At 43.1% G+C, this 57671-nt stretch carries 51 protein-coding genes and 1 pseudogene (1 of these 52 running past the window's edge); 47 read left to right on the forward strand and 5 right to left on the reverse strand.

The features are described 5' to 3' along the window. Positions 1–86: 86 nt before the first annotated feature. Positions 87–1052 (reverse strand): LacI family DNA-binding transcriptional regulator, encoded by a 966-nt coding sequence (locus ACESR9_RS08220; protein WP_049471835.1) that lies wholly within the window; start codon positions 1050–1052, stop codon positions 87–89. Then, positions 1033–2487 (reverse strand): sucrose-6-phosphate hydrolase, encoded by a 1455-nt coding sequence (locus tag ACESR9_RS08225; protein ID WP_373106268.1) that lies wholly within the window; start codon positions 2485–2487, stop codon positions 1033–1035. Before ACESR9_RS08225 ends, ACESR9_RS08220 begins: the two co-directional genes overlap by 20 nt. A 375-nt stretch (positions 2488–2862) precedes the next feature. On the opposite strand from ACESR9_RS08225, the gene ACESR9_RS08230 reads away from it, so the two are divergent. The 8 genes from ACESR9_RS08230 to ACESR9_RS08265 all read left to right on the forward strand — a co-directional run bounded on the left by ACESR9_RS08230 (position 2863) and on the right by ACESR9_RS08265 (position 12494). Next, complete coding sequence (locus ACESR9_RS08230) at positions 2863–4806, forward strand: sucrose-specific PTS transporter subunit IIBC (protein WP_373106269.1); 1944 nt, start codon at positions 2863–2865, stop codon at positions 4804–4806. A 160-nt stretch (positions 4807–4966) separates the two neighbouring features. Continuing rightward, entirely contained in the window at positions 4967–5866 is a 900-nt protein-coding gene (gene scrK / locus ACESR9_RS08235; protein WP_049471832.1) for a fructokinase ScrK, read from the forward strand. 247 nt (positions 5867–6113) lie between these two features. Next, a complete protein-coding gene (locus ACESR9_RS08240; protein ID WP_373106270.1) occupies positions 6114–6524 on the forward strand; it encodes a peptide deformylase in 411 nt (136 codons plus the stop codon). A 136-nt stretch (positions 6525–6660) separates the two neighbouring features. Then, positions 6661–7107, forward strand: a complete 447-nt coding sequence (locus ACESR9_RS08245; RefSeq protein ID WP_373106271.1) for a MarR family winged helix-turn-helix transcriptional regulator — start codon at positions 6661–6663, stop codon at positions 7105–7107. Beyond that, positions 7104–8906 (forward strand): ABC transporter ATP-binding protein, encoded by a 1803-nt coding sequence (locus tag ACESR9_RS08250; protein WP_373106272.1) that lies wholly within the window; start codon positions 7104–7106, stop codon positions 8904–8906. Before ACESR9_RS08245 ends, ACESR9_RS08250 begins: the two co-directional genes overlap by 4 nt. Beyond that, the gene (locus tag ACESR9_RS08255; RefSeq protein ID WP_156671822.1) at positions 8899–10659 is read left to right on the forward strand and encodes an ABC transporter transmembrane domain-containing protein; all 1761 of its coding nucleotides are present in this window, start codon (positions 8899–8901) and stop codon (positions 10657–10659) included. The genes ACESR9_RS08250 and ACESR9_RS08255 overlap by 8 nt, the downstream gene beginning before the upstream one ends. 609 nt (positions 10660–11268) lie before the next feature. After that, positions 11269–11784, forward strand: coding sequence for a phosphatase PAP2 family protein (locus tag ACESR9_RS08260; RefSeq protein ID WP_373106273.1), 516 nt, complete (start codon positions 11269–11271; stop codon positions 11782–11784). A gap of 83 nt (positions 11785–11867) precedes the next feature. Beyond that, positions 11868–12494, forward strand: a complete 627-nt coding sequence (locus ACESR9_RS08265; RefSeq protein WP_070449907.1) for a GNAT family N-acetyltransferase — start codon at positions 11868–11870, stop codon at positions 12492–12494. Between the two features lie 299 nt (positions 12495–12793). Here ACESR9_RS08265 and queG read toward each other — a convergent pair whose 3' ends face one another. Next, positions 12794–13933, reverse strand: a complete 1140-nt coding sequence (queG, locus tag ACESR9_RS08270; protein ID WP_227038615.1) for a tRNA epoxyqueuosine(34) reductase QueG — start codon at positions 13931–13933, stop codon at positions 12794–12796. 115 nt (positions 13934–14048) lie between these two features. Between queG and manA the strand changes: the two genes are divergently transcribed. From manA to recG, 8 genes are all read left to right on the forward strand, one after another. Continuing rightward, entirely contained in the window at positions 14049–14993 is a 945-nt protein-coding gene (gene manA, locus ACESR9_RS08275) for a mannose-6-phosphate isomerase, class I (RefSeq protein WP_134974217.1), read from the forward strand. 127 nt (positions 14994–15120) lie between these two features. After that, positions 15121–15861 (forward strand): MerR family transcriptional regulator, encoded by a 741-nt coding sequence (locus ACESR9_RS08280; RefSeq protein WP_342983261.1) that lies wholly within the window; start codon positions 15121–15123, stop codon positions 15859–15861. Between the two features lie 373 nt (positions 15862–16234). Then, a complete protein-coding gene (kimA, locus tag ACESR9_RS08285) occupies positions 16235–18079 on the forward strand; it encodes a potassium transporter KimA (protein WP_214259973.1) in 1845 nt (614 codons plus the stop codon). A 174-nt stretch (positions 18080–18253) separates the two neighbouring features. Then, entirely contained in the window at positions 18254–20773 is a 2520-nt protein-coding gene (secA, locus tag ACESR9_RS08290) for a preprotein translocase subunit SecA (protein WP_021153773.1), read from the forward strand. Positions 20774–20825: 52 nt separating this feature from the next. After that, positions 20826–21854 (forward strand): 3-deoxy-7-phosphoheptulonate synthase, encoded by a 1029-nt coding sequence (locus ACESR9_RS08295; RefSeq protein WP_021153772.1) that lies wholly within the window; start codon positions 20826–20828, stop codon positions 21852–21854. 86 nt (positions 21855–21940) lie between these two features. Continuing rightward, positions 21941–22306 carry a holo-ACP synthase gene (gene acpS, locus ACESR9_RS08300; RefSeq protein ID WP_003005615.1) on the forward strand — a complete coding sequence of 122 codons (366 nt, stop codon included), beginning with the start codon at positions 21941–21943 and terminating at the stop codon, positions 22304–22306. After that, entirely contained in the window at positions 22293–23405 is a 1113-nt protein-coding gene (gene alr / locus ACESR9_RS08305; protein WP_021153771.1) for an alanine racemase, read from the forward strand. Before acpS ends, alr begins: the two co-directional genes overlap by 14 nt. Positions 23406–23465: 60 nt before the next feature. Beyond that, positions 23466–25481 (forward strand): ATP-dependent DNA helicase RecG, encoded by a 2016-nt coding sequence (gene recG, locus ACESR9_RS08310; RefSeq protein ID WP_021153770.1) that lies wholly within the window; start codon positions 23466–23468, stop codon positions 25479–25481. A 198-nt stretch (positions 25482–25679) separates the two neighbouring features. Here recG and ACESR9_RS08315 read toward each other — a convergent pair whose 3' ends face one another. Then, the gene (locus ACESR9_RS08315) at positions 25680–26642 is read right to left on the reverse strand and encodes an asparaginase (RefSeq protein WP_021153769.1); all 963 of its coding nucleotides are present in this window, start codon (positions 26640–26642) and stop codon (positions 25680–25682) included. A 62-nt stretch (positions 26643–26704) separates the two neighbouring features. On the opposite strand from ACESR9_RS08315, the gene ACESR9_RS08320 reads away from it, so the two are divergent. Beyond that, positions 26705–28105, forward strand: a complete 1401-nt coding sequence (locus ACESR9_RS08320; RefSeq protein WP_373106274.1) for a Cof-type HAD-IIB family hydrolase — start codon at positions 26705–26707, stop codon at positions 28103–28105. A 286-nt stretch (positions 28106–28391) separates the two neighbouring features. Here ACESR9_RS08320 and ACESR9_RS08325 read toward each other — a convergent pair whose 3' ends face one another. Beyond that, entirely contained in the window at positions 28392–28844 is a 453-nt protein-coding gene (locus ACESR9_RS08325; RefSeq protein ID WP_021153767.1) for a universal stress protein, read from the reverse strand. A 208-nt stretch (positions 28845–29052) separates the two neighbouring features. Here ACESR9_RS08325 and ACESR9_RS08330 point away from each other — a divergent pair, with 208 nt between their 5' ends. The 30 genes and pseudogenes from ACESR9_RS08330 to ACESR9_RS08475 form a co-directional block, all read left to right on the forward strand. Next, entirely contained in the window at positions 29053–30267 is a 1215-nt protein-coding gene (locus tag ACESR9_RS08330; protein WP_021153766.1) for a pyridoxal phosphate-dependent aminotransferase, read from the forward strand. A gap of 187 nt (positions 30268–30454) precedes the next feature. Beyond that, positions 30455–31243: a GTP-sensing pleiotropic transcriptional regulator CodY gene (gene codY, locus ACESR9_RS08335; protein ID WP_021153765.1), complete on the forward strand. Its 789-nt coding sequence runs from the start codon at positions 30455–30457 to the stop codon at positions 31241–31243. Beyond that, positions 31243–31821 carry a cysteine hydrolase family protein gene (locus ACESR9_RS08340; RefSeq protein WP_371495525.1) on the forward strand — a complete coding sequence of 193 codons (579 nt, stop codon included), beginning with the start codon at positions 31243–31245 and terminating at the stop codon, positions 31819–31821. The genes codY and ACESR9_RS08340 overlap by 1 nt, the downstream gene beginning before the upstream one ends. 112 nt (positions 31822–31933) lie before the next feature. Further along, positions 31934–33157, forward strand: coding sequence for a glycosyltransferase (locus tag ACESR9_RS08345; RefSeq protein WP_371495523.1), 1224 nt, complete (start codon positions 31934–31936; stop codon positions 33155–33157). Then, complete coding sequence (locus ACESR9_RS08350) at positions 33144–34031, forward strand: glycosyltransferase family 2 protein (RefSeq protein WP_373106277.1); 888 nt, start codon at positions 33144–33146, stop codon at positions 34029–34031. Before ACESR9_RS08345 ends, ACESR9_RS08350 begins: the two co-directional genes overlap by 14 nt. Positions 34032–34057: 26 nt before the next feature. Continuing rightward, a complete protein-coding gene (locus tag ACESR9_RS08355) occupies positions 34058–35341 on the forward strand; it encodes a GftB--glycosyl transferase (protein WP_021153761.1) in 1284 nt (427 codons plus the stop codon). Further along, complete coding sequence (locus tag ACESR9_RS08360) at positions 35338–36831, forward strand: glycosyltransferase (protein ID WP_021153760.1); 1494 nt, start codon at positions 35338–35340, stop codon at positions 36829–36831. Before ACESR9_RS08355 ends, ACESR9_RS08360 begins: the two co-directional genes overlap by 4 nt. Positions 36832–36950: 119 nt before the next feature. Beyond that, positions 36951–37253 carry an Asp-tRNA(Asn)/Glu-tRNA(Gln) amidotransferase subunit GatC gene (gatC, locus tag ACESR9_RS08365; protein ID WP_002884769.1) on the forward strand — a complete coding sequence of 101 codons (303 nt, stop codon included), beginning with the start codon at positions 36951–36953 and terminating at the stop codon, positions 37251–37253. Then, the gene (gatA, locus tag ACESR9_RS08370; protein WP_021153759.1) at positions 37253–38719 is read left to right on the forward strand and encodes an Asp-tRNA(Asn)/Glu-tRNA(Gln) amidotransferase subunit GatA; all 1467 of its coding nucleotides are present in this window, start codon (positions 37253–37255) and stop codon (positions 38717–38719) included. The genes gatC and gatA overlap by 1 nt, the downstream gene beginning before the upstream one ends. After that, positions 38719–40161 (forward strand): Asp-tRNA(Asn)/Glu-tRNA(Gln) amidotransferase subunit GatB, encoded by a 1443-nt coding sequence (gene gatB / locus ACESR9_RS08375; RefSeq protein WP_014713787.1) that lies wholly within the window; start codon positions 38719–38721, stop codon positions 40159–40161. The genes gatA and gatB overlap by 1 nt, the downstream gene beginning before the upstream one ends. A 99-nt stretch (positions 40162–40260) precedes the next feature. After that, a complete protein-coding gene (locus tag ACESR9_RS08380; RefSeq protein ID WP_373106278.1) occupies positions 40261–40644 on the forward strand; it encodes a hypothetical protein in 384 nt (127 codons plus the stop codon). 137 nt (positions 40645–40781) lie between these two features. Further along, positions 40782–41825, forward strand: coding sequence for a 2,3-butanediol dehydrogenase (locus ACESR9_RS08385; RefSeq protein ID WP_070449886.1), 1044 nt, complete (start codon positions 40782–40784; stop codon positions 41823–41825). A 94-nt stretch (positions 41826–41919) separates the two neighbouring features. Next, positions 41920–42831: a DMT family transporter gene (locus ACESR9_RS08390; protein WP_003013343.1), complete on the forward strand. Its 912-nt coding sequence runs from the start codon at positions 41920–41922 to the stop codon at positions 42829–42831. Between the two features lie 143 nt (positions 42832–42974). Then, positions 42975–44063, forward strand: coding sequence for a DUF4352 domain-containing protein (locus ACESR9_RS08395; RefSeq protein ID WP_373106280.1), 1089 nt, complete (start codon positions 42975–42977; stop codon positions 44061–44063). Positions 44064–44208: 145 nt separating this feature from the next. Next, the gene (locus ACESR9_RS08400; RefSeq protein WP_373106282.1) at positions 44209–45348 is read left to right on the forward strand and encodes an amidohydrolase; all 1140 of its coding nucleotides are present in this window, start codon (positions 44209–44211) and stop codon (positions 45346–45348) included. A gap of 126 nt (positions 45349–45474) precedes the next feature. Continuing rightward, positions 45475–46302: an amino acid ABC transporter substrate-binding protein gene (locus ACESR9_RS08405; RefSeq protein WP_257738932.1), complete on the forward strand. Its 828-nt coding sequence runs from the start codon at positions 45475–45477 to the stop codon at positions 46300–46302. 24 nt (positions 46303–46326) lie between these two features. Beyond that, complete coding sequence (locus ACESR9_RS08410; protein WP_049492388.1) at positions 46327–47190, forward strand: MetQ/NlpA family ABC transporter substrate-binding protein; 864 nt, start codon at positions 46327–46329, stop codon at positions 47188–47190. 72 nt (positions 47191–47262) lie between these two features. Beyond that, positions 47263–48636: a M20/M25/M40 family metallo-hydrolase gene (locus tag ACESR9_RS08415; protein ID WP_049506013.1), complete on the forward strand. Its 1374-nt coding sequence runs from the start codon at positions 47263–47265 to the stop codon at positions 48634–48636. After that, positions 48629–49696: a methionine ABC transporter ATP-binding protein gene (locus ACESR9_RS08420; protein ID WP_155170129.1), complete on the forward strand. Its 1068-nt coding sequence runs from the start codon at positions 48629–48631 to the stop codon at positions 49694–49696. Before ACESR9_RS08415 ends, ACESR9_RS08420 begins: the two co-directional genes overlap by 8 nt. Next, positions 49693–50385 carry a methionine ABC transporter permease gene (locus ACESR9_RS08425; RefSeq protein ID WP_003008487.1) on the forward strand — a complete coding sequence of 231 codons (693 nt, stop codon included), beginning with the start codon at positions 49693–49695 and terminating at the stop codon, positions 50383–50385. Before ACESR9_RS08420 ends, ACESR9_RS08425 begins: the two co-directional genes overlap by 4 nt. A gap of 12 nt (positions 50386–50397) precedes the next feature. Next, positions 50398–50994 carry an MptD family putative ECF transporter S component gene (locus tag ACESR9_RS08430; protein ID WP_118095484.1) on the forward strand — a complete coding sequence of 199 codons (597 nt, stop codon included), beginning with the start codon at positions 50398–50400 and terminating at the stop codon, positions 50992–50994. Further along, positions 50984–51832: an SAM hydrolase/SAM-dependent halogenase family protein gene (locus tag ACESR9_RS08435; RefSeq protein WP_049498675.1), complete on the forward strand. Its 849-nt coding sequence runs from the start codon at positions 50984–50986 to the stop codon at positions 51830–51832. Before ACESR9_RS08430 ends, ACESR9_RS08435 begins: the two co-directional genes overlap by 11 nt. A gap of 14 nt (positions 51833–51846) precedes the next feature. Beyond that, complete coding sequence (locus ACESR9_RS08440) at positions 51847–52398, forward strand: ECF-type riboflavin transporter substrate-binding protein (RefSeq protein WP_049472837.1); 552 nt, start codon at positions 51847–51849, stop codon at positions 52396–52398. A 294-nt stretch (positions 52399–52692) separates the two neighbouring features. Further along, entirely contained in the window at positions 52693–52887 is a 195-nt protein-coding gene (locus ACESR9_RS08445; protein WP_003005328.1) for a helix-turn-helix transcriptional regulator, read from the forward strand. A 28-nt stretch (positions 52888–52915) separates the two neighbouring features. Continuing rightward, positions 52916–53398 carry a DUF6773 family protein gene (locus tag ACESR9_RS08450; protein WP_373106283.1) on the forward strand — a complete coding sequence of 161 codons (483 nt, stop codon included), beginning with the start codon at positions 52916–52918 and terminating at the stop codon, positions 53396–53398. A 10-nt stretch (positions 53399–53408) separates the two neighbouring features. After that, on the forward strand, positions 53409–53900 hold the full coding sequence (locus ACESR9_RS08455) for a DUF6773 family protein (RefSeq protein ID WP_373106284.1): 492 nt from the start codon (positions 53409–53411) through the stop codon (positions 53898–53900). Positions 53901–54050: 150 nt separating this feature from the next. Next, a complete protein-coding gene (gene trhO, locus ACESR9_RS08460) occupies positions 54051–55034 on the forward strand; it encodes an oxygen-dependent tRNA uridine(34) hydroxylase TrhO (protein WP_373106285.1) in 984 nt (327 codons plus the stop codon). 99 nt (positions 55035–55133) lie between these two features. After that, complete coding sequence (locus ACESR9_RS08465) at positions 55134–56039, forward strand: DUF4299 family protein (RefSeq protein WP_373106286.1); 906 nt, start codon at positions 55134–55136, stop codon at positions 56037–56039. 157 nt (positions 56040–56196) lie between these two features. Beyond that, positions 56197–56970: a nucleoside phosphorylase gene (locus tag ACESR9_RS08470; RefSeq protein ID WP_373106287.1), complete on the forward strand. Its 774-nt coding sequence runs from the start codon at positions 56197–56199 to the stop codon at positions 56968–56970. Then, positions 56971–57671 (forward strand): annotated as a pseudogene (locus ACESR9_RS08475) (ATP-binding cassette domain-containing protein) (its annotated part continues 151 nt past the right edge of the window); the annotation flags it as partial. It lies immediately after the preceding gene.

The following is a 57671-nucleotide window of genomic DNA, read 5'->3' on the forward strand; positions in this document are numbered from 1 at the left end:
GTAGTAGAGCCCACTCAACCACTGCGTCTTGCTCGACAATCCAAAAATAATTGAGAGGCTAGGACTTTTGTCCCAGCATCGTTGTTTTAGACACTTTTTCCAGAGTGGAGACTAACGGGCAAGAAATAACCGGTAGTTGCTACTTTTTTTCCTTCGATCTTTTGGAGTAAAAGATCCACCATGAGGATAGCAATGTCTTCGAGTGGTTGTTGGATGGTTGTCAGTTCAGGGGTATAGGTCTCGATGAACTGGGTTCCATCATAACCAATCACTTTCAAATCCTGAGGAATCTGAATATCTAATTCTCTAGCGACTTTCATGATCAAGATCGCCGTCAAATCATCGGAGGCAAAAATAGCATCTGGTTTGTGGTGGGTTAAAATCTGTTTGATTTCCATTTCTTTGCGAATAGGGGAGAAATCACTGGAAACATTGATGATCATAGATTCAGGTAGAACCGATGCAAATCCCGCATGACGCAAGCCGGTTGGGGAGTTGGAGTTGTCATTACCTGTGATCATGATAATATTTCGGGCTCCGGTTTTTACTAAAGTTTCTGCTGCTAGCACTCCACCAGCGTAGTTGTCTGAAGAAACAACCGGAATTTCTGGTGAGAGGTTGCGGTCAAAAGCAATGATAGGAGCAGTTACCCGGTTGTAATCTTCAATGCCCAAATTATGGCTTCCTGAAATGATGCCGTCTACCTGGTTGGCCTCCAACATCTCAATATATTCGCGCTCTTTTTCAGAGTCATGTTCACTATTGCAGATGATGGTTTTATAGCCGTGTTTGAAGAGTTGGTGCTCTAGTTTGTCGATTAATTCAGCGTAGAAAACATTGCTGATGTTGGGAAAGATCAAGCCGACTAACTTGGCTGATTTTCCTTGGAGGCTACGAGCAACATTGTTAGGTTTATAGCCCAATTCTCGCATGGCTTCTTGGACTTTTTGGATCGTTTTTTCAGATAGGTATCCTTTTTTATTGATAACCCGTGAGACAGTAGTAGGGCTGACACCGGCGAGTTTGGCGACATCAGTTAGCTTTGCGACCATAATCAAGTTCGTAGTAAGTTCCAGTAGGGGTTCCAGACTTGATCAAGATTCCATTTTGATCCGCATGTGGGTAGACCCGACCAGAAAATACTTTTTCTCCTTTATTGATAAAGATTTCAAATATCGAATTGTCAATGAAAATATTAGCGGTTGTCGTTTGGTTAGCGATTGGGCAGCTACGGCTCGTACCGAATTCTTGGGCATATTGCTCACCAGCCTGGCTACGATCCACTGTGACCAATCCTTTAGCTAGATCAAATGTGAGAACTAAGCCCTTTCCTTCTGCATCTGCAAAGAGGACGATTTCATTCTGGCTATCTTTTTTAAACTGCAATTCCAATTCATAGCAGTTCTTGGTTTGTGCCTTGTTGGCAAATGCCTCACTCTCAGCGCGCAAGTCCTTGATCGCTTCAACTGGGTATTGGTAGAGTTTGCCATCTTTGATGGTTAATTCTTTGACCAGTGAGAGAGCTCCTTGGTAGTCATAGGAATCTGTTGGATAAGAAACGTCTGGAAGACCTAGCCAGCTGACAGCATAGGCACGTCCATCGGGTGCATTAAATCCTTGAGTCGCATAGGCTTCAAAACCATAGTCGAGATTATGCAATTCAGATACATCAACCATTTTGGCCTTTTCTGGGTCAAAGCTTGCAGCGATTTTGTACATATTTGGATAGATATTGTCATAATCGAGAACGGATTTATCTAAGCCTTGAGGGCAGTAGAGGAGAACGGGTTGGTCTCCAACAAAGACGAGGTTGGGACATTCCATCATATAAGCTGTCCGATCGTTTGCAAAATCCAAGTCACCGACTGCAACCCAGTTGGTATAGTCGTTATCTACAGCCTTATAGAGACGGATGAATCCTTTCTTCTCAAGGTCTTGACCACCAACGATAGCGTAGTATTGACCCTTGAAATTAAAAATCTGTGGGTCACGGAAGTGATCCGTAGAGTCAGCCGGTTGATCAATCAAGATTTTGTCAATTTTTTCAATCTTTCCGTCTTTGTCCATCAAAGCACCGACTTGGTATGGATGACGAACCCATTCTGCATCCCGAACATTACCAGTGTAGAATAGGAATAGTTTGTCACCAAACTGCATGGCTGATCCGGAATAAGCTCCGTGGCTATCCAGATCTGTGTCTGGAAGAAGCGTTACACCAGTTTCTTTGAAATGAACCAAGTCTTCACTTTCTGTTTGTACCCATGATTTTAACCCATGGGCTGCACCAAATGGGAAATTTTGGTAAAACAAGATCCATTTTCCATCAAAGTAGGAAAAACCGTTAGGATCATTTAAGAGACCAGCTTTTGGCTCAACATGATAGTGTGTGTGCCAAGGAGATTTGGCCATATGATCTTGGATGGCTTGCTTTTCCTCTTTTGTCCAGTCTTCGTAACGTCTGTAACGACGTTCAGTTGTCCATTCCATTTTATTCCTCCGAATTTTTTCTTACTTCCATAGTACCGATTTCCCATTAAAAATGCAAGCGATAAATGAAAAGAATGGCAAAAAATGTCAAACGATTGACATCTATTTTGTAGTTTGAAGAAAAGATGAGAAGTTGAAAATCCATGAAAAAATGAAAGAAAATGAAAATAAAAGACTGAATTAAAGCACTAAAAAGCGTAGTATAAGCCTCTCTTGAAATGAAAATAGTTTCATTCTGTCAAAACGTGTCAAAAAGTCTAAAAAAGTTTCAAAAAAATCCTGCAAAACGCTTGACATATTTTCAATACGTGGTACAATTAAAAACGTAGAAACGATTTAACCGTTTACATTACAAAAAATAAGGAGATTTACTTTATGGATTACAATAAAGTAGCCAAAGAGGTTATCGAAGCAGTTGGTAAAGATAACCTTGTTGCGGCAGCACACTGTGCGACACGTCTACGTTTGGTATTGAAAGACGATAGCAAAGTTGATCAAGCTGCACTTGATAACAATGCAGATGTCAAAGGAACCTTCAAATCAGATGGTCAATACCAAGTCATCATCGGACCTGGAGATGTAAACTTTGTTTATGAAGAGCTGATTAAAGCGACTGGTTTGAAAGAAGTATCAACAGACGATTTGAAACAAATCGCTGCAAAAGATAAGAAATTCAACCCATTGATGGCCTTGATTAAACTCTTGTCTGATATCTTCGTTCCAATCATCCCTGCCTTGGTTGCAGGTGGTCTCTTGATGGCCCTTCGGAACTTCTTGACTTCAGCTGGTTTGTTTGGACCTAAATCATTGGAAGAAATGTACCCAGCTATCAAGGGTCTTTCAGCTATGATCCAATTGATGTCAGCTGCACCATTTATGTTCTTGCCAATTTTGGTTGGTATTTCTGCAGCCAAACGTTTTGGAGCAAACATCTTCTTGGGTGCTGCGATCGGTATGATCATGACCACGCCAGATCTTGGTGGGGCTACTAAATTCTGGGATATCTTTGGCTACAATGTAGCACAAACAAACTATGCCTACCAAGTTATTCCTGTCTTAGCAGCGATCTGGATCTTGGCACATTTGGAAAAATTCTTCCACAAGAAATTGCCATCAGCTGTTGACTTTACCTTTACTCCATTGCTTTCTGTGATGATTACTGGTTTCCTTACCTTTACAGTGGTTGGTCCAGTGATGCTTTTGGTGTCAAACGGAATCACAGACGCTATTGTATGGTTGTATAACACAACAAGCTTTATCGGTATGACAGTCTTTGGTGGAACTTACTCATTGATCGTTATGACAGGTCTCCACCAATCATTCCCAGCCATTGAAACACAATTACTTTCAGCTTGGCAAAAAGGTGCGGGACATGGAGATTTCATCTTCGTTGTTGCATCAATGGCCAACGTAGCGCAAGGTGCGGCAACTTTTGCCATCTTGTTCTTGACGAAGAGCGAAAAAACCAAAGGTCTTGCATCTTCTGCAGGTGTGTCAGCCCTTCTTGGTATTACAGAACCAGCCCTCTTCGGGGTTAACTTGAAATACAAATTCCCATTCTTCTGTGCCCTTATCGGTTCAGCTGTGGGTGCCCTCTTTGCGGGTCTTCTCCAAGTAGTTGCTGTTTCACTTGGATCAGCAGGTTTCCTTGGATTCCTTTCAATCAATGCAACATCTATCCCATTCTACCTCTTGTGTGAAGTGATTGCCTTTGCGGTAGCCTTTGCATTGACTTACTTCTATGGTAAGACAAAAGCAGCAGCTGTGTTTGCGGCTGAAGGAAATGTAGCAACAGCAGAAACTTCTGAAAAAGCAGAAGCCAAAGAAGTAGCAGCTGCTTCTGAAGAAGTTGAAGCAACTCTTGCGGATGAAGTGATTGTAACTCCTATCGTTGGTAGTACAGTAGCACTTGCTGATGTGAATGATCCTGTCTTCTCAAGTGGAGCGATGGGACAAGGAATTGCCATCAAACCAACTGAAGGCGTTGTCTATGCACCAGCAGATGCTGAAGTAACCATTGCTTTTGCAACTGGTCACGCTTACGGTTTGAAGACTGCTAATGGTGCTGAAATCTTGATCCACGTTGGGATTGATACAGTATCAATGAACGGTGAAGGATTTGATCAAAAAGTAGCTCAAGGCGATAAAGTCAAAGCTGGTGATGTCCTTGGTACATTTGATGCAGCGAAAATTGCCGCAGCTGGTCTTGAAGACACAACCATGGTGATTGTCACTAACACGGCTGACTTTGCTTCTGTCACACCTGTTGCAACTGGATCTGTTGCGAAGGGTGATGCGATCATCGAAGTCAAAGCTTAATCGAAACAATAAGTTCTCAAGGACTGGTCTATCATCTCCAGTCCTTGAATTTTATTTCTCAAAAAAAGGTGTGTTTTTTCTTTAGAGAAGAGAAAAAGATTGACTACAAAATATGCTATAATAAATACAGGATATTTTTCATAATAAAAAAGGAGCCAACATGACAAAATTATATGGAAGTTTGGAAGCTGGCGGTACAAAATTTGTTTGTGCAGTTGGTGATGAAAACTATAATGTTGTGGAAAAAGTACAATTTCCAACAACCAAGCCAATTGAGACGATTGATAAGTGTATTGAATTTTTCTCAAAATTTGAGGATCTAGTTGGGCTTGCGATTGGATCATTTGGACCAATTGATATCGATCCAAATTCAAACACTTATGGTTTCATCACAACGACTCCAAAACCAAATTGGGCCAATGTAGATATCGTTGGAGCTTTCCGTCGTGCCTTGAATGTACCTATCTATTTCACGACAGATGTGAATAGCTCTGCCTATGGAGAAGTGGTGGCGCGCAATAACGCGGGTGGCCACATCGAAAACTTGGTTTACTATACAATCGGAACTGGGATCGGAGCTGGTGTCATCCAACGTGGTGAGTTTATCGGGGGAGCTGGACACCCAGAAATGGGACACTACTATGTGGCTCAACACCCAATGGATGTGGAAAAAGAATTCAAGGGTGTTTGTCCTTTCCACAATGGCTGTTTGGAAGGCTTTGCGGCTGGTCCTAGTCTGGAAGCTCGTACAGGTATTCGTGGGGAAAACATTGAACTCAACAGCAATGTATGGGATATTCAAGCCTACTACATCGCACAAGCAGCAGTGAATGCGACAGTTACCTTCCGCCCAGACGTCGTTGTCTTTGGAGGAGGAGTCATGGCTCAACAACATATGTTAGATCGTGTTCGCACGAAATTTACTGCCCTCTTAAACGGTTACCTCCCTGTACCAGATGTGAGAGATTATATTGTGACACCTGCAGTTGCCGGCAATGGTTCAGCGACCTTGGGGAACTTTGTTCTTGCAAAAGAAGTGAGCGAGAAGCTTAAAAAATAAGAAGCAATTGTCTCTTAGAGTTTAGAAACAAGAGCGAGGAGGCTGGGACAAAAGTCCTAGCCTCTCAATTATTTTTGGATTGTCGAGCAAGACGCAGTGGTTGAGTGGGCTCTACTACGCTGATTTCATCAGCTTTTACAGCTCTACTCAACTGTGCGGAGGTGGGACGACGAAATCGAATTCTAACGAATTACCGATTTCTGTCCCACTCTCTTCTTTCGTCTATCTATCAAGAAGTGAGGAAGGAATGAAAAAGAATATTGTAAAGGATGTCTTATTCTTGGGTCAAAAGTCAGAAGAAGCGACACCTGAGGATCGCACCTTGGCTTTGGATTTGCAGGACACCTTAAATGCTCATCTCCTTGAGTGTGTTGGTTTAGCGGCAAATATGATCGGGGTGAAAAAACGGGCGATTATCATCCGAATGGGAAGTGAAAATTTGGTCCTATTTAATCCGGTTCCCCTTGAAAAGAAAAAGCCTTACCAAACAGAGGAAGGATGCTTGTCCTTGATGGGGAGTCGGCCGACCACTCGTTATGAGGAGATTACAGTGACCTATCGAGATGTGAATTGGAAAGCAAAAACAATTCATTTGACAGGTTTTCCAGCCCAGATCTGTCAGCATGAGATGGATCATCTAGAAGGCATTATTATCTAAAGATGAAGGATGGAGTCGATTCGGCTCCATTTTTTTAGTTCTTATGGAAACTTTTTTCTTGACAGGGATCTTTTTTGCGTTAAAATAGTTCTCATAGTAACTTTAAAGTTCTTAAGAGAACTATTTGGAGGAAATGATGGACAAACCTTTACAAGAATTTAAAAAAATCGGCCATCTCATTCACCTCATGGTAGAAAGAGAGGCCAAGAAGAGAGGGCTTGAATTTAGCGCAGGACCCCAAGGTCAGGTATTGAGCTTCTTATCTCATCGTGAAAAGGAGGGAAAAGTGACCTTGATTCGGGATGTTGAGCAGGAACTTCATATCGCAAAATCAGTGACGAGTAACCTGATCAAGCGGATGGAGAAAAATGGCTTTATTTATTTAGAGCCTAGTCCGACCGATAAACGGGCCAAGTATGTCTACCTAACAGACAGTGTGAAAAATAAGTTGAATGACATGAAACAATTCTTTGAGGAAGTGGACCAGAAGATGATGGCGGGTGTATCCGAAGAAGAATTGGCCATCTTTTTCAAGGTCATGCAGCAATTTTATGAGAACATGAAAAAAAGGAGCGAGGAATGATCAATATGTTTCGGCGGTTAACCGCCAAAGAATGGGCTATGATTGCCCTTAGTACGGTCTTTATCTGTCTGGCGGTTTGGATGGATTTAAAGACTCCTGAGTACTTATCCGATATCACGACCCTCTTAGCCAAGGATGGGACCAAGGTTTCTGATATTATGGATCCGGGAAGCAAGATGTTGCTCTTCTCTTTTGGAAGCTTTTTGATGGCAGTTTTTGTAGGCTTTTTGGCTTCAAGAGTCGCTGCCAGCTTTACGACGCGGCTTCGAGGAGAGATTTTTCATCAAGTGATGGATTACTCTAATGCCGAGATCAAGAAATTCTCCGTTCCCTCTCTCTTGACTCGGACGACCAACGATTTGACTCAATTGCAAATCATGATTGTGATGGGGATGCAAGTCGTGACGCGTGGTCCCATTATGGCAATTTGGGCTTTGACCAAGATTTGGGGCAAGAGCGATGCTTGGACAACGTCTGTTGGGATTGCGGTCTTGATGGTCTTGATTCTGCTATCTGTTCTGGTTCTTATTGCCTTTCCGCGCCAGCAAAAGGTTCAAGGTTTGACCGATGCTTTGAATGCGACGACACGGGAGAGTTTGACTGGGGTGCGAGTGGTTCGCGCCTACAATGCAGAAGCTTATCAAAATGAGAAATTCCAGGCTGAAAACAAGGGCTTAACCCGTCTAAATCTCTTTGTTTACCGTTTGATGTCTTTGATGAACCCTGTCATGACAGTGGTATCAAGTGGGTTGACCCTTGCTATCTACTGGATTGGGGCGCACTTGATCAATGATATCGCCATGCCAAAAGATCCTACAAAGATCTTCACCAGTCCTGCATTAGCGGATCGGACCAAGGTCTTCTCCGATATGATCACCTTCTCCTCTTACGCCATGCAGGTTGTCATTGGCTTTATGATGATGGTGGCCATCTTGATTATTCTTCCTCGTGCTTTGGTATCCGCAAAACGGATTAATCAGGTCTTGGCTCTAGAGCCGTCTGTTGATTTTCCATCTGAGTCCAATACTGAGTCTGGAGAAAAAGGAAGTGTAGAATTTCAAGATGTTTCCTTTCGCTATGGACGGACTTCTCGTGCTGTGATTGAACACGTGACCTTCTCAGCTCAGAAAGGACAAACTGTTGCCTTCATCGGATCAACTGGTTCTGGTAAATCCACTTTGGTCAATTTAATCCCACGTTTTTACGATGCGACAGAAGGAAAGATCTTAGTGGATGGCGTCAATGTCAAGGGCTATAGCCACCAAGAATTGAACAATAAAGTCGGCTACATTCCCCAAAAAGCAGTGCTCTTCAGTGGCACTATTCGCTCCAATATGGAATTTGGAGAAAGTAGTCAAGGAAAATTAGAGGATGAAGCTATTTGGAAAGCTCTTGAATTGGCCCAAGCCAAAGAGTTTGTTGCCACAAAAGAGAAGGACTTGGATACAGAAGTAGCGCAAGGAGGAAGCAACTTCTCTGGAGGACAACGTCAACGTTTGGCCATTGCGCGTGCCCTTGCACGCAAGCCCGAGATCCTCATCTTTGATGATTCCTTCTCAGCCCTGGATTATAAAACGGATCGTATCTTGCGACAAGCCCTAAAAGAAGAGTTGGCAGATACGACCAAATTGATCGTTGCCCAACGGATTTCGACCATTATGGATGCGGATTTGATTTTGGTCCTGGATCAAGGGAAGGTCGTCGGTCAAGGTACCCACAAGGAATTGCTTGCGACCAATGAAGTCTACCAAGAAATTGCCTATTCACAATTGTCTAAGGAGGAGTTGGAACATGCATAAAACAAAACAAGAATCGTCCCTTTGGAGACAACTTTCTCCTTATTTGAAGAGCTTCCACCTATTTTTTGGAATTGCTATCCTCTTTTCGGTCGTATCGAGTATTATCACGGTTATTGGACCGGATAAGTTAAAAGAAATCACGGATACTATCACAAAAGGGATGGGAGGCGCCATTGATATTGACAAGATCACTTCAATTGCCCTGACCTTAGCCATTCTTTATGGAGTTGGAGCACTGGTGTCCTACAGCAGTAGTTTCATTATCTCAACCATGATTCAGCGCTTCGCGGAACGCTTGCGCAATGCTATCGCTGAAAAGATCAATCGTGTACCCCTCCAATATTTTGATAGCCATGAACAAGGAGATACCTTGTCTCGTGTGACCAATGACGTGGATCTCATGACCCAATCCTTTAACCAAAGTTTGGTTCAAATGGTCTCTTCTATTGTCTTATTGATTGGCTCCATCTTTATGATGTTTAAGACGGACTGGCATCTAGCTTTGACTGCTATCCTTTCCGTCTTTGCAGGCTTTGCTCTTTCTAGCATCATTATGGTCAAGAGTCAGCCTTTGTTTAAACAGCAGCAAGATAATCTTGCCAAAGTTTCAGGCTATGTTGAAGAAATCTATAGTGGACACAATGTGGTCATTTCCTATAATGGCCGTCATCAGGCCAAAGATCATTTTGATGCTATCAACCAAGATTTGTACCATAGCATGTGGAAATCCCAATTCTTCTCTGGTATCATGATGCCCTTGATGCAGTTTGTAGGGAATTTCGGATATGTCATGGTCTGTATCGTTGGGGCTGTCCTCACCATTAATGGGGATATTACCATCGGGACCATTGTGGCCTTTATGACCTATGTCCGCATCTTTACCCAACCAATTGGTCAAATGGCGCAAGGAATTACCCAATTGCAATCAGCCAGTGCTGCTATGGGGCGTGTCTTTGAATTCTTAGACGAAGAAGAAATGGAAGATGAATCCCAAAAAACACGCCAATTGGAAGCGCCAAAAGGTCATGTCACCTTTGAGCATGTGCGCTTTGGTTATTCACCAGATAAGACTATTATCCATGACTTTACTGCTGAAGCCAAACCGGGGCAAAAAGTGGCTATTGTTGGTCCGACAGGTGCTGGTAAGACCACTATGGTCAATCTCTTGATGCGCTTTTATGACATTCAAGCTGGTAAAATTGCCATCGATGGTGTGGATACTAAGTCCATAAGCCGCGAAGAAGTTCATGATGCCTTTTCGATGGTCTTACAAGATACCTGGCTCTTTGAAGGGACCATTCGGGAAAATCTTGTCTTCAATCAAACCGATATTTCAGATGAAGCAGTCGAAGCGGCAACCCGAGCGGTTGGGGTCCATCACTTTATTCGGACCTTGCCGAATGGCTATGATACTGTATTAGATGATTCAGTGACCTTGTCCGTTGGTCAAAAGCAACTCTTGACCATTGCGCGTGCCCTCTTGAAGGACGCCCCGCTTCTTATCTTGGATGAAGCAACCTCATCTGTCGATACCCGTACAGAAGAGTTGATTCAAAAAGCCATGGACAAACTCATGGAAGGCCGAACCTCCTTTGTTATTGCCCATCGCTTGTCCACTATCCGCAATGCGGATCTGATTCTTGTGATGAAAGATGGAAATATTATCGAGCAGGGTAACCACCAAGAACTCATGAGCCAAAATGGCTTCTATGCTGATCTCTACAATAGCCAATTCACAGAAGAAGTAGCGTAACAACAAGATACAAAGCCCGTAAAATGCAAAGTGAAAATAGGAAATTCTTGCAGTGAGCCATGCTCACAAGAGAATTTATCTTTTTCACACAGCATTTAGGGCGTGTTCAATTCGTGTAATGGAAAGCACAATGGTGCCTTGCCGACACGACTCACTAACTCCTCAGGTGGATAATATCGATCCACCTTCGTCCTGTCGCAATTCCAACAAGATACAAAGGGCGTAACATACAAAGTGAAAAAATGAGAGTGGGACAGAAATCGGTAATTCGTTAGAATTCGATTTCGTCGTCCCACCTCCGCACAGTTGAGTAGGGCTGTAAAAGCTGATGAAATCAGCGTAGTAGAGCCCACTCAACCACTGCGTCTTGCTCGACAATCCAAAAACAATTAAGAGGCTAGGACTTTTGTCCCAGCCTCATTTTTTTATCGATAATAGTAATGGAAAAGACGTTTCTTGGAGACAGAAAAATGATAAATCATCAGATTTTAGTGCTAAATCATGTGAAAAAGAAGAAAGAAAGGATAAAAAAGAAGCCTGGCTTGACAGGTTTTCTTAGGATCGCGTATACTAGTAGTATAAAATAAGATGAAAGACAGGAGTGCCAACATGAAGCCCAATCTTCAAGATTATCCGAAATTTTATCGTTGGCTAACCCTGCCTTTTGCGAGAAAACCACATCGTGTGCGGGTCCTTCAAAGGACGAATCGAATCTTGACGTTCGCCATGCCAGGCATCTACGGCCTGGTCTTTTGTTGGCTGTTTTTTAAGAAAACTTCAATGGGAGAAATCTGGCCTTTTATCTGGATCCCTGCTTCGGGTTTTGTCTTGTTTAGCCTCTTTCGTCATTGGGTCAATGTTCCGAGACCTTATGAGAAATGGGAGATTCAACCCTTATTAGAAAAGAATTCATCCGGACATTCCTTTCCTAGCCGACATGTTTTTTCGGCCACCATTATCTCCATGTGTGTCTGCCAGTTGTCGCTTCCGCTTGGAATGTGCTCCATGCTCCTATCTCTTCTATTAGCCCTTGTCCGAGTTCTTGGAGGGGTTCATTATCCCAAGGACGTTCTCGTCGCTTGGGGATTGGGACTCGTCTGGGGAGGACTCTTTTTGCTGGTTTGAATGAACAAATTCCTAAAAATTGACCTTTGTGTAAGAGTGAAGGATAGTGTATACTGGAAAGTAGATTTAGAATAGGAGAGAAAATGAAGTACAGAAAAGCAAAAAAAGCAGATCTGGGTCAGGTGGTTCGAGTAGCCAGTACAGCTTTTGAGGAGTATCTATTTTTAAAAGTCATCAAAGATTTGGTGCGTGATCCCAAGCAGTATCCTGCCTTTGTTGAGGCCATGATGCGCATCTTGGTAAAGGTTTTTCTCAAGCACCATATTTGCCTTGTGGCAGAAAAGAACGATGAAATTTATGCAGTTGCTTTGTTACAAAAGGGACCGATTCCTTTTCGAGCCTATCTCTTAAATGGGGGATTCGGTTTGCTCAAGTTTATTTCCTTGAAGAATATGTTGTCCTATTTTAAATTTATGGAGGACACGGATAAGGAATTGGAGCAAAATGTAGACTTTGATTGGTATTTGATGCTTCTCGCAGTCGCCCCTAAACACCAACGGCAGGGCTATGGCAGTCGCTTTATGACAGAAGGAATTGAGCCTTTCTTGGAAGGGATCAAAGGGGAAAAACTAGCCTTTTATACCAATACCAAAGGAAATGTCTATTTTTATACCAAAAATGGCTACAAGGAAGTCTATTCAAGTGAGATTAGCTTTAACCAAGTAGAGATGGGTAGTTGGTATTTCTTGAAGGAACTAAAAAAACACTAAGGTTACAACCTTAGTGTCAGATTGATGACAAAGTCATTTTAGAAACTTTCCTTAGGTGAGTACGGACGTCAGCGAACTTCGAAGAAGTTCCATGACTTAGTTTTGAGCCTAAGTTCTCAAAACTCCCGAGCTCTTGAAACTATTAAGTTTCAAGAGCTTTTCTCACGTCGGAAAGTTTCAGTTGATGATTGAATAATTCTAATGAATAAATTTTTTTATTTTTATAGAAGTTAATAGATTTGTATAAAATAGCAATTTGTATACACCCTCACACTAAGGATACAACCTTAGTGTTTTTTTCATTGTAGCTGTGAATCTGCTTGAACACCGAATTTTTCAAAGAAAGCAGTTCGTTCTTCTATGATAGCATCGGTCGGATGTTTGATATTCCGTAAGAGCTCAACAAGGTCCGGCGTAACTTCACGGAGCAGTTGCCCTAAAGACCAGATAGCCGTTGCAATATGGATCTGATTTTGTGAAGTTTCGATGATGTTCAGGAGTTTAGGGATGGCCGAGCGGTCATTGGCATTGGCTAGTGCGATAATAGCATTGCGTTGGAGGATATTCTTACCTCGCCAGCTTCCAGCAACGTTCCCGAATTTCTCCTTAAATTGTCCGTTGGACAGCTCGATAAAAGGAATCAACTCTGGATGAGCCAGATCTGGATCGATTTCTGTTGCTAAGGGATTATCTAGCCCTTTGTTATAAGGGCAGCTAATCTGACAAATATCACATCCATAGATGACCGTTTTAATTTTCTTGCGAAATTCTAGGTCCATCATGCCCTTGTCCTGAGTTTGGAAGGACAAACAGCGTTTGGCATTCATAGAGCCATCCCCGATTAAACAGGAGGTTGGGCAAGCATCTAAACAACGCCGACAGTCTCCACAACCATAGTCGACTGGTTGATCTGGTTCGATTTCGAGGTTGGTAATCAATTCCCCCAGAAACATGTAAGAACCGTATTCTTTTGAAATGACCAAGCCATTTTTTCCGATAAAGCCAATCCCTGCTCGTTGGGCGACGGCCGTATCTACCAGTGCTCCAGTATCGACCATGCCCTTGTATTCAAAATCCTGCGTCATTTCTTCAATCCCAGCAGCTAAGCGGTTGAGCTTGTCTTGAAGGACATAATGGTAGTCTAACCCCCAGCTGTTGGGAGTGAATTTTCCTCTTTTATAGGCTGTTTTTTGAGGTTGTTGCTTGAGTTTGTGGGGGTAGGCGACAGCGATTGAGATGATGGTCTTGGCGGAGGAGAGACTTAATTTGGGTTGGATGCGCTCTTCAATATTTTTATGCTCGAATCCAGAATTCCGTCCTTCCTCAACGGCCAAGCGGAGCGATTTTTCCAAATAAGCGAAGTCATCAGCAGTTGTAAATCCAATTTTTGAAATCCCAATAGAATGCGCCAGTTGAATAATGTTTTCTTTTAGTGTCATCCCTTTCATTATACACAAAAATAAAGTTTCTGGCGAGAGAGGAAAAAGATGGAAAGGGCTTTCAAAAACTTTCTTTTTTTTGTATAATAGAAACATGAAATGCGAGGAGGATATTATGGGACAACCATTATTTTTACATTCAGTCATGCAGGAAAAAATTTGGGGAGGAACTCGTCTGAAAGAAGAATTTGGTTACGAAATTCCGAGCGACCATGTCGGTGAATTTTGGGCGATTTCAGCCCATCAACATGGAGTTTCTAAAGTAGCCAATGGTCCATACGAAGGAATGGGATTGGATCAGCTTTATCAAGAACACCGGGAATTATTCGGTAATCGTAAAGAGCCTGTCTTTCCTTTATTAACAAAGATTTTGGATGCCAACGATTGGCTCAGTGTACAGGTGCATCCGGATGATACCTATGCAATGGAGCATGAAGGAGAACTTGGAAAAACTGAGTGCTGGTATGTGATTGCGGCCGATGAAGGGTCCGAGATTATCTATGGACACAATGCCAAGTCAAAAGAAGAACTCCGTCAGCAAATTGAGGACAAGAACTGGGATGCCTTACTGACAAAGGTTCCTGTCAAGGCTGGAGATTTCTTCTATGTGCCAAGCGGGACCATGCACGCGATTGGATCTGGAATCTTGATCCTTGAAACCCAACAGTCGAGTGATACCACCTACCGGGTTTATGATTTTGACCGCAAGGATGCTCAAGGAAACTTGCGGGAGCTTCATCTTGAAAAATCAATTGATGTCTTGAACATCGGTGAGCCAGCAAATAGCCATCCAGATACAGTTGTGATCGATGATCTTCGAATGACCACCTTGGTTGCCAGTGATTTCTTCACCGTTTATAAGTGGGAACTGACTGGAAAAGCTGATTTTGAAAAGACCGCTGATTACAGCTTGTTGAGCGTCTTAGCCGGAGAAGGAAAATTGACGGTAGATGGAAAGGATTATCCTATTCAAAAAGGAAGCCACTTTATCTTACCGAGCGATGTTGAATCTTGGACTTTGGAAGGTCAAGGTTTAGAATTGATCGTAAGTCATCCATAAAAAGAAAGGATTTGAGTTAAAAGCTGTGAAACAACTCAAGCCTTTTTTTATCTGAAAACTTTTTTTATGTTAAGCCTTGACTCTGACCTAAGGTGAGGGATTATACTATTCTTGTAAGGAGGAAATCATGTACCATATCAAAGAAGCTGCAGAGCTGTCAGGTGTCTCTGTCAAGACCTTGCACCACTATGACAAGATAGGACTTCTCGTTCCTGTGAAATCTGAAAATGGCTATCGGACATACAGTCAAGAAGATTTAGAACGATTACAGGTGATTCTCTACTACAAGTATCTAGGATTTTCCTTAGACCAAATAGCAGAACTCTTAGCTGAAGAAAAATCTAACTTATTGCCCCATTTGACCAAACAGTTGGACTATTTGACTCAAGAAAGACAACGTCTGGATACCTTGATTTCTACCTTGCAAAAAACCATTCAAGAACAAAAAGGAGAAAGAAAAATGACCATTGAGGAAAAATTTACTGGATTTAGCTACCAAGATACTCAAAAATACCAGCAAGAGGCGGTAGAGAAGTACGGTCAAGAAGTCATGGATCAAGCGCTTGAACGCCAAAAAGGTCGAGAAGAGGAGGCGACAAGAGCCTTTAATCAAGTCTTCCAAGTCTTAGCGAAAAACCTCCAAGCTGGTTTGCCAGTAACAGCATCGGAAAACCAAGAAGAAGCCGCCAAACTTTTAGACGCGATTCGAACGTATGGATTTGACTGCTCTATAGAGGTTTTTGGCCATATCGGCAAAGGCTATGTCTATAATCCAGAATTCAAGGAAAACATCGACAAGTTTGGAGCTGGCACAGCCCAGTACACTTCGGATGTCATTGCCCACTATGTGGCACATCAACCCAAATAAAAAAGAGAGAGTGGGACAGAAATCGGTAATTCGTTAGAATTCGATTTCGTCGTCCCACCTCCGCACAGTTGAGTAGGGCTGTAAAAGCTGATGAAATCAGCGCAGTAGAGCCCACTCAACCACTGCGTCTTGCTCGACAATCCAAAAATAATTGAGAGGCTAGGATTTTTGTCCTAGCCTCGTTTTTTGCTTGGATCAATTTGAAAAGAAGCTGACCGATCTAAGAGAGCTTGAATGGATGAACACAATGAAAACTTTATGAAATTTCACTATTTCGGTTGACAGTCTTGAAAAAAAGGAGTAGAATAACCCCTGTTTTATGAAAAGAGGCAGGGAATCCCCGGCCTCATGATCTTTTTTCAAGGAGTTTTGTATGTTTTCAACATTGAAAAAATGGTTTATTGGCCGTCCGTTGAAATCTGGTGCAGAAGGTGAAGGAGGGTTGCTTGGAAAAATGCAGGCCTTGGCCATGCTCTCTAGTGACGCGCTTTCTTCTATCGCCTACGGTCCAGAGCAAGTTATTCTGGTCTTGATGACCGTATCAGCAGGAGCCATTTGGTGGTCCATTCCGATTGGGATTGTGGTCCTGGTTCTCCTAGCCAGTTTAACGATTTCTTATCGTCAGGTCATTCATGCCTACCCTCAAGGGGGAGGGGCCTACATGGTGACTACGGAGAACTTGTCTCCCAAAGCGGGTTTGATCGCTGGTGGTAGTCTCTTGGTCGACTACATGCTGACAGTAGCAGTATCTGTGTCTTCCGGTGCAGATGCTATCACGTCAGCAATTCCATCTCTTCATCCTTATAATCTTCACATTTCCATTTTATTGGTCTTGATCTTGATGCTGATGAACCTGAGGGGATTGCGCGAATCGGCGACATCGTTGATGATTCCGGTCTATCTTTTCATTGTCAGTACCATTTCCTTGATCGGCTATGGTGTGATCCAAATCTTGACGGGTCACTTGGCCTATAACGCAACTGCTCATGTGGGTCAAACCATTTCAGGGGTTAGTATCATTCTCTTATTGCGGGCCTTTACGAGTGGATCCGCTTCCCTAACAGGGGTTGAAGCCATCTCCAATTCGGTTCCTTTCTTCAAGAAACCAAAAGCAAAGAATGCAGCTTCTACCTTGACCATTATGGCTTTAATTTTGGGGATCATGTTTGCAGGGATTACCTTCCTCAATTACTGGGTGGGTGTCGTTCCAGCTAAAGGGATAACAACTCTAGCCCAAATGGCCCAAGCTATCTTAGGAAATTCCCCAGTCGGACAAGCCTTCTTTTACGTCTTTCAATTATCAACAGCCTTGATCTTGGCAGTTGCGGCTAATACAGGCTTCTCCGCCTTTCCAATGTTGGCCTTTAACATGGCTAAAAATAAATACATGCCGCACATGTATATGGAAAAAGGGGATCGTCTGGGCTATTCTAATGGGATTTTGACCTTGGCGATTGGTGCCATCGTCTTGCTCTTGATCTTTGATGGGCAAACAGAAAGCTTGATTCCGCTTTATACCATTGGGGTCTTCATTCCTTTTGCCCTTTCTCAAACAGGGATGGTGATCCACTGGAAACGCCAATATCAAAAAGGATTTCTTAAGTATTCGCTTGCCAATATCCTGGGGGCAGCCATTTGTTATGGGATTGTCTTGATCCTCTTATTATTCCGTTTGCGTGATATCTGGCCCTTCTTCCCTATTATTGGTCTCTTGCTTTGGATGTTCTTGAGTATCCGTAATCACTATGATAAAGTTGCGGCCCAATTGCGCTTGGGAGGTCAGATCGAAAAGACAAGTTATGCGGGCAATACCGTGATTGTCCTTGTTGGGAATGTCACTCAGGTAAGTGTGGGAGCTATGAGTTATGCAAATAGCCTAGGAAACGATGTTATAGCTATGCACGTCTCAACGGAAGAAACCAAGGTTAAAGACGCTGAGGTAGCAGAAGAATTTAAGCGTTATTTCCCTCATATTCGCTTTGAAAATGTCATGACGAGTTACCGAGATATTATCCAACCAACGGTTGAATTTGTCTCAAAAGTAGCTGAGGAGGCCAAGGAAAAAGGGAACACTGTTACAGTCTTAGTCCCTCAATTTATTCCTAAAAAACATTGGCAAAATGTTCTCCACAACCAAATGAGTTTGAAATTGAAGTATGCACTTCGTTGGCATGAAGAAGTGGTTGTGGCAAGCTATTCTTACCATTTGTCTGAATAACGATCGCCTAAAGAAAAGATGTCTGCTTGAGCAGGCATCTTTTTGGATTTTCTCACATGAAAAAAACCACTCGAAAGTCTTGTAAGATACAGCCTTGATCTTGAAAAAATGTTAAAAAAATGCTAGAATAAAAAGAACATTTTAGATTTTGAAAAATTCAAAGTAAGGAAAAAAATGGCAAATTTATTAAAAACAATTATTGAAAATGATCGAGGCGAAATCAAACGCCTTGAAAAAATGGCTGATAAGGTCTTTTCTTATGAAGACCAAATGGCAGCTTTGACGGATGACGAATTAAAAGCGAAAACAGTTGAGTTTAAGCAACGTTACCAAGATGGTGAGTCTTTGGATGATCTCTTGTACGAGGCTTTTGCAGTTGTTCGTGAAGCTGCAAAACGGGTTCTTGGTTTGTTCCCATACAAGGTTCAGGTCATGGGGGGAATCGTCCTTCACCATGGTGACGTTCCAGAGATGCGTACAGGGGAAGGAAAAACCCTAACAGCAACCATGCCGGTGTACTTGAATGCCTTGTCTGGTAAAGGGGTGCACGTTGTTACCGTCAATGAATACTTGACAGAGCGGGATGCAACAGAGATGGGAGAACTTTACTCATGGCTTGGCCTTTCAGTAGGGATCAACCTTGCAGCAAAATCTCCAGCTGAGAAAAAAGAAGCTTACCTCTGTGATATCACTTACTCAACCAACTCAGAGATTGGTTTTGACTACTTGCGTGACAACATGGTTGTGCGTGCAGAAAACATGGTTCAACGTCCATTGAACTATGCCTTGGTCGATGAGGTAGACTCCATCTTGATTGACGAAGCGCGTACTCCGTTGATCGTTTCTGGTCAGACAGCTTCTGATACGAGCCAGCTCTATCACATGGCGGATGCTTATGTGAAGACCTTGACAGAGGACGATTACATTATCGATGTCCCATCTAAAACCATCGGTTTGTCTGATTCAGGAATCGATAAAGCAGAAAGCTACTTTAATCTTGAAAACTTGTACGATATTGAAAATGTAGCTTTGACTCACTTTATCGACAACGCCCTTCGTGCCAACTACATCATGATTTTGGATATCGACTATGTGGTCAGCGAAGATCAAGAAATCTTGATCGTCGACCAATTTACTGGTCGGACCATGGAAGGACGTCGCTATTCTGATGGACTTCACCAAGCGATTGAAGCCAAAGAAGGTGTTCCAGTTCAAGAAGAAACCAAAACATCTGCATCGATTACTTACCAAAACCTCTTCCGTATGTACAAGAAGTTGTCAGGGATGACAGGGACAGGGAAAACCGAAGAAGAAGAATTCCGTGAAATTTATAACATTCGCGTGATTCCAATTCCAACCAACCGTCCGATTGCCCGTATTGACCATCCAGACCTTCTCTACCCAAGCTTGAAATCAAAATTTAAGGCTGTTGTAGAAGATGTCAAGTCTCGTCATGAAAAAGGGCAACCAGTCCTTGTAGGTACCGTTGCCGTTGAAACCAGTGATTACCTTTCTCAATTGTTGGTTCAAGCAGGTGTCCCTCACGAAGTTTTGAATGCGAAAAACCACTACAAAGAAGCGCAAATCATCATGAACGCTGGTCAACGTGGTGCTGTTACCATCGCGACCAACATGGCCGGGCGTGGTACCGATATCAAGCTTGGTGAAGGTGTTCGCGAACTCGGTGGACTGTGTGTCATCGGGACAGAACGTCACGAAAGCCGTCGGATTGATAACCAGCTTCGTGGACGTTCAGGACGTCAAGGGGATCCAGGTGAATCTCAATTCTACTTGTCTCTTGAAGATGAATTGATGCGCCGTTTCGGTTCTGAACGGATCAAAGCAGTGCTTGATCGCTTCAAGTTGAGCGAAGAAGAATCGGTGATCCGTTCAAATATGTTCACACGTCAAGTAGAGGGTGCACAAAAACGGGTTGAAGGAAACAACTACGATACCCGTAAACAAGTCCTTCAATACGATGACGTGATGCGGGAACAACGGGAAATTATCTACGCTGAACGCTATGATGTTATCACAGCTAACCGTGACTTGGCACCTGAAATCAAGGCCATGATCAAACGGACCATCAAACGGATTGTTGAAGGGGCCAGCCACTCAAGCAAGGAAGAACGCGTTGAAGCGATTCTGAACTTTGCCAAATACAATTTGGTTCCGGAAGATACGATTTCTGCAAGCGATATTGAAGGAAAATCTGACAAGGAAGTTATCGATTACTTGTATGCACGTGCAGAAGAAATCTATGCTAGCCAAGTAGCGAAATTGCGTGACGAAGAGTCTGTGCAAGAATTCCAAAAGGTCTTGATCCTTCGTGTGGTGGACAGCAAGTGGACAGACCATATCGATGCTTTGGATCAATTGCGAAATGCGGTTGGACTCCGTGGGTATGCGCAAAATAACCCAGTGGTAGAATACCAATCAGAAAGTTTCCGTATGTTTAACGATATGATCGGATCGATTGAATTTGATGTGACTCGTCTCATGATGAAAGCCCAAATTCACGAACAAGAACGTCCACGTACGGAACACAGTATTTCAACAACTGCGACTCGCAACATTGCAGCGCAACAACAAGATATTCCAGCAGATATTGACTTGTCACAAGTGAAACGCAACGATTTGTGTCCTTGTGGTTCAGGTAAGAAATTTAAAAACTGTCACGGACGTAAATTTTAAGAGCTCCTCTGAAATAGAAAGAGGATGGGTCTAGGTAGCATAAGGAGGCCGTATGGTATTCATTACGAAGAGCAAAAAGATTGATGAGCAAGAGATCACTTCGCTTTACCGCTTGGAAGGTCCAGCCTTGGAGCGCAAAGAAGCGCGTGATCGAGAATTGGAAGCTATTATCAAAGGAGAAGACCAACGGATCCTTCTTGTGATCGGACCTTGCTCTTCTGATAATGAAGAAGCTGTGATGGACTATGCCCGTCGCTTGGCAGACTTACAAGAGCAAGTCAAAGATCAGATTTTCATTGTGATGCGGGTCTATACGGCTAAACCTCGGACCAATGGGGATGGCTATAAAGGCTTGATGCACCAACCAGATACACATGCAGCACCAAGCTTTGTGGACGGTTTGAAAGCAGTCCGACATCTCCACTACCGTGTGATTACCGAGACTGGTTTGACAACTGCGGATGAGTTGCTTTATCCAGCAAGTCTTCCTTATGTTGAGGATTTAATTTCTTATCATGCCATTGGAGCTCGTTCAGTTGAAGACCAGGAGCACCGCTTTGTATCTAGTGGGATCTCTGCTCCGACAGGCATGAAGAATCCAACCTCTGGAAATCTTTCTGTCATGTTCAATGCGATTTATGCAGCCCAACATCCCCAAAACTTTTTGTTCAATGCCCAAGCAGTGGAAACATCAGGAAATCCTTTAGCCCATGCGATCCTTCGTGGGGGCTTGGATGCAAGTGGTAAGAATATTCCAAACTACCATTATGAAGATTTGCTAGCGGCAGCAAAACGCTATAGCGAAATGGGCTTGCAACATCCCTTCATCCTGGTGGATACCAACCATGACAATTCTGGCAAACAATTCGAAGAGCAAGTACGCATCGTGAGAGAAACCATGATGAACCGTGCTTGGAACAAGGATTTGGCAACTTTAGTTCGTGGTTTCATGATTGAATCCTATCTAGAAGATGGCCGTCAAAATGAACCAGTGGTTTATGGTCAATCCATCACAGACCCTTGCCTGGGTTGGGAAAAAACACAGGCCTTGGTCAAAGAAATTGCAACGATGAATAAGTAAAAGGCAGGGGCGGAAGGAGTGATTCTTTAGCCTCTTCTCTTTTGTCAGTAAAACGATACTGAAACGATAAATAAGGATAAAACAAGATGATCAAAGGACATGGCATCGATATCGAATCGATCGCTGCGATTGAAAAAGCCTATCAGAAGAATACTCGATTCGCTGAAAAAGTCTTAACCGAGGCTGAGCGAGAGCGCTTTGAGGAATTGTCTGGAAAACGGAAAATGGAATATTTAACGGGCCGATGGTCCGCCAAAGAAGCCTTTTCAAAGGCAATGGGAACAGGGATTGGACCGGTTGGTTTTCAAGATTTAGAAATTTTAAATGATGCCCACGGAGCACCCTATTTTTCCAAGTCTCCTTTTTCTGGGAAGGTATGGATTTCGATCAGTCATAAGGGAGACCTAGTGTCGACCAGTGTCATTTTGGAGGAAGAAAATGAAAGCAAGTAAACATAGACCAACTGTTGCAAGAGTCGATTTGGATGCCATTGCCTTTAATGTGCAACAAGTCAGTGAGCATATTCCGAGTCAAGCCTTGAAATATGCAGTCGTCAAGGCCAACGCCTATGGTCATGGGGTCGCTGCAGTAACCAAAAAATTGGCACCTCAGGTTGATGGCTTTTGTGTATCCAATATGGATGAAGCCCTCGAAATCCGTGAAGAAGGCTTGCAACACCCTATTTTGATTTTGGGAGTTGTGCCAAGTGAAACAGTGAATCTGGCCAAAGAGCATGGCATCCGTTTAACGGTGGCTAGTCTTGCTTGGTTGGACCAATTGCTTGGACAAGAAGCAGATCTTTCAGGATTGAAGGTCCATATCAAGGTGGATTCAGGAATGGGGCGGATCGGATTCCGAAGGATCGAAGACATCAAAGTGGCTGAACGACTTCTCTTAGCAGCTGGAGCTGAAATTGAAGGAATCTTTACTCATTTTGCGACAGCAGATGAAGCAGATGATCGAAAATTCCAAGCGCAATACCAGTTTTTCAAAGAAGTATTGGCTGCTCTTGAAACCCTTCCTCCCATTGTCCATGCTAGTAATTCTGCCACCTCTTTGTGGCATGCGGATACGATTTTCACGGCTGTGCGCTTGGGAGATGTCATGTATGGCTTGAATCCCAGTGGTTCTGTGTTAGCCTTGCCTTATGAAATCAAGCCAGCCTTGAGTTTGGTGAGTGAGTTAGTTCATGTGAAACAGTTAGAAGCTGGTCAAGATATTGGCTACGGAGCAACTTATACGACAGAAGAATCCCAATGGATTGGGACGATTCCTATCGGCTATGCGGATGGTTGGATCCGAGAGATGCAAAATTTCCATGTGCTGATCAAGGGTGAGTTTTGTCCCATTGTTGGTCGCGTTTCGATGGACCAGATAACGGTTCGCCTTCCTGAAGAATTGCCTCTGGGGACCAAGGTTACCCTGATTGGACGTGAGGGCGAGAAAGAAATCACGGCAACAGAGGTTGCAGATTACCGTGGTACCATTAATTATGAAGTGGTCTGTCTCTTGAGTGATCGGATTCCTCGTGACTATACAGGTGAAGAATAAGAAGAAGCAGGTGGGATTTTCCCGGATGGACCTGCTTTTTTATAAAAGAAAGGAGGAGAAATGAATCTACACCAACCCTTATCTGTACTGCCTGGAGTCGGTCCAAAATCGGCGGAAAAATTTAAAAAGTTAGGGATTGAAACCTTAGAAGATTTACTCTTGTATTTCCCCTTTCGTTATGAAGACTTCAAAACGCGCAATGTTTTAGAGTTGGAAGATGGGGAAAAAGCCGTCATCTCTGGAGTGGTAGCAACACCAGCCAATGTCCAATATTATGGCTACAAACGAAATCGCTTGCGTTTTTCGATCAAACAGGGAGACCAGGTCATTGCGGTTAATTTTTTCAACCAACCCTATCTAGCAGACAAAATTGAGGTTCAGCAGACAGTGGCGATTTTTGGAAAATGGGACAAGGCCAAAGGCAGTTTGACAGGGATGAAACTCCTGGCTCAAGTGGAAGATAATTTGCAGCCGGTCTATCGAGTGACGCAAGGAGTCAGCCAAAACAGTCTGGTGAAATTGATCAAAATAGCATTCGACCAGGGCTTGGACCAGCTTTTAGAAGAGAATGTACCCCAAATCTTACGAGAGCGTTATCAACTCATGTCTCGTTCCCAAGCAGTGCAAGCTATGCATTTTCCTAAGGATCTGGCAGAGTACAAGCAAGCTCTTCGCCGGGTAAAATTTGAAGAGCTCCTCTTTTTCCAGTTGCAACTCCAAGTGCTAAAAGAAGAAAACCACGATGCCAGCCTAGGGATTTCCTTGGCCTGGGATCCAGAAAAATTAGCAGACAGAAAAAAACAGCTTCCTTTTGAGCTAACGCAAGCTCAAGAAAACAGCTTGAATGAAATCTTGACAGATATGGCCTCTCCTTATCACATGAACCGCTTGCTTCAAGGGGATGTGGGAAGCGGGAAGACAGTCGTGGCCGGTCTTGCTATGTATGCAGCCTTAAGCGCTAGGAAGCAAGCTGCCTTGATGGTTCCAACGGAGATTTTGGCAGAGCAACACAAGGAAAGCTTGCAAAATCTTTTTCCAGATTTGCCAATTGCTCTTCTAACAGGAGGATTAAAGGCGGCTGAGAAACGAGAAGTCTTAGAAGAGATCGCCTCAGGAAAAGCCCAATTGATTGTGGGGACACATGCCTTGATTCAAGAGGGAGTTCAATACCAAGATCTAGGCTTGGTCATTATTGATGAACAGCACCGCTTTGGGGTTTCCCAGCGCCGTATCCTTCGAGAAAAAGGACAAAATCCAGACGTCCTGATGATGACGGCTACTCCTATTCCCCGGACCTTGGCCATCACGGCTTTTGGAGATATGGATGTGTCCATCATTGATCAGATGCCTGCGGGACGCAAGGAAATCATCACACGTTGGGTCAAGCATGAGCAGTTAGAAGTGGTCCTCGACTGGTTAGTCAAAGAACTTGGCAAAGGTTCTCAAGCCTACTTTATTTCTCCCTTGATTGAGGAGTCAGAGGCGCTAGATTTGAAAAACGCCCTTGCCCTCCAAGAAGAGCTAGAGACCTTCTTTGGACAGCGAGCACGCGTTTCTCTTCTTCACGGGAAGATGAAAAGTGAAGAAAAAGATGCCATCATGCAGGCCTTTAAAGAGCACCAAGTCGATGTTTTGGTGTCTACGACCGTTATTGAAGTAGGAGTCAACGTACCCAATGCAACCGTTATGGTCATTATGGATGCAGATCGGTTTGGTCTTAGCCAGCTTCACCAGCTTCGAGGCCGGGTTGGGCGGGGAAACAAGCAATCCTATGCTATTCTAGTAGCCAATCCTAAGACAGATAGTGGCAAGCAGCGCATGAAAATCATGACAGAGACGACCAATGGGTTTGTTCTAGCGGAAGAAGATTTGAAAATGCGGGGTTCAGGTGAAATCTTTGGAACCCGTCAATCTGGGATTCCAGAATTTCAAGTGGCTGATTTGGTAGAAGATTATCCCATTCTGGAAGAAGCGCGGAAAGTCGCCAGCCAGATTGTAGCCACGCCAAATTGGCGTGAACACCCCGATTGGCATTTGCTCTCGCTTTACTTAGAAAAGAAAGAACATTTAGACTAAAATATAAAAAGGGAGTAGAGTGGAAATTCTTTGGATTCCACTCTACTCCCTTTAAGATTGTATTTTACGGGCTTTGTATCTTATTAATTGAACACGGGCTGCGGATTGTGTCAAAAAGATGAATCCTCCTAGAATCTTTTGGATTCTTCGTCGTATTCCCTATTTTGACTGTATCCGCTACGCCCTTTGTATCTTATTTTACCCTTCGATATAGTCTTTGAGTTCTTGTCCTTTTAGGCCGGCATTGAGGGCGATGAGGAGTTTGATGCGCGCTTTGGGGGCATTTAATTCTTTGATGAAAAAGACACCTGCTTGATGGAGTTGGACGCCTCCTCCTTCATATGCGTAGACGGGTTCAGCGATTCCATTGAAGCAACGGGATACTAAAGCGATTGGAAGGCCTGCATCCATGAATTCTTGGAGTTTATGTGCCGTTTCTTTAGGGATGTTTCCTGCTCCAAAGGCTTGGATAATGAGGCCGTCGAGCTTTGAAAGATCCAGCATATCCAGCAGATCGGTTTTCATCCCTGCATAGGTAGCAATGATCGGAACGAACCCATCGATGGTATCGAGATCAAAGCGCACCCTTGGCTCGGCTGTTTTAAAGAAGAGGATTTCCTTTTTCATGACCAAACCTAGTGGGCCGTGGGTTGGTGTCTGAAAGGTGCTGACATTGGTGGTGTGGGTTTTGGTGACGTATTTAGCCGCATGAATTTCATCGTTCATGACGACTAAGACACCTTTATCGCGTGCTTTCGGATCGGCAGCTACTCGAAGGGCTGTCAGAAAATTGTAGACACCGTCGCTTCCGAGCTCGTTGGAGCTTCGCATAGCTCCTGTAATGACCACAGCGATCTCTGGTAACTTCATGGTATCCAAGAAATAAGCTGTTTCTTCCAGCGTATCTGTCCCGTGGGTAATAACGATGCCATCATAGTTATGAGCTTCCTCTTTGATTTTTTGATATAGGGCTAACATGTGACGGGGGGTCATTTGAGGGCTGGGAAGGTTGAAGAAGTCCTCCGAGGTGACTGCAATCCCTTCAATTGGCGAAGTAACTTGGGTCATGGGATTGACTTCATTAGTAATCACTGCCCCAGAGTCATCTGCCGCCATCGAAATGGTCCCTCCGGTATGTAGTGCTAAAATTTTCTTAAACATGTGAAGCTCCTTGGAATATGTGATATAATTTATTTTATCATAAAAAGAAAGAAACAGTAGACATGGAAATAAAAGCAGTCTTTTTTGATATCGATGGAACCTTGGTTAATGATAGTCGAGCAGTCCTAAAATCAACAGAAAAAGCTATTCAGTCTTTAAAGGAAGAAGGGATCTATGTAGGCCTTGCGACAGGTCGGGGACCGGCCTTTGTCAAACCGTTTATGGAACGCTATGGTTTTGATTTTGCAGTGACCTATAATGGTCAGTATATTTTGACCAAGGACCGCGTGCTATTTACCAGTCCAATCGATAAAAAGAGTCTGCACCAACTAATTGACTATGCTCGAGAACACCGCAAGGAAATTGCTCTCGGTACCAAGGATGGGGTATTTGGTTCTCGGATCATGAGTTTTGGGATGAGTCCTATTTCAACCTGGTCCAGTCGCTTTGTGCCCCGCAAAATGGCCCGTACCGTCAGTCGAGGCTTTAACAAAGTGGTCAGCAAGGTCGTCCCACAAGATCAGGACACCCTCTATGCACTAGCGCAAGAACCCATCTATCAAGTACTCATCTTATCGAGTCCAGAAGAGACTGCAAAAATTGAAAAAGAGTTTCCAGATCTGAAATTCACACGGTCTAGTCCTTTTGCAGCAGATGTCCTCAACCCAGGAATTTCTAAACTAGAAGGGATCCGCATCGTTGGTCAGGAATTTGGCTTTGACATCGATGAAGTGATGGCTTTTGGAGATTCGGATAATGACTTAGAGATGCTTTCAGGTGTTGGCTTGTCCATTGCGATGGGAAATGGAACGACCAGTGTCAAGGCGATTGCCAAGCATACAACGACTAGTAATGGCAAGGATGGCATCCAAAAGGCCCTGCAACACTTTGGTATCCTCTCAGAGAAAGAACTCTTTCTTTCTAAGGATGATCACTTCAATAAGGTCAAAACCTTCCATGGTGTGATGGATGGGGAAACTCAGGAGAAACCAGTTGTTTGGCAGCCTCAAGACGCCCTTTATCGAACCATGTTCAAGCAAGAGGAATTGGTAGAATTTGTCCGAGCAGCTAGCATAAGTGAGGAAGAATTTGACTGCTCGGTAGCAGCTCTTCACGAAGCCTTGGATAAGGCTGCAGATAAGGTTCGTTGCAAGCATCCAGCTGAGATCTCCATGGTAGGGCAGGTCGATGCCTTGATCGATACCCTCTATTTGACTTATGGTAGCTTTGTATTAATGGGGGTCGATCCTGAAGAGGTCTTTGAGATTGTTCACCGGGCCAATATGGGCAAGATTTTCCCAGATGGAAAGGCGCACTTTGATCCAGTAACCCACAAAATTCTGAAGCCAGATGATTGGGAAGAAAAATACGCCCCAGAACCAGCCATCAAAAAAGAACTTGATCGCCAGCTAAAGGCCTACGAAAAACATGCAAAACAAAAAGAAGCAAAAAAAGACAACTAAAAAAGTTTGGAACCTTTGTTCCAAACTTTTTTTAGAATGTAGACAAACTATTTTTTACTAAGATAAGTAAAGGGTTCTACAAAGAAGTCGAAATATGTTCTTATTTTTAAAATTTATAAAAAATATTGAAAAACTTTCCGCCGTGAGAAAAGTGCTAGAAACACTATTGTTTCTAGCACTCGGGAGTTTTGAGACCTTAGGCTCAAAACTTAGTCATGGAACTTCGAAGAAGGTCGCTGACGTCCGTACTCACCTAAGGAAAGTTTTCAATATAACTTTTTCTTTCTTACATGGTTTTATACTTATCACGTACTACTAGTAAGTCTACTTTAGCGTGGCGAAGGATATATTCTGAGGAGGATCCGACCATTAGCCGTTCGAAGGCATTGAGTCCGGTAGCTCCGACCATAATAAGATCAACCCCTTCTTTACTTGGGATATCATTAGCCAAGAGGACTTTTGGATTTCCCATTTCTACAACAGTCACAACATTTTGAACGCCGACTTTTTCAGCACGTTCCTTGTAGCCTTTGAGCAATTCATTGGCTTCGTCTTGCAATTCTTCGTAGACCTCAGCATCAAAAGTTGAGACGCTTTGAAGGGCACGGGTATCGATGACGTGGGCAATAGTCAATTTAGAGCCGTTGCGAAGAGAAACGTTAACCCCTTTTTCAAAGGCTAATTCTGCTTCATGAGAACCGTCGACAGCGACCATAATGTTTTCGTATTTTTGAGACATAATCCTACCTCCTTATAGCTTGAAAACATGGATAGAATAGAAGGGAATCCTATTCTTTATACACTTATATTTTATCCCTTTTAGGCTAGAATGTAAAGGTAAAGTCTCGCTTTTCTTCTATATTTTTGCAGGATTTTTAAAGTCCTCGGTTTGTACTCTATTTGAACTAGTGGTATAATAGAGATAATTTCGTGAATCGAGGCAGAATATGAAGGAATATAATAAATCAAGCAAACTCGAACATGTCGCTTACGATATTCGTGGTCCAGTCTTGGAAGAAGCCATGCGCATGCGAGCAAATGGAGAAAAAATTCTACGTTTGAATACAGGGAATCCTGCTGAATTTGGCTTTACAGCTCCAGATGAAGTCATCCATGATTTGATCATGAATGCGCGTGATAGTGAAGGTTATTCAGACTCAAAAGGGATTTTTTCAGCTCGCAAGGCCATCATGCAGTACTGCCAGTTGAAAAAAATTCCAAATGTGGATATTGATGATATTTACCTTGGGAATGGAGTGAGTGAGCTGATCGTCATGTCCATGCAAGGACTGCTCGACAATGGGGATGAAGTCTTGGTTCCCATGCCGGACTATCCTCTTTGGACAGCAGCCGTCAGCCTAGCTGGTGGGAATGCCGTTCACTATCTTTGTGATGAAGAAGCAAACTGGTACCCAGATATCGAGGATATCAAGTCGAAAATCACCTCAAACACTAAGGCTATCGTTGTCATCAACCCGAATAACCCAACAGGTGCCCTCTATCCAGATGAGATCCTACTTGAGATTGTAGAGATCGCTCGTCAAAATAACTTGATCATCTTTGCGGATGAAATTTACGATCGCTTGGTCATGGATGGGGAAAAACACACGGCTATTGCAAGTTTAGCGCCTGATCTCTTCTGTGTGAGTATGAATGGCTTGTCAAAATCTCACCGGATTGCCGGTTTCCGTGTTGGTTGGATGGTTCTATCCGGACCGAAACATCATGTGAAGGGCTATATCGAAGGCTTGAACATGTTGTCCAATATGCGTCTTTGTTCAAATGTCTTGTCTCAACATGTTGTGCAAACCTCTCTTGGAGGTTACCAATCCGTGGATGAACTCTTGCTTCCAGGTGGTCGAATCTACGAACAACGGAACTTCATCTACAAAGCTATCAATGATATTCCAGGCCTCTCAGCTGTTAAGCCAAAAGCTGGTCTCTATATCTTCCCTAAGATTGATCGGGACATGTACCGCGTGGATGATGATGAACAATTTGTTTTAGAATTCTTGAAGCAAGAAAAAATTCTCTTGGTTCATGGCCGCGGCTTTAACTGGAAAGATCCAGATCACTTCCGGATCGTTTACCTTCCACGTGTCGATGAGTTAGCTCAAATTCAAGAAAAAATGACTCGTTTCTTGAAACAATACAAACGTTAATTAGATAAAGGATTGAAGAGGAAAGTCTTCAATCTTTTTTTGATTCATTCTATAAAATCTATGTCATCGAATCGACATTTTTCTGAATTGCGCACAATTGTAGAAAAAATAAATAATTTTCAGATAATTTGATTGAAATTCCCACACTTATATGATATACTTGAGCTGACTATATGCGAGGTTTATTATGGCAAACTTATTAGAAAAGACACGTAAAATTACATCCATCTTGAAACGGACTGATGAACAGTTGCAGGTCGAGATGCCTTATAATGATATTGCCCAGCAATTAGCGGATATTATCCACTGTAATGCCTGTATCATTAATAGCAAGGGAACCCTTCTTGGTTATTTCATGCGTTACAAGACCAACAATGACCGGGTAGAAGCTTTCTTTCAAAATAAAAAATTACCAGAAGATTATGCCAAGGCGGCAAGCTTAGTTTATGATACAGAAGCTAATTTAGATGTGGACCATGATTTGAGTATCTTTCCGGTCGAAACCAAGTCTGAATTTCCTGATGGCTTGACCACCATTGCGCCGATCCATGTTTCTGGTATTCGGTTGGGTTCCTTGATCATTTGGCGCAATGATAAACAGTTTGCGGATGATGATTTGATCTTGGTTGAGATTGCCAGCACCGTGGTGGGGATTCAAATGTTGAATTTCCAACGCGAAGAAGACGAAAAAAATATTCGTCGTCGGACAGCGGTGAATATGGCTGTCAATACCTTGTCTTACTCTGAATTGCGGGCTGTTTCTGCCATCCTTAGTGAATTGAAAGGAAATGAGGGGCAGTTGACTGCTTCTATCATTGCAGATCGGATTGGCATCACTCGCTCTGTGATTGTCAATGCACTCCGGAAATTGGAGTCAGCTGGTATTATTGAAAGCCGTTCTCTTGGAATGAAGGGAACTTATCTCAAAGTGTTGATACCAGATATTTTTGAAGAAATTAAGAAAAGAGACTACTAATGGCTAAAGCATTAATTTCGATTGACTACACTGTTGATTTTGTAGCGGATGAAGGTAAGCTAACGGCAGGGGCTCCCGCCCAAGCTATTTCTGAGAGCATTGCTCAGGTGACCCAATTGGCCTTTGACCAAGGAGCCTATGTCTTTTTTGCCATTGATGCGCATGATGTAGACGATCCTTTTCATCCTGAAAGCAAGCTCTTCCCACCCCATAATATCATTGGGACTAGTGGACGTGATTTGTACGGCCCTTTGGCAGACTTTTATCGGGACCACAAAGCGGATCCGCGCGTCTTTTGGATGGACAAACGTCATTATTCTGCTTTTTCAGGGACGGATCTAGATATCCGCCTTCGTGAACGTCATGTGGATACCGTTATTTTGACGGGTGTCTTGACTGATATCTGTGTCCTTCATACAGCGGTTGATGCCTACAATCTGGGTTATCAGATCGAAGTTGTGGAACCTGCAGTGGCGTCGCTCACTCCTGAAAATCACCAGTTTGCTTTGAATCACTTCAAACATGTCTTAGGGGCAAGTTTGGTAGACGATACACTAGCTGTATTAGACCAAAAATAAGAAACCGATGTAAAAGAGGTCATAGACACTTGTCTAGGCCTCTTTTTTGGGGCTTAGAAATTGTTTTCCTCACTTGAAAATGGTATTCTAATGAAAGAAAAAAGGGGAAGTTATGAGTAAAAAAGCTGTCGTGTTTTCAGCCAATCTATCTTATATGGAGAAGTTGGAAACCGCTATGAAGTCACTGTGTGCCCATCAGGACCAGTTGAAAATTTATGTCTTAAATGAAGATCTACCAACTGAGTGGTTTACTATCATGAATCAGCGCTTGCGCCAGTTGGATTCAGAAGTGATCAATTGTCGGATGTCTCCCGAGCAATTCCAATCCTTCTCGCTTCCAAGTGACCATATTCACTATGCGACCTATTTCCGTTACGCTATTCCAGAGATTGTGGAAGAAGAGCGAATCCTCTATCTGGATTGTGATATGATCTTTACACAGGATTTATCGCCTTTATTTGAGGTCGATCTAAAAGGTTATGGACTGGGTGCAGTGGTAGATAAGCCGACGACGACAGATGGTTTTAATGCTGGACTTTTGGTGATTGATAAGGCTTGGTGGCAAGAGCACCAAGTGACAGAGGCTCTTTTTGACCTCACTCGCGAGCACCATCAGCATGTCTACGGAGATCAAGGAATTTTGAATTTGTATTTCAAAGATGCTTGGTATCCATTACCTTGGACCTATAATCTACAAGTAGGGTCTGATAAGGATCAATATCTCTATGGTGATTTGGACTGGTATGATGCCTTCCAAGGGATCCCAGCAGTCGTTCACTACACCTCTCATAATAAACCATGGACCTCCAAACGCTTCAATCGTTTTCGTGAATTATGGTGGTTTTATTATGCCCTCTCTTGGGAGGAAATTTTGCTTCGAAAACCGATTTTGAAGCAAACCTATCAAGATCTAGTGGGAGAATTTCCTTATCATGCTGCCATTTATACCCATACAGCAGATATCCACGAGTTGGAGACGTTGTTAAAAGAGTTGCCAGATGTCGCGATTCATGTTCTTGCCCATAGTCATTTTGGTTTTAACTTGCTGCGATTGGAACGCTACCCTAACCTCTTTCTTTATCCCTCTTTTGATCCTTTGACCAGTCGAAAAGTCCTAGAAAAATTGGATTTTTATCTGGATATCAATCCCTATGATGAGGTCGATCAGATCACGCAAACGATCAGTCAACAAGGTCTCCCTATTTTTTCTTTTGAAGGAACCAATCATGTGGAGAATGGTGAGAATCAGGTGTTTAGGGATGATCAGGTGCAGGAGATGGTGGCAGCGATTCGCGATTATTTAAAGAGAAATGAGAAGAAGCATGGAAACAAATGAAGTAGTGAGTATCATCATTCCCATCTATAATGTAGAAGCTTATTTGAGACAATGTTTGGAAACGGTTATCCATCAGACCTACCCTCATTTGGAAATTATCCTGGTCAATGATGGTTCGCCAGACCAGTCAGAAGAGATCTGTAAAGATTTTTTTAGGAAGGATGCGCGCATTCGCTACGTTCGCCAAGAAAATGGGGGCTTATCTGCTGCTCGGAATACAGGGATTGAGCTAGCGACTGGTGATTACCTCACCTTTATTGATCCAGATGACTGGGTGACGGAGGATTATGTAGAAGTGCTCTATCGTCAACTGAAGAAGTATGATGCGGATGTTTCCGTAGCCAACTATAACCTCTATGATGACAGTAGTAGCAAATACTTGATCAAGGTAACAGACGACGATTATTCAGAGACTCTTTATGAGGGACGCGAGATCATGGACCACGATGCCATCCAGGAGACCAGAGATATGGCCTGGGCTTGTGCCATGATGAAGCTCTATAAGCGTAGCTTATTTGAAGGGCTTCGTTTTCCAGTCGGAAAAAATGTTGAAGACAACTTCCTGATGTACAAGCTCTTCTTAAAAGCCCATCGAGTGGTTCATACGGAGAAATGTATTTATTGGTATCGCGTGGGCCGTGCAGATACTCTGTCCCAGGTTTGGACCGAAAAGCGAGTCGTCGATGAGATGGAAGCTAAGCAGGAGAAGTTGGCTCTACTGGGGATGTTGGGCTATGATTTGACCTGGCATCGTTATATCTATAAAACGCGCTTGAAACGGGCCCTTGAAAAATTAGAGGAAGCAGGCTTGCAAGGGTCAGAAACCTATGAGCGCGTGGTGACCAACCTCCGTTTTATTGAAACGATAGACTAACCCCTTATTGATGAGAAAGGATCAGCATGTTCATTATTGCATCAGAGCAGACCAGAGAGCTGGATCGTTTGCAAAAATACTTGGACAAACTTGGCCAGCCCTACCGGGTATTTGTGACTAATCTGGAAACAGATTTGGACCAACAGACAGAGAGTCTTGCGACCTTTTTTACCCAAAAAGACCCAGTATCAAAAATTGGAAAACCTTTATTTTTCAATAATCTAGCAGTTCCAGAATTATGGGAATGTTGGACACTAGGGATCACGACCTATCTTTTTGATGGGGAGGAACGTCGTGCCAACGTAGTTTTGCGAGAGGATATCTTGTCCCGAACGGTTGAAAGAGTGGAATGGTTTGGTCAGAGAGAAGAGATCGTATCCATTGATGTCTACAATCGCTATGGTTGGAGAAGCAAACAGAGTCTCCTTACGGAAGCTGGCCAACCATATTTAGACATCTATTTGAACCGTCAGCAAGAAGAAGTCTTACTTCACTTTGTCTCACAAGGAACCTTTTTGCTTCAAACTCCTAAGGGACGGGATCGCCTGTATGCCAGTAAGGAAGAGCTACAAAGAGCTGTCCTAGAACAAGTCTTGCCAGAAGATGAAGCCGTTCTTTTGATGGACAAGGCATTGCTAGATGTTGTGAAAGAGATACCAAAGGAAAGACTCGCCTACTGTGCCAATGACGCTCGTGATCTAGACGAGATCAAAGAACAAGTCAGTCAGATTTTGTTGGTAGAAGATGGTCTGTTGAGGGAGAAAAAAGACGGGATCACAGCCTTGTCAGGGCTGGTAGATGTGGAGCAGGAAAGTTTTCAACCAGAAGCCCTGGTCATGACGGCTTCTCAAGAGGTCGAAGGCTTATCTCGCCTAGTCCATCAATTCCCACAAGTCACCTTTCACATTGCTGCTTTGACAGCCATGGGACCGAAATTAACAGACTTGGAGACTTGTTCTAACGTGCACCTCTATCCAGGGATTTCGCTAGAAAAATATGAGAACTTGTTATCCAGCTGCTCTATTTATCTGGATTGCAACCGAGGAGAAGAAGTGTGGAGCAGTAGCCTTCATGCTCTTGAAAATGGGCAAGTCTTATTTGGTTTGAAGAGCACGGTGCATCAGGAAGCCTATAAAAACTTGAGCACAATCACAGATACAGTCGAAGAAATGGAACAGCAACTAGATACCTTGCTCCAGCAGCCAGAGACCTACAAAGAATTGGTAAGAGAGCAGGCACGAATCTTGAAATTGCCTGAAAAAGAAGCTTTGGAAGAGCTGTTTAAGCGATTAGAGGGAGGAACCGCATGACCATTTATACCTTTAATCTATTAGTGGGATTCGAACCCAATGGGGTTGATGTTGCACAAGCCTCTCGGGCAAAGATGCTCCGGAGACTAGGAGTGGCAGCGAAGTTTGTCTTTACCACTTGGCCCACTCCAGAAAAATTGGCCTATTACCTCTCATTGGGGCACCGGGATGAGGAACTGCTTTTTGCCCATTTAGCTTTTACGGATCAACAGACTACGGTCCCTCAAAAGACGGTAGGGGCCTTGCAAATGGAGTTTCAACTGACGCGTCTGGATGTTGTTGAAAAAACGGAAAGAGCCATTCGCTACCAATTTGCGGATGGAAACGCCTTGAGCTTTCATTTGGATCCCTATCATCCAAACTGTGTCCGCTATGTAGACTATCTTTTGGCTGGAAATAGGATCAAGCGAGAGTATTATGGAGCTTGTAAACTTGTCACAGAGTATTTTCAGTATGGTAGTGTTGTCAGACGGATCTATCACCATCAAGATGGGACTATCGCTTTTGAAGAATCGAGGTTAGGTGGAAGCTGGCTCTATAAACTGGGGTCTGAGATTTTGACCAACCATACAGAAGTGATGAGACGTTTTTTGTCGCAGCTGTCGCTAAAAGAAGAAGATCTGATTCTGCTTGACCGGGCTTCGCGCATGGATTTTGCTCGCCCTTTGTTGGAGAAACCTGCTTCTTCAAAGCTCGCCATGGTGTTTCATTCGGAGCATGAATTTGAAAATGGCCATCTCAATTATGAATATTATTATGTGTTCAAGTATGCTAAACGCTTCGATTATTTCATCACGGCGACGGATCTTCAAAAAGAAGTCTTGGAGCAGACACTTGCTAAACAAGGATGCCAAGGAATTCCAATCTATAGCATTCCGGTTGGGCATCTAGAAGAATTGACAGAATCACAAGGAGATCGACCTCCCTTTAGTGTGCTCACAGCTTCCCGTTTGGATCCAAGAAAACGCATCGATTTGGCTATTCGAGTAGTGGCCCAAGCTCATGAAAAACTCCCAGCCCTTCAGTTTGATATTTATGGGAAGGGTGGAGAAGCGGACAACTTGCGCCACCTGATTCAGGAGCTTGCAGCACAAGATTATATTCACCTACGCGGTCATGCGGATCTTCAGCAGATCTATCCTTGCTACCAAGCCTACCTCACCACTTCTCAGTGGGAGACCTTTGGTTTGACTTTGATGGAGGCGGCTGGAGCAGGTTTGGCCTTGCTGGGCTTTGATGCCCGTTATGGTAATCCAACTTTTATAAAAGAGGGTGAAAATGGCTTTTTGGTACCTTATAGCGAGACAGTGCCAGAAGAAGAGTTGGTGAAAGAGTTGGCAGACAAGCTGGTCCAGCTCTTTGAAAGCGACCTCGCTCCATTCCATCAGGCTTCTTATGAGTTGGCCTCTTCTTACCTCGCTTCTAAGGTCCAGGAAGTCTGGAAAGAGACTCTAATGGAGATGGGGCAATTAGGCGGAAAAGAAATATAAAATGAAGAATCTGTAGCGACAAAAAAGTCCTACAGATTTTTTCTAAGGCAAGCAAATTGGGCTAAATTATGGTAAAATAGAGGGTATTGAAAAATCATCATTTCACGAAAGGAAGCAAGATGAAAATAACGCAAGAAGAGGTAACCCACGTTGCCAATCTTTCAAAATTGAAATTCTCTCCAGAAGAGACAGCTGAGTTTGCGACAACCTTGTCTAAAATTGTCGACATGGTGGAATTGTTGGAAGAAGTGGACACAACAGGCGTTGCTCCAACAACGACCATGGCGGATCGTAAGACTGTATTGCGTCCGGATGTTGCTGAAAAAGGGACTGACCGAGACCGCTTGTTTAAAAATGTACCTGAAAAAGATAACTACTACATCAAGGTACCAGCTATCCTAGAAGATGGAGGAGATGCCTAATGTCATTCAACCATAAAACCATTGAAGAGTTGCACGACCTCCTTGTCTCTAAGGAAATTTCGGCAACCGAATTGACACAAGCTACGCTTGAAGATATCAAGGCGCGTGAAGAAGCGGTTAATGCCTTTGTAACGGTGGCCGAAGAAGCAGCTCTTGCACAAGCCAAGGCCATTGATGAAAAAGGAATCGATGCAGACAACCTCCTGTCAGGGATTCCACTCGCTGTCAAAGACAATATCTCAACAGATGGTATCTTGACAACTGCGGCTTCAAAAATGCTCTATAACTACGAGCCAATCTTTGATGCGACAGCGGTTGCCAATGCCAAAGCCAAAGATATGATTGTCATCGGAAAGACCAACATGGATGAATTTGCCATGGGTGGATCTGGTGAAACTTCTTACTATGGACCAACCAAGAATGCATGGGACCACAGCAAGGTGCCTGGTGGATCTTCTAGTGGTTCAGCAGCTTCTGTCGCTTCAGGTCAAGTCCGTTTGTCCCTTGGTTCAGATACAGGTGGTTCTATCCGTCAACCGGCTGCTTTTAATGGGATTGTTGGTCTCAAACCAACTTATGGAACAGTTTCCCGTTTTGGTCTCATTGCTTTTGGTAGCTCACTCGACCAAATTGGGCCGTTTGCACCAACGGTTAAGGAAAATGCGCTCTTGCTTAATGTTATTGCCAGTGAAGATGATAAAGATTCAACTTCAGCGCCAGTGCGCGTAGCAGACTATACTTCTAAGATTGGTCAAGACATTAAAGGCATGAAGATTGCCCTTCCGAAGGAATACCTTGGGGAAGGGATTGACCCAGAAGTCAAAGAAACTATCCTTAAAGCGGCCAAACACTTTGAAAAATTGGGAGCAACTGTCGAAGAAGTCAGCTTGCCTCATTCTAAATACGGAGTTGCCGTATACTACATCATCGCTTCATCTGAAGCTTCTTCAAACTTGCAACGTTTCGATGGGATTCGCTATGGTTTCCGTGCAGAAGATGCTAAAAACTTGGATGATATCTACGTGAACACTCGTAGCCAAGGCTTTGGTGATGAGGTCAAACGCCGTATCATGCTTGGTACCTTTAGTTTGTCATCTGGTTACTACGATGCTTACTACAAGAAAGCTGGTCAAGTCCGTACCCTTATTATCCAAGACTTCGAAAAAGTCTTTGCGGATTACGACCTTATCCTTGGTCCAACAGCTCCTAGCGTAGCCTTTGATTTGGATTCGCTCAACCATGATCCGGTAGCCATGTACTTGGCTGACCTCTTGACCATTCCAGTCAACTTGGCAGGCCTTCCAGGGATTTCGATTCCTGCAGGTTTTGCGCAAGGTCTTCCAGTTGGTTTGCAGTTGATTGGTCCTAAGTATTCTGAAGAAACCATCTACCAAGCTGCAGCTGCCTTTGAAGCTACGACGGATTACCACAAGCAACAACCCCTTATTTTCGGAGGTGACAATTAATGAACTTTGAAACAGTCATCGGACTTGAAGTCCACGTTGAATTGAATACAAACTCAAAAATTTTCTCACCAACCTCTGCCCACTTTGGAAACGAGCAAAATGCCAATACCAATGTGATTGACTGGTCTTTCCCAGGGGTGCTTCCTGTCTTGAACAAGGGTGTTGTGGATGCTGGTATCAAGGCTGCTTTGGCGCTGAATATGGATATCCATCAGCACATGCACTTTGACCGTAAGAACTATTTCTACCCTGATAATCCAAAGGCCTACCAAATTTCGCAATTTGACGAGCCAATCGGTTACAACGGTTGGATTGAAGTGCAATTGGAAGACGGCTCAACTAAGAAAATCGGGATTGAACGTGCCCACTTGGAAGAAGACGCCGGTAAGAATACCCATGGAACAGATGGATTCTCTTACGTAGACCTTAACCGTCAAGGGGTTCCATTGATTGAAATCGTATCTGAAGCAGATATGCGTTCTCCAGAAGAAGCCTACGCCTATTTGACAGCTTTGAAAGAAGTTATCCAGTACACTGGTATTTCAGACGTCAAGATGGAAGAAGGATCGATGCGGGTCGATGCCAACATTTCCCTTCGCCCATACGGTCAAGAGGAATTTGGTACCAAGACGGAGTTAAAAAACTTGAACTCTTTCTCAAACGTCCGTAAAGGTCTTGAATACGAAGTGCAACGTCAAGCGAAAATCTTGCGTTCGGGTGGTGTCATTCGTCAAGAAACACGCCGTTATGATGAAGCTAATAAGAGTACCATCCTTATGCGTGTCAAAGAAGGAGCTGCGGATTACCGTTACTTCCCAGAACCAGACCTTCCCTTGTTTGAAATCTCAGATGAGTGGATCGAGGAAATGCGTACGGAGTTGCCAGAGTTTCCAAAAGACCGTCGGGCTCGCTACGTGGCAGAGCTTGGCTTGTCTGACTATGATGCCAACCAATTGACAGCTACGAAAGTTACTTCTGACTTCTTTGAAGCAGCCGTAGCCCTTGGCGGAGATGCTAAACAAGTGTCTAACTGGCTCCAAGGTGAAGTGGCGCAATTCTTGAATGCAGAAGGCAAAACGCTGGAAGAAATCCAATTGACACCAGAAAACTTGGTCGAAATGATTGCCATCATCGAAGATGGAACCATTTCTTCTAAGATTGCCAAGAAGGTCTTCGTTCACTTGGCGAAAAACGGTGGTGGTGCGCGTGAATACGTTGAAAAAGCTGGATTGGTACAGATTTCAGACCCAGAAGTCTTGATCCCTATCATCCACCAAGTCTTCGCAGACAATGAAGCAGCTGTAGCCGACTTCAAGTCAGGGAAGCGGAATGCAGACAAGGCCTTCACAGGTTTCCTCATGAAAGCAACCAAAGGCCAAGCCAACCCACAAGTAGCCCTCAAGTTACTTGCTCAAGAATTGGCGAAGTTGAAAGAAGAGTAATAGAGAAAAAACCAGCCGAGAGGTTGGTTTTTACTATCCATAAAATTGTGTTAGAATAGGAAAGACCATTACATATCAACTGCCATTAGGAGGAGTTACATGAACAAATTTTTAAGAGTCTTATTTGTCCTGGTTATCATCGCCATGTCTGGAGCGATTGTCTTCCAGCTGTTCTTTCCATCTTATATGGGAAGTCATTCGGGATATGGTGTTTCTGTCGGTTGGCAGCGGGAGATTGGGATTTGGAATGTGGCAGTTCTTGTGATCTTGATTGCCGTCAATCTCAAATACGATTGGTTTTATCTTCGGACGGTACTAGTGGCCTTGATCATCGGTGGGCTTGGAATTGGGACCAATCATCTTTTCAGTTATTTTCACTATCATCTGCCGGTCAATGGGATTGGTGCGCTTGAAAATTATCTCCTTGTCCTTGGTTGGATTGTGGGCTGGAGAATAGAGAATTCACGAATCAAGAAGAGGTAAGAAGGAGCAGTCGAAGGGCGGCTCTTTTTTCATCTTCAGTTTTTTCTTGACAAAGTTTGTGAAAAGGCTTACAATGGATTTGTTGAGTTTCCTGAAAAGGAAAATGCAAATCATGGAAATATAAAGGAGATTATCCTATGGCTACTATGAAAGCAGCTCGCTGGCATGCAGCAAAAGACGTTCGTATCGAAGAAGTGGAAGTACCTGAAGTACAACCACATCAAGTAAAAGTGGCAGTTAAGTTCACAGGGATCTGTGGGACGGACTTACATGAATATTTGGATGGACCGATCTTCATCCCAACTGAAGAACATGTGTATTCTGGTCAAAAAGCACCGGTTACTTTGGGACATGAATTCTCTGGTGAAATTGTAGAAGTCGGAAGTGATGTGACTCGTGTCAAAGTTGGGGATCGTGTGACGATTGAACCAATTTTGGCAAAACATAACCTAATCGGTGACTATAACCTTGATCCAAACTTGAACTTTGTCGGCCTTGCTGCAGATGGTGGTTTTGCCAAATATTGTGTCCTTGACGGTGACATTGTCCATGTGATTCCAGATGGCTTGAGCTATGAACAAGCTGCGCTTACAGAACCTGCAGCTGTGGCTGTTTATGCCGTTCGTCAATCTGCATTGAAAACTGGGGATACAGCCGTTATCTTTGGCTTGGGTCCGATCGGTCTTTTGATTGTTGAAGCCCTTCGTGCAGCAGGAGCATCAAAAATCTATGCGGTTGAATTATCTCCTGAACGCCAAGCGAAAGCGGAAGAATTGGGAGCAATCGTTGTTCGCCCAGAAGAAGGAGAAACAATCGTCGAAGCCATCCATCGCTTGACAGGTGGTGGAGCAGATGTTTCTTATGAAGTGACTGGAGTTCCAGTTGTTTTAGGTCAAGCCCTTGCAGCTGTTCATAAAGCTGGGGAATGTATGGTCGTATCTATCTGGGAACGTGAAGCTAGCATCAATCCAAATGAATTCGCTATCCAAGAAAAATCTCTCAAAGGAATTATTGCCTACCGTCATATTTTCCCTAAAGTATTGGAATTGATGGAACAAGGCTACTTCTCTGCTGAAAAATTGGTTACCAAGAAAATTAAATTGGAAAATATCGTTGAAGAAGGATTTATTGAATTAACACAAGATAAATCTCAAATCAAGATTTTGGTTCAACCTGAATAAGCGAATAAATTTATATGAAATATATGAGGCTGAAACGTTTCGTTTCGGCCTTTTATGATACAATAAAAGTAAGGAACAGATTTAGGAGGGGACTATGTCAAAGACGATGAAAGGAACACTCATGACCTTGATCGCCGGGATCGCTTGGGGACTATCCGGAGTTAGCGGGCAATATTTAATGGTTCATGGATTTTCGGCTATTGAGTTAACAAATCTCCGTTTGCTTTTTTCTGGAATTGTCCTTATTCTTCTTTCCTACGTTGCAGATAAGGAGAAGTTTTTGGCCTTTGCCAAAGATAAATCTTCCTACCTTCCCCTTCTTATTTTTGCCTTTTTAGGATTGTTATTGACTCAGTTGACCTATTTAGAGGCGATTGCTGAAACCAATGCTGGGACTGCTACGGTGTTACAGTATCTCTGTCCAGTGGGAATTTTAGCCTATACCTGTATCATGGATAAGGTGGCCCCTACACTAGCAGAAGTGTTTTCGATGCTTCTAGCGATTGGTGGCACATTCTTAATAGCAACCCATGGTCAACTCAATCAATTGGCCATCAATCCCAAAGGTTTGGCTTGGGGAGTGGTGTCAGCATTTGCCTATGCCCTTTACATCATTCTACCTCTGAACTTAATTCAAAAATGGGGAAGCATGCTGGTGATTGGAGTTGGGATGACTATTCCAGGAATCCTAATGCTCCCTTTTAGTGGTCTTCTCTCTTCTTCTGGAAACTACAGACTCGATACCTGGATGGCCCTTTTTGGCTTGGTGGTGATTGGGACGATTTTTGCCTATACAGCCTTTCTGAAAGGAACCTCTTTGGTAGGAGCCGTTAAAGGAAGCTTGCTGGCGTCCTTTGAGCCTGTTTCGGCAGTTTTCTTTGCCTTTGTCATTATGAAGGAGCATTTTTTTATGGTTGATGTGATTGGGATGGCCATGATCCTCCTTGCAGTTCTCTTGATTTCCCTCAAGGATTTCATGATTCAAAAAGAAAAAGGCATCTTGTAAAATCAAGACCTATCATATTTTAGTTAAAAGGTTGAGACGAAGGTCTTGGCCTTTTTATGATAGGGAAGAGTTATCACTATATAGCGTATACATAGATAGAAAAAGATGTTAAAATAGAACAAAACTTTTTTAAGGAGATAAGGATGAAAAAGATTTTTAAATGGACCCTATTTGCTGTGGCGACCTTGAGTCTAGTAGCTTGTGGCACCACTGCTCAAAAGACAAATTCGCAGCAATCAAAGACGGAAAAAGCGGCGAAAAATTCAGCATCTGACGGTCAAGTAGAGCTGAGCCTAAAAGGAGGGCAATACATCAAACCGCCTGTCCTCAATGACTCAGAAGACGGAACCTATTTAGCTCTTCAATTAGAATTTAAAAATGTTGCCAAAGAATCTATCAACGTGTCAGATTCAGATATCACCATTTACGATGCAGATAATAACAAGGTCAAATTGCAATCAGGAATTTATGACCAAAGTGAAGCCTTCCAATTGCTCAAGAGTGATCAGTTGGCCCAGGATAAAAAATTAACCGGCTATATCGTTTTTCCAGTCGAAAAAGGCAAAAAATACGAAGTGCAGTATGAACGAAAAACTTATAGCTCTGATAAAAAATCCAAACCTCTAAAATTTGCGGTGGATTCTTCTCAGTATGAGGACAAGGTGGAAGCTTCTACCCTTCTTGCAGATGAATACATCAATCAAGTTTACTTCAGTGGCCAACGAAAGGTCAAAAAGGATGACGCTTTTGTTTTGGGAACTGATTTGAAAAAGGAAGCCAGTGATTTCCGTGCGAAATTTGCGGCTGACTTTACTCGTAAACTACATGATTACCAATTCTCTGAAGAAGAAGTGAACCAGTTTATCGATGCTTATGAAAAGGAAAATGCTAAGCGTGCGAAATTAACCTATAAGATCAAACAATACTTCCCAGACAAGGTAGTCATTAGCCTGAATCCTGAGACAGTTAGCATGGAAAAGACGATCTTAAACCACATGCAGACCTTCTATCAAGAACATCGAAAAGACTATCCAGGTATCATCGAGGCGAATCAGGCTCAAAACAAAGCCTATAGAGAGGAAATGATGGCTTCTCTTGCAGATCGTCCCTTGACGACGCCGGATCGATACGACTACCAGTTGACCTTTGTTAAGAAAGATGGCAAATGGGAAGTAGAAAAAGCCTATAATAGTGATAGCTTTATGGAAAAATTCGAGGGAAATCTTTCTTAATGCTGAAGTTGGCACTCCTGGGACATGAATCTAGGAGTGTTTTTATCTATAGTTTGAAACTATATCAAAACCCAAGAAACAGGAATTAGACGGAAACACCTATTAGTGATAAAATAATTTTAAGTTTGAAAGGAGATGAAGGCTTGTGTCTTTTTCTTATGAAGAGTTAGCAGAGATTCGCCACTATATCCACCAACACCCAGAATTGTCTGGTCAAGAATACCAGACAACCGCCTTTCTAAAAGAGCGTCTCGAAGAGTTTGGGATTCGTATTTTAGAGAGTGGATTAAAAACTGGTCTGATTGCAGAAATTGGGTCCGGCCAACCGGTGGTGGCACTTCGAGCAGATATCGATGCCCTTCCAATTTTGGAACAAACGAATCTGCCCTACCAAAGTCAGAATCCAGGCGTCATGCATGCCTGTGGCCATGATTTTCATCAAACCAGTCTTCTGGGAGCAGCAGCACTTCTCAAGGAAAAAGAAGACCAGCTTGAAGGAACCGTACGCTTGATCTTTCAGCCAGCAGAAGAAATCTCAGAAGGTGCTTCTGATGTTTTGGCAACAGGACTGTTGGAGGATGTTCAAGGAATTATTGGTTTTCACAATATTCCTCAGCTAAAAGCAGGGCAACTTGCTTTGAATGCTGGAGCTATGATGGCAGGGGTTGAAAAATTCAAGGTTACCGTGACAGGGGTTAGTAGCCATGCTGCAAGACCGGATTTAGGAGTTGACACTGTAACGGCCGTCACAACCATGGTTCAGAATGTACAATTATTAATTTCACGGACCGTTTCTCCTTTTGAAACAGCTGTTTTGTCCATTACGCACCTAGATGTGGGCTCAACCTGGAATGTGCTCCCAAAATCAGGCTATTTTGAAGGAACCATTCGTTCTTTTAATCCGAGTGTGCAAAGGGACTTGAAGGCACATTTTATTTCCATCATTCGACACATTGCAGAAAGTCTGGAAGTGGATGTGGCTTTTGAGTGGGGTGTGACCCCGCCCGTTACCTTTAATGATGAGGAATTGACGCAGGTGGTTTGGGAAGCTTCACAAGGCTTGGCTGAAGTGATTCCAGCAAATCCTTCTACTGCTGGAGAAGACTTTGCCTTTTACCAAGAGCGAATTCCTGGAGTCTTTGCCTTTATCGGTTCCAATGGAGAGCCGGATGCGCCAGACCTCCATCATGATCACATGACCATCGATGATGCAGCCTTTGAGGTGTCGGTTCCCTATTATGTTGAAAATGCGCAAGCTTTATTGCAGTATTTCAAAGAAAAATAAGTGTGATAAAGAAAAACTATCACCTCCATAAAAAATATATATTAGGCAAGTGAATGCTTTTTTGATAAAATAAAAAAATACTTTTAAAATGGCTTTTTATGTGCCTGAAACCAAAAAGGAGATCCTATGAATCTAAAAAAAATGATTAAGTATTCTGCTTTAGGATTGGTTGCAGTCCTTGCAACCAGTGCTTTAGTAGCATGTTCATCTGGTAAATCAGCCAGTGGTAAGAAAACCATTGAAGTTGGTACTGTTGGAACAACCAAACCATTCTCTTACGAAGAAAAAGACGGCAAGCTAACCGGTTATGAAATCGAAGTTTTGCGTGAAATCTTCAAAGGTTCAGACAAATATGAAGTAAACTTTAACAAAACAGAGTGGTCTTCAGTCTTTGCTGGCTTAGATAGTGACCGTTTCCAAATCGGTGCCAACAATATTAGTTACTCAAAAGAGCGGGAAGAAAAATACCTCTATCCAAATCCATATGCTCGCAATCCATTAGTATTGGTCGTACCAAAAGATTCTTCTATTAAATCTTTGGATGACATTGGTGGCAAGAAAACAGAAGTTGTTCAAGGAACATCTACTGCTAAACAATTAGAAGATTTCAATAAAAAACATTCAGATAATCCAACTGACTTGCAATACACAGATGGAACCATTCAAACCATCATGGCTAATTTAGCGGATGGTCGTACAGATTACAAGATCTTCGAACGGATCTCAGTAGATACTATCATTCGTGATCAAGGCTATGACAACTTGAAGGTTATCGAGCTTCCAAGCGACCAACAACCTTATGTGTATCCAATTATTGCAAAAGAAGATAAAGACCTTCAAAAATTTGTCAACAAACGTATCAAGGAACTCTATGACAATGGAACCCTTGAAAAACTGTCTAAAAAATACTTTGGTGGAGTTTATCTACCAGAAGCAAAAGATATTAAAGAATAATATTTAAATAAAGGAGACTTCAAAATGAAATTGAAAAAAATTCTTGGTTTAACAGCTCTTGCAGCTATTGCAACATTTGCTCTTGCAGCATGTGGTTCTTCAAAATCATCTAGCAAAGATGGTGAAACAACTGTAAAAGTAGGTGTCATGACTTTGAGCGACACTGAAAAAGCTCGTTGGGATCAAGTTCAAAAGAACTTGGATGACGCTAAAACAGGAATCAAATTGGAATTCACTCAATTTACAGACTACTCACAACCAAACGTGGCTGTAAAAGATGGTAGCGTGGATATCAATGCTTTCCAACACTACAACTTCCTTGATAACTGGAACTCTAAAAACGACAATGCCCTTGTTGCAGTAGCAGATACGTACATCGCTCCAATCCGTCTTTACTCTGGTACAGAAAACGGTAAAAACAAATACACTTCAATTAAAGAAATTCCTAAAGGTGGAACAATCGCTGTACCAAATGACCCAACAAATGAAAGCCGTGCCTTGTATGTCTTGCAATCAGCTGGTTTGATTAAATTGGATACCAAAGATGGTCAATTGGCAAACGTGTCAAACATCAAAGAAAATTCAAAAGATTTGAAGATTTCTGAATTGGATGCTTCACAAACACCATCTGCTCTTCCATCAGTAGATGCTGCAGTCATCAACAATACCTTCGTTCGTGAAGCAGGCGTTGATTTCAAAAAAGCTATCTATGTTGAAAAGAAAGACAACAACTCAAAACAATGGTACAACGTGATCGCTGCTAAGAAAGATTGGGAAAAATCTGATAAAGCAAAAGCAATCAAAGAAATCATCAAAGCCTATCACAAAGACAATGTGAAGAAAGTGATCGAAGAATCTTCAGAAGGAATGGACCAACCAGTCTTCTAAGATTTGATCTCAAGTGTATGAAGGAGGTGGAGAAGCAATTCTCTACCTCTTATCGTGTATTAGGAGGAATGCATGCCTTTTGCAACAGAAGCGGAACAAATCCGTAAATTTGAAAATGATGAGGTCGCACAACATTATTTTGAAGTGTTGCGAACCTTGATTTCAAAAAAATCCATCTTTGCCCAACAAGTTGGTCTCAAGGAAGTAGCCAACTATTTGGGAGAAATTTTTACAGCTGCAGGAGCCAAAGTCGAAGTGGATGATAGCTATACAGCACCTTTTGTGATTGCCAAATTTTTCTCGCCAAATCCTGAAGCCAAAACCATCATTTTTTATAACCACTATGATACGGTACCAGCTGATGGAGATCAACCTTGGACGGGAGATCCCTTCACCTTATCTGTTCATTATGGAACCATGTACGGTCGAGGGGTTGATGATGACAAGGGGCATATCACAGCTCGTCTCACAGCTCTTCGAAAATACATTCGTGAAAGTGGCGATTTGCCAGTCAATATCACCTTTATCATCGAAGGGGCAGAGGAGTCTGCATCGACTGACTTGGATAAATACTTGGCCAAACACAAGAAACACTTGCGTGGGGCAGACCTCCTAGTCTGGGAACAAGGCACACGAAATAATCAGGGTCAGTTGGAAATTTCCGGTGGTAGCAAGGGGATCGTCACTTTTGATATGGTGGTGAAGAGTGCAGAAGTGGATATTCATTCTAGCTATGGCGGTGTGGTAGATTCTGCTTCTTGGTATTTGTTAAATGCCATCGCCAGTCTTCGTGACAAAGAAGGCCGAATCTTAGTGGATGGGATTTATGATCAGATCCAAGAACCCAATGAACGCGAGCTAGCTTTGATCGAGCAATATGCCAACAAAGGGCCAGAAGATGTTGCGGAAACCTATGGTCTAACCCTCCCAATCTTGAAGGAAGATCGAAAAGAATTCCTGCGCCGTTTCTATTTTGAACCAGCCCTGAATATTGAAGGTTTTGGCTCTGGTTACCAAGGACAAGGTGTTAAAACGATTCTTCCGGCAGAGGCACGTGCCAAGATGGAGGTGCGTTTGGTTCCTGGACTGGATCCCAAGGATGTCTTAGAAAAGATCAAGCAGCAATTGAGGAAAAATGGCTATGATCAGGTCGAATTGGTCTATACTCTCGGTGAAATGAGTTACCGAAGTGATATGAGTGCCCCATCGATTTTAAATGTCATTCGGCTGGCCAAAGACTTCTATAGAGAAGGAGTTTCTGTTCTTCCAACAACAGCGGGAACAGGGCCCATGCATACGGTATTTGAGGCTTTGCAGGTGCCGATGGCAGCCTTTGGAATTGGGAATGCCAATAGCCGGGACCATGGGGGCGATGAAAATGTGAAAATCGCCGATTATTACACCCATATTGAATTGATAAAGGAGTTAATAGCAAGTTATGAGTAAAGCAATGATTCAGCTGGACCACATTGATGTGACCTTCCAGCAAAAGAAACGTCAGATCCAAGCCGTCAAAGATGTGACCATTCATATTAATGAAGGCGATATCTATGGGATTGTAGGGTATTCCGGAGCCGGGAAATCGACCTTGGTTCGGGTGATCAATCTCTTGCAAGTGCCTAGTGCCGGAACCATCACTGTGGATGGAGATGTGATTTATCAAGATCAGGTGACCCTAAAACCGGCTGCCCTTCGGGAGAAACGTCGGGATATCGGAATGATTTTCCAACACTTCAACTTGATGGCTCAAATGACTGTCGCAGAAAATGTGGCTTTTGCTCTTAAACATTCTAAATTAAACAAAGAACAAAAGAATGAGAAAGTGGCGAAATTGTTGGATTTGGTTGGTCTAGCTGACCGTGCAGAAAATTACCCAGCCCAATTGTCTGGTGGACAAAAGCAGCGGGTAGCAATTGCGCGTGCCCTTGCCAACGATCCAAAGATTTTGATATCAGATGAGTCAACTTCCGCCCTGGATCCAAAGACGACCAAACAAATTCTAGCTTTGTTGCAAGAATTGAACAAAAAACTTGGCTTAACCATTGTCTTGATCACCCATGAGATGCAAATTGTCAAAGATATTGCCAACCGGGTAGCTGTCATGCAAAATGGCGAACTGATTGAAGAAGGGTCTGTGTTAGATATCTTCTCGAATCCGAAAAATGCTTTGACGCAAGACTTTATCACAGTTGCAACAGGAATCGATGAAGCCATGGTAAAAATCAATCAACAAGCGATTGTGAAGAATTTGCCTGATGATTCGATGTTGGCGCATCTCAAGTATGCAGGTTCTGTGACAGATACAGCTATCATCAATGATATTTATAAGCAGTACCAAGTATCTGCCAACATTTTATTTGGGAACATCGAGATCCTTGATAACACACCTGTTGGAGAGTTGGTGGTCATCTTATCAGGTGAAAATCAAAATCTGGAAACGGCCAAAGCTGAGTTAGAAAATGCAGGAGTTTCCGTGACTATTGTGAAAGATGGGAGAAAAGCATGATCCAGTTAATTCAAACATATTTACCAAATGTCTATAAATTAGGGTGGTCTGGCCAGTATGGATGGGGAACCGCTATTTACTTGACTCTTTACATGACCGTTATTTCCTTCATTATTGGTGGATTTTTAGGTTTGGTGACAGGACTTTTGTTAGTCTTGACCCGTCCAGGTGGTGTCATCGAAAATAGAATCGTTTTCCAAATTTTGGATAAGATTACTTCCTTGTTCCGCGCCATTCCTTTCATTATCTTGTTGGCCTTTATTAATCCCTTGACCTACTTGCTCTTGAAAAATACCATCGGTCCTACAGCGGCCCTTGTTCCGCTGTCTTTGGCTGTCTTTCCATTCTTTGCCCGCCAAGTCCAAGTAGTCTTGTCAGAATTGGATGGAGGCGTGATTGAAGCAGCACAAGCCAGTGGGGCAACCTTCTGGGATATTGTCGGTGTCTACCTGCGTGAAGGGCTTCCTGATTTGATCCGTGTAACAACAGTGACCATCATTTCCTTGATTGGAGAAACCGCCATGGCGGGTGCCGTTGGTGCTGGAGGATTAGGAACCTTGGCCATCAACTACGGGAAAAACATGTTTAACAATGATGTCATCTTTGTGGCGACCTTATTGATCCTGATTCTTATCGTTCTGGTCCAATTTATCGGGGACTTCCTTTCGAAGAAAATTAGCCACCGTTAGGATCAGTATCCAATGAATAGAATAAATGTGAATCAAATAAAACAAGTTGGAGCCTTCACTTTCCTCTATTTTCTTGCGATTGGACTGGGGGTCTTAGTTGGAAATCTGGTCGATCATCAAGGAAATATGTTTTATGCTCCTGCCTTTTCAGCCTTGTTTGGCGGGATGATCTACCGCTATTATCTAGAAAAAATAAAAGGAGTTGGATCTATCTTTATAGTTGGCTGCGTGATTGGATCCTTCTTCCTCTTTTCGCGTCATGGTGCAGGGGCCTTTATTCCAGCCTTGATCGCCGGAAGTTTTGCGGAAATGGTCGCCTCAAGTGGTCGTTTTCGCTCGAATTTACGAAATGCCTTGTCTTTTGTCATTTTTGCCTTTGCGACGACAGGGCCCATTCTTATGATGTGGTTCTATCCAGCCAGTTACCGCATGTCGTTACTGGATCGTGGTAAATCGATAGACTATGTCAATCGGGTGATGGTATCACCAGATCTAGCGACCATCACTTGGTTTGTCCTCACGGTCATAATGGGTGCTGGATTAGGATGGGGACTATCGAACATCCTTCTTCCATTATTGGCCAAAAAAGGAGATAAAGATGCACAATAATTTACTAGTTCTTCAGTCAGACTTTGGTTTGGTGGATGGAGCAGTATCAGCTATGATTGGGGTTGCTTTAGAAGAATCACCAACCCTTAAAATTCACCACTTAACTCATGATATTACCCCCTACAATATCTTTGAAGGGAGTTACCGTCTCTTTCAGACAGTAGATTACTGGCCAGAAGGGACGACCTTTGTTTCGGTGGTCGATCCTGGTGTTGGTTCTAAACGAAAGAGTGTGGTAGCTAAAACGGCGAAGAATCAATACATTGTCACTCCGGATAATGGGACTCTCTCTTTCATCAAGAAACATGTAGGGATTGTTGCTATCCGTGAGATTTCAGAGGTGAAGAACCGCCGGGCCAATACAGAGTTTTCTTATACCTTCCATGGGCGTGATGTCTATGCCTATACAGGAGCTAAGTTAGCCAGTGGCCATATCAGCTTTGAGGAAGTGGGACCAGAACTCAGTGTCGAACACATTGTAGAAATCCCAGTGGTGGAAACGGTTATGGAGGACAATCTTGTCAAAGGAGCAGTTGACATCTTGGATGTGCGCTTTGGTTCTCTCTGGACTTCGATTACCCGAGAAGAGTTCAATCATTTGAAACCTGAATTTGGGGAACGCTTTGAAGTGACCATCTATAACAATGACATGCTGGTTTACCAAAACCAAGTAACCTACGGCAAGTCTTTCGCCGACGTGCGGATTGGACAGCCAATCCTTTATATCAATTCCCTCTACCGTGTTGGTCTTGCCATCAACCAGGGATCCTTTGCTAAGGCCTATAATGTAGGAGTTGGGGCTTCTTGGAATATCGAGATTAGAAAAATGGAAAATTAATAGGAGATATCATAATGAAACAGAAATCATTATTTTCAATTAAAGATGTTGTAGCTATTGGGGTTGGAGCAGCCCTCTTTGTCGTGATTGCTATGTTGCAAATCCCTGCACCTGCACCGAATACGAGCATTCAGTTGCAATATGCCCTTCAAGCTCTCTTTAGTGTAGTTTTTGGTCCGATTGTCGGTTTCTTAATCGGCTTGATTGGTCATGCCATTAAGGATGCTATGTCAGGTGGTCTTTGGTGGACTTGGATCATTTCAAGTGGTTTGTTTGGACTTTTTGTTGGTTTCTTCCGCAAACAAATCGGTGAATTCAAAGGGGAAGTGACAAAGAAAGAATTAATTGTCTTTAACATCGTTCAAATCGTATCCAACCTTGTGATCTGGGGCTTGATTGCTCCGGTTGGAGATGTCTTGATCTACAAGGAAAGTGCCAATAAAGTCTTCCTACAAGGTGTTGTTGCGGGTTCATTTAATGCATTAACAGTAGCTGTTGCAGGTTCTCTTCTCTTGATTGCTTATGCACGGACTCAAACAAAAGATGGAAGTTTGACCAAAGATTAAATGTACAGAAGATAAGAGAGTGGGACAGAAATCGGTAATTCGTTAGAATTCGATTTCGTCGTCCCACCTCCGCACAGTTGAGTAGGGCTGTAAAAGCTGATGAAATCAGCGTAGTAGAGCCCACTTAACCACTGCGTCTTGCTCGACAATCCAAAAATAATTGAGAGGCTAGGACTTTTGTCCCAGCCTCTTTTTTGTTTTATCAAAAATATTTTTTACAAAATGCAAGATATATATTGCAAAATAGAAAATATAGTGTATAATAAAGCTATAAAAACAAGAAAGGAAAATCATGTGGCGAAAAATCTCAAATTAAAAATGGCCCGGGTCGAGCATGATATGACCCAGGGGGATCTTGCAGATGCCATCGGGGTGACACGCCAGACCATCGGCCTGATTGAGGCAGGGAAATATAACCCAACCCTCAGTCTCTGCCTTGCTATCTGTAAGACCTTGGATAAGACGCTGGATCAACTGTTCTGGGAGTAACAGTTTTAATAATAGAAAGAGGAAGAATATGAAACAAAAGAAAGAACCAATTGTAAAAGATGAGCGGACCATGCTGCTTGATGGAAAAATCGCAGGAGAACTTGTCCTTGGGATGACCTGCTTTATTGCAGTCTCTGCCTTTGTGAAAGCTAGTATCCTGGATTTAGACCTAGTAGCTTATATTCCAGAGCTCATTCTCTTGATTGTCATGGGAGCTTATGCCTTTGTGAGAAGGATCAGTTCAGGGATTGATGTTCGAGATATGTTAGAAAAAGATAGCTGGTTGAGCCGCCTTGGGTCAGGTCTAGTCTTTGCTGTGCTGATGATAGCCATGGATGTGATTGGAAAGCGAGAGGCAACGAGCTTTATCTTGAGTCCCAAGTATCTGGTCAAAATTTTATTAGAAATCGTCGTCTTTGCCATCTTGACTTATCTGTTTGAAAAACCACTTGCTCTTATCAATCGGAAAAAACAAGAGAAGATAGAGGCAGAGTTAGAGGATGAAGAATAAGGAGAAAACAATGAGATTACAATTGCTGAACAAACAAATCATAGATGAACGAGAAGAAGGCTTAGCTAATAAGGCTGGAGCTGAGACGGCTGGTTTTCTGTTCCTTGCCTTAACTGTTTTTAGTGTGGGATCCATTTTTACGTCTAAGGTGGGGTTAAGTCCAATCATGGTGGTAGCCTTACTCATCGCCTCAGGATTTTATTATTCGGTTCGTTGTCAGCGATTGGGTGTGAGATTTATCAATTATAGCTATCTAAATGTGATGGGAATTGTAGTAGTAACCTCTATTCTTTCCTTGTTCATCTGGGCTCAAAATTTTCAATTAAACCAGGTTGTCTATCACTCAAATCCCTTCCATTCAAAATTCTTACTGGTGCTACCTATTACCTTTTTACTGAATCTTCCAATTGTATGGGGAGTCAATACCCTTGTGATGCTTCTTGCAAAGGTTGAGAAAAAACGCTATGAAGCCTATCTAGATCAGTTGGAAAAGGAAGAGTAGTTAGTTGGAACCTTATTTTCGTCGTAAAAAAGTCTGGAACCCCAGGCTTTTATTTTTCAGTCAAATAAATTGCATTCGTTTTCTGTGGAGAGTATACTGGTATAGTTGAATGAAAAATTCTGATAATTTAATCTTAGAAAAGAGAATCTTATGGCAAAACCTATTCGTGTTTTACTTTACTATAAATATGTTCCCATCGAAAATGCAGAACAATTTGCGGCTGATCACTTGGCCTTCTGTAAATCAATCGGGCTCAAGGGCCGTATTCTAGTGGCTGACGAAGGAATCAACGGAACCGTTTCTGGTGATTACGAAACGACGCAAAAATACATGGACTACGTTCACAGCCTTCCGGGTATGGAAGACCTTTGGTTCAAGATGGATGAGGAAGAAGAGCAAGCCTTCAAGAAGATGTTCGTCCGCTATAAGAAAGAGATTGTCCACCTTGGATTAGAGGATGATAACTTTGATAACGACATCAATCCCCTTGAAACAACAGGCGCTTACTTGTCACCAAAAGAATTTAAAGAAGCTCTTCTAGACGAGGATACCGTTGTCCTTGATACTCGTAACGACTATGAGTACGACCTTGGACACTTCCGTGGGGCTATTCGTCCAGATATCCGCAACTTCCGTGAGTTGCCACAATGGGTCCGTGATAACAAGGAAAAATTCATGGACAAGCGTGTGGTCGTATACTGTACGGGTGGAGTCCGTTGTGAGAAATTCTCAGGCTGGATGGTGCGTGAAGGCTACAAAGATGTTGGTCAATTACACGGAGGAATCGCGACTTACGGGAAAGACCCAGAAGTTCAAGGAGAACTTTGGGATGGGAAAATGTACGTCTTTGACGAACGGATTGCAGTCGATGTCAACCATGTCGATCCAAGTGTTGTCGGAAAAGATTGGTTCGATGGTACACCTTGTGAACGCTATGTCAACTGTGGCAATCCCTTCTGTAACCGTCGGATCTTGACCTCAGAAGAGAACGAAGACAAGTACCTCCGTGGCTGCTCCCATGAGTGCCGGGTTCACCCTCGCAATCGTTATGTTGAAGAACACAACTTGTCACAAGCAGAGGTTGCTGAGCGTTTGGCCCTTATCGGTGAGACGCTTGATGGAGCACCTGCATAATAGAAACAAACAGTCTGAAAGCTCAGGCTGTTTTTATATGGAAATTGATTGAAAATTGTGCTATACTTTAGGTAAGCGATTTCACAAAGGAGAAAACAAATGAGTATCGTGTTTTCAATCAAAAATAAAAAGAGCTTATTTGGCTATCAGAAAGTACTCGCAGCACAGGAAGTCCTGAAATTGGTGGAAGGGTTGACAACCTACAACTATGATCCTGCCACCCTTCATCGTCCCTTAAATGATTTTGAAGGCTTGAACTGTATCGTGTATAGAAAGAGTGGTCTTCCTCTGCAGTTACGCTATTTTGATGAGGAAGAGTCCTATCAAATTCAGGTGCCCTCTTTTGCGATAGAAGAAGATTGGCAGTTGGCCCTGCGCTGGATCAGTCGTTTAGCAGAAGTGTTGGGAACGGAGATTATGGCTAGCGACGGCGTGAGCTATACTCCAGATTCTATTTTCCATTTTGATTATGAAGTCGTTATCCTAGAAACGCTGGGGAATTTGACAAAAGAAAAAGATCTAAAAGAGTTTGAAGTGCAAGGCTTCGCTCATCCGGTCTATTTGGATCGGGATACAGTGCAGGAAGTCTTGAACCATGTCCATCCACTAGAAGCCTACTCTGCCTTTATCAAGAAGATTCAATATAGTGCAGCTTATTTCAGTCAAGTCCGTTTTTACCAACAGGAGGAGACAGGAGCCTTCTTAGCCAGCTATAGCTTGACAGAAGATACGGATACAGTCTTGCCACGGGTGCCACATGTTCCTGCAGAATATGTAGAAATCGTAGGCTTAGCGGGTATCATTGATTGGCGGGTGCTATTGGTTGCGATCGAGGGAGATCCGGATAAGCCAGAAAATTACCATCCAATTGGTTCTCTTGCTCTGAAGGACTTACGGGAGGCCTTAGAGCCAGATGAATTCCAGCTGCTTGATGCTAGTCAAATTGAAATCAAAAAATTGTCCAAAGAGCGGTTGCTAGAATTAGCACAATTGGAGAATAAGTAAAAAATATTGCAGTGAACTGTCCTTCCGACGTTTGATCCAAAAAATCGAACGTCTGGGAGCAGTTCTTTTTTATACTCTTACCTTTGATCAAAAACCAATGACTAGGCTAATTGTGGTATAATAGGGGACTAGAAGTAGAATGAAAGAGGTGCACGAAATGCTGTTAGAAGAATTTGACGCCAACCGACAGGCTATTATCAATCCACAAGACTTACACAAACCAATTGAAGGATTTCCCAAAGTAGTCATCTCTTGCTTTTCAAGAGTAACTTTTGCGCGCCTCCTTGAAAATTATGAACATGAGGTCATCACAAGAACCTCCATGGCCAACTTTGAAGTTCTCGTTTATGGGATCACTATCGGAGACCAACAGATCGCTGCCTTTAATGCGCCCGTTGGGGCAGCTTCCTGTGTGGGAATTATTGAGGATTTGATTCAATTTGGGATGGAAAAACTCGTTCTTTTTGGGACTTGTGGGGTTTTGGACAGGGATATTGAAGCGACCTCCATCATCATTCCAACAGCAGCTCTTCGGGATGAAGGGACCAGCTACCACTATCTTCCGGCTAGTGATGAAGTGGAAGTAAATAAGGAAAGCCTTCCTCTCTTCCAAGCCTTTCTGGATCGTCACATGGTTTCCTATCAGTCAGGAAAAGTGTGGACGACAGATGCACCGTACCGGGAAACCATCGACAAGATGAAGCGACGAATGGAAGCAGGAGCCATCTGTGTAGATATGGAATGTTCGGCAGTGGCAGCTTTAGCAGCTTTTCGGGACTTTGATCTCTGCCATTTCTTCTATGCGGCAGATCACCTCTCGGAAGAAAAATGGGATATCCGAACCTTATCCAGTCATGAGGATTTAGATAGCAAGGATCGAATCGCGGAGTTAGCTATCCAATTTGCGCTCTTTTGGGAAAAGGCAAACTAAATGAAAGAAGTAATGATTGAACTGAAGGATTTTTCCTTCAAATACAAGGCACAGTCTGAACCAACCTTGAAAAATCTCAACTTAACCATTTATAAGGGGGAAAAGGTCCTGATTGTCGGGCCATCTGGTTCTGGCAAGTCAACCATTGGCCAGTGCTTAAATGGGATTATCCCCAACATCTATAAGGGAACCAGTAGTGGGCAATTCCTCATTCAGGGGAAAGAAGCCTTTGATCTCAGTATTTATGAGAAATCTCATTTGGTCAGTACGGTTTTGCAAGATACAGACGGCCAATTTATTGGTTTGAGTGTCGCAGAAGACTTGGCTTTTGCCCTTGAAAATGACATGGTGGATCTGGAAAGTATGAAATCCCGGGTCCATACCTGGGCGGAGCGCTTGGATTTGAGCAAGCTCTTGGATCATCGGCCACAAGATTTGTCCGGTGGGCAAAAACAACGGGTCAGCTTGGCGGGTGTCCTAATTGACGAAAGTCCGATCCTGCTCTTTGATGAGCCACTGGCTAATCTAGATCCCAAATCGGGTCAGGATATCATAGATCTGATTGATCAGATTCATGAAGAGCAGGGAACGACAACCATTATCATCGAACACCGTTTGGAGGATGTACTCTACCGTCCGATCGATCGGGTCATCTTGATCAATCAAGGGCAAGTCCTCTTTAATGGGAGCCCAGATGAGTT

Origin of the sequence: Streptococcus parasanguinis (assembly GCF_964238605.1) — a bacterium.
GTDB lineage: Bacteria > Bacillota > Bacilli > Lactobacillales > Streptococcaceae > Streptococcus > Streptococcus parasanguinis_AJ.

What these genes read in the sequence shown, in the direction of transcription:
- ACESR9_RS08245 (WP_373106271.1), top strand. Translation starts at nt 6,661, where the DNA reads ATGGACAAACCTTTACAAGAATTTAAAAAAATCGGCCATCTCATTCAC.
- ACESR9_RS08415 (WP_049506013.1), top strand. Translation starts at nt 47,263, where the DNA reads ATGCCTTTTGCAACAGAAGCGGAACAAATCCGTAAATTTGAAAATGAT.
- acpS (WP_003005615.1), top strand. Translation starts at nt 21,941, where the DNA reads ATGATCAAAGGACATGGCATCGATATCGAATCGATCGCTGCGATTGAA.
- ACESR9_RS08455 (WP_373106284.1), top strand. Translation starts at nt 53,409, where the DNA reads ATGAGATTACAATTGCTGAACAAACAAATCATAGATGAACGAGAAGAA.
- ACESR9_RS08470 (WP_373106287.1), top strand. Translation starts at nt 56,197, where the DNA reads ATGCTGTTAGAAGAATTTGACGCCAACCGACAGGCTATTATCAATCCA.
- ACESR9_RS08225 (WP_373106268.1), bottom strand. Translation starts at nt 2,487, where the DNA reads ATGGAATGGACAACTGAACGTCGTTACAGACGTTACGAAGACTGGACA.
- ACESR9_RS08355 (WP_021153761.1), top strand. Translation starts at nt 34,058, where the DNA reads ATGTTCATTATTGCATCAGAGCAGACCAGAGAGCTGGATCGTTTGCAA.
- queG (WP_227038615.1), bottom strand. Translation starts at nt 13,933, where the DNA reads ATGACACTAAAAGAAAACATTATTCAACTGGCGCATTCTATTGGGATT.
- ACESR9_RS08250 (WP_373106272.1), top strand. Translation starts at nt 7,104, where the DNA reads ATGATCAATATGTTTCGGCGGTTAACCGCCAAAGAATGGGCTATGATT.
- ACESR9_RS08230 (WP_373106269.1), top strand. Translation starts at nt 2,863, where the DNA reads ATGGATTACAATAAAGTAGCCAAAGAGGTTATCGAAGCAGTTGGTAAA.
- recG (WP_021153770.1), top strand. Translation starts at nt 23,466, where the DNA reads ATGAATCTACACCAACCCTTATCTGTACTGCCTGGAGTCGGTCCAAAA.
- manA (WP_134974217.1), top strand. Translation starts at nt 14,049, where the DNA reads ATGGGACAACCATTATTTTTACATTCAGTCATGCAGGAAAAAATTTGG.
- gatB (WP_014713787.1), top strand. Translation starts at nt 38,719, where the DNA reads ATGAACTTTGAAACAGTCATCGGACTTGAAGTCCACGTTGAATTGAAT.
- ACESR9_RS08280 (WP_342983261.1), top strand. Translation starts at nt 15,121, where the DNA reads ATGTACCATATCAAAGAAGCTGCAGAGCTGTCAGGTGTCTCTGTCAAG.
- alr (WP_021153771.1), top strand. Translation starts at nt 22,293, where the DNA reads ATGAAAGCAAGTAAACATAGACCAACTGTTGCAAGAGTCGATTTGGAT.
- ACESR9_RS08380 (WP_373106278.1), top strand. Translation starts at nt 40,261, where the DNA reads ATGAACAAATTTTTAAGAGTCTTATTTGTCCTGGTTATCATCGCCATG.
- kimA (WP_214259973.1), top strand. Translation starts at nt 16,235, where the DNA reads ATGTTTTCAACATTGAAAAAATGGTTTATTGGCCGTCCGTTGAAATCT.
- ACESR9_RS08255 (WP_156671822.1), top strand. Translation starts at nt 8,899, where the DNA reads ATGCATAAAACAAAACAAGAATCGTCCCTTTGGAGACAACTTTCTCCT.
- ACESR9_RS08360 (WP_021153760.1), top strand. Translation starts at nt 35,338, where the DNA reads ATGACCATTTATACCTTTAATCTATTAGTGGGATTCGAACCCAATGGG.
- ACESR9_RS08410 (WP_049492388.1), top strand. Translation starts at nt 46,327, where the DNA reads ATGAAATTGAAAAAAATTCTTGGTTTAACAGCTCTTGCAGCTATTGCA.
- ACESR9_RS08430 (WP_118095484.1), top strand. Translation starts at nt 50,398, where the DNA reads ATGAATAGAATAAATGTGAATCAAATAAAACAAGTTGGAGCCTTCACT.
- ACESR9_RS08405 (WP_257738932.1), top strand. Translation starts at nt 45,475, where the DNA reads ATGAATCTAAAAAAAATGATTAAGTATTCTGCTTTAGGATTGGTTGCA.
- ACESR9_RS08325 (WP_021153767.1), bottom strand. Translation starts at nt 28,844, where the DNA reads ATGTCTCAAAAATACGAAAACATTATGGTCGCTGTCGACGGTTCTCAT.
- gatA (WP_021153759.1), top strand. Translation starts at nt 37,253, where the DNA reads ATGTCATTCAACCATAAAACCATTGAAGAGTTGCACGACCTCCTTGTC.
- ACESR9_RS08440 (WP_049472837.1), top strand. Translation starts at nt 51,847, where the DNA reads ATGAAACAGAAATCATTATTTTCAATTAAAGATGTTGTAGCTATTGGG.
- ACESR9_RS08330 (WP_021153766.1), top strand. Translation starts at nt 29,053, where the DNA reads ATGAAGGAATATAATAAATCAAGCAAACTCGAACATGTCGCTTACGAT.
- ACESR9_RS08345 (WP_371495523.1), top strand. Translation starts at nt 31,934, where the DNA reads ATGAGTAAAAAAGCTGTCGTGTTTTCAGCCAATCTATCTTATATGGAG.
- ACESR9_RS08240 (WP_373106270.1), top strand. Translation starts at nt 6,114, where the DNA reads ATGAAAAAGAATATTGTAAAGGATGTCTTATTCTTGGGTCAAAAGTCA.
- ACESR9_RS08435 (WP_049498675.1), top strand. Translation starts at nt 50,984, where the DNA reads ATGCACAATAATTTACTAGTTCTTCAGTCAGACTTTGGTTTGGTGGAT.
- ACESR9_RS08450 (WP_373106283.1), top strand. Translation starts at nt 52,916, where the DNA reads ATGAAACAAAAGAAAGAACCAATTGTAAAAGATGAGCGGACCATGCTG.
- ACESR9_RS08420 (WP_155170129.1), top strand. Translation starts at nt 48,629, where the DNA reads ATGAGTAAAGCAATGATTCAGCTGGACCACATTGATGTGACCTTCCAG.
- ACESR9_RS08465 (WP_373106286.1), top strand. Translation starts at nt 55,134, where the DNA reads ATGAGTATCGTGTTTTCAATCAAAAATAAAAAGAGCTTATTTGGCTAT.
- trhO (WP_373106285.1), top strand. Translation starts at nt 54,051, where the DNA reads ATGGCAAAACCTATTCGTGTTTTACTTTACTATAAATATGTTCCCATC.
- ACESR9_RS08260 (WP_373106273.1), top strand. Translation starts at nt 11,269, where the DNA reads ATGAAGCCCAATCTTCAAGATTATCCGAAATTTTATCGTTGGCTAACC.
- ACESR9_RS08320 (WP_373106274.1), top strand. Translation starts at nt 26,705, where the DNA reads ATGGAAATAAAAGCAGTCTTTTTTGATATCGATGGAACCTTGGTTAAT.
- ACESR9_RS08425 (WP_003008487.1), top strand. Translation starts at nt 49,693, where the DNA reads ATGATCCAGTTAATTCAAACATATTTACCAAATGTCTATAAATTAGGG.
- ACESR9_RS08265 (WP_070449907.1), top strand. Translation starts at nt 11,868, where the DNA reads ATGAAGTACAGAAAAGCAAAAAAAGCAGATCTGGGTCAGGTGGTTCGA.
- ACESR9_RS08315 (WP_021153769.1), bottom strand. Translation starts at nt 26,642, where the DNA reads ATGTTTAAGAAAATTTTAGCACTACATACCGGAGGGACCATTTCGATG.
- ACESR9_RS08295 (WP_021153772.1), top strand. Translation starts at nt 20,826, where the DNA reads ATGGTATTCATTACGAAGAGCAAAAAGATTGATGAGCAAGAGATCACT.
- ACESR9_RS08350 (WP_373106277.1), top strand. Translation starts at nt 33,144, where the DNA reads ATGGAAACAAATGAAGTAGTGAGTATCATCATTCCCATCTATAATGTA.
- ACESR9_RS08395 (WP_373106280.1), top strand. Translation starts at nt 42,975, where the DNA reads ATGAAAAAGATTTTTAAATGGACCCTATTTGCTGTGGCGACCTTGAGT.
- gatC (WP_002884769.1), top strand. Translation starts at nt 36,951, where the DNA reads ATGAAAATAACGCAAGAAGAGGTAACCCACGTTGCCAATCTTTCAAAA.
- scrK (WP_049471832.1), top strand. Translation starts at nt 4,967, where the DNA reads ATGACAAAATTATATGGAAGTTTGGAAGCTGGCGGTACAAAATTTGTT.
- ACESR9_RS08385 (WP_070449886.1), top strand. Translation starts at nt 40,782, where the DNA reads ATGGCTACTATGAAAGCAGCTCGCTGGCATGCAGCAAAAGACGTTCGT.
- ACESR9_RS08390 (WP_003013343.1), top strand. Translation starts at nt 41,920, where the DNA reads ATGTCAAAGACGATGAAAGGAACACTCATGACCTTGATCGCCGGGATC.
- ACESR9_RS08220 (WP_049471835.1), bottom strand. Translation starts at nt 1,052, where the DNA reads ATGGTCGCAAAGCTAACTGATGTCGCCAAACTCGCCGGTGTCAGCCCT.
- ACESR9_RS08340 (WP_371495525.1), top strand. Translation starts at nt 31,243, where the DNA reads ATGGCTAAAGCATTAATTTCGATTGACTACACTGTTGATTTTGTAGCG.
- codY (WP_021153765.1), top strand. Translation starts at nt 30,455, where the DNA reads ATGGCAAACTTATTAGAAAAGACACGTAAAATTACATCCATCTTGAAA.
- secA (WP_021153773.1), top strand. Translation starts at nt 18,254, where the DNA reads ATGGCAAATTTATTAAAAACAATTATTGAAAATGATCGAGGCGAAATC.